The organism is Evansella vedderi (assembly GCF_030813435.1).
Classification (GTDB): domain Bacteria; phylum Bacillota; class Bacilli; order Bacillales; family Salisediminibacteriaceae; genus Evansella; species Evansella vedderi.
In genome coordinates this window covers 1-57671 of the sequence record NZ_JAUSUG010000004.1, presented here as the reverse complement: position 1 = coordinate 57671, position 57671 = coordinate 1, and the positions used below count along the sequence as shown (strand labels likewise).

At 36.0% G+C, this 57671-nt stretch carries 55 protein-coding genes, 2 pseudogenes, 1 riboswitch and 1 other annotated feature (1 of these 59 running past the window's edge); of the genes and pseudogenes, 33 read left to right on the top strand and 24 right to left on the bottom strand.

What is annotated here, in order from left to right:
* Nucleotides 1–605 carry the 5' portion of a sodium-dependent bicarbonate transport family permease gene (locus tag J2S74_RS06580; RefSeq protein WP_307323293.1) on the bottom strand. Its footprint begins 385 nt before the window's first position, so only the first 605 of its 990 coding nucleotides appear in the window; its start codon is at nucleotides 603–605; its stop codon lies off the left edge, out of view.
* 224 nt (nucleotides 606–829) lie between these two features.
* Between J2S74_RS06580 and ymzB the strand changes: the two genes are divergently transcribed.
* From ymzB to hutH, 3 genes are all read left to right on the top strand, one after another.
* Nucleotides 830–1189: a protein YmzB gene (gene ymzB, locus J2S74_RS06575; protein WP_307323290.1), complete on the top strand. Its 360-nt coding sequence runs from the start codon at nucleotides 830–832 to the stop codon at nucleotides 1187–1189.
* Between the two features lie 282 nt (nucleotides 1190–1471).
* Nucleotides 1472–1798 (top strand): nucleoside triphosphate pyrophosphohydrolase, encoded by a 327-nt coding sequence (locus tag J2S74_RS06570; protein ID WP_307323287.1) that lies wholly within the window; start codon nucleotides 1472–1474, stop codon nucleotides 1796–1798.
* A 222-nt stretch (nucleotides 1799–2020) separates the two neighbouring features.
* Nucleotides 2021–3541 carry a histidine ammonia-lyase gene (hutH, locus tag J2S74_RS06565; protein ID WP_307323284.1) on the top strand — a complete coding sequence of 507 codons (1521 nt, stop codon included), beginning with the start codon at nucleotides 2021–2023 and terminating at the stop codon, nucleotides 3539–3541.
* A 290-nt stretch (nucleotides 3542–3831) separates the two neighbouring features.
* On the opposite strand, the gene J2S74_RS06560 is transcribed toward hutH, so the two are convergent.
* From J2S74_RS06560 to J2S74_RS06540, 5 genes are all read right to left on the bottom strand, one after another.
* Complete coding sequence (locus J2S74_RS06560) at nucleotides 3832–4689, bottom strand: DUF421 domain-containing protein (protein ID WP_307323282.1); 858 nt, start codon at nucleotides 4687–4689, stop codon at nucleotides 3832–3834.
* Between the two features lie 18 nt (nucleotides 4690–4707).
* Entirely contained in the window at nucleotides 4708–4914 is a 207-nt protein-coding gene (locus J2S74_RS06555) for a DUF1657 domain-containing protein (RefSeq protein ID WP_307323280.1), read from the bottom strand.
* Nucleotides 4915–4956: 42 nt separating this feature from the next.
* On the bottom strand, nucleotides 4957–5958 hold the full coding sequence (spoVAD, locus tag J2S74_RS06550) for a stage V sporulation protein AD (protein WP_307323278.1): 1002 nt from the start codon (nucleotides 5956–5958) through the stop codon (nucleotides 4957–4959).
* A complete protein-coding gene (gene spoVAC, locus J2S74_RS06545; protein ID WP_307323276.1) occupies nucleotides 5959–6438 on the bottom strand; it encodes a stage V sporulation protein AC in 480 nt (159 codons plus the stop codon).
* 124 nt (nucleotides 6439–6562) lie between these two features.
* The gene (locus J2S74_RS06540; RefSeq protein WP_307323273.1) at nucleotides 6563–6769 is read right to left on the bottom strand and encodes a DUF1657 domain-containing protein; all 207 of its coding nucleotides are present in this window, start codon (nucleotides 6767–6769) and stop codon (nucleotides 6563–6565) included.
* A 167-nt stretch (nucleotides 6770–6936) separates the two neighbouring features.
* Here J2S74_RS06540 and J2S74_RS06535 point away from each other — a divergent pair, with 167 nt between their 5' ends.
* On the top strand, nucleotides 6937–8058 hold the full coding sequence (locus tag J2S74_RS06535) for an alanine racemase (RefSeq protein ID WP_307323271.1): 1122 nt from the start codon (nucleotides 6937–6939) through the stop codon (nucleotides 8056–8058).
* Nucleotides 8059–8066: 8 nt separating this feature from the next.
* Here the strand turns inward: J2S74_RS06535 and J2S74_RS06530 are convergent, their stop codons facing one another.
* Nucleotides 8067–8582, bottom strand: a complete 516-nt coding sequence (locus J2S74_RS06530; protein WP_307323269.1) for a small multi-drug export protein — start codon at nucleotides 8580–8582, stop codon at nucleotides 8067–8069.
* Nucleotides 8583–8881: 299 nt separating this feature from the next.
* On the opposite strand from J2S74_RS06530, the gene J2S74_RS06525 reads away from it, so the two are divergent.
* The 3 genes from J2S74_RS06525 (at nucleotide 8882) to J2S74_RS06515 (ending at nucleotide 14113) form a co-directional block, all read left to right on the top strand.
* On the top strand, nucleotides 8882–10249 hold the full coding sequence (locus J2S74_RS06525; protein WP_307323267.1) for an MATE family efflux transporter: 1368 nt from the start codon (nucleotides 8882–8884) through the stop codon (nucleotides 10247–10249).
* A 275-nt stretch (nucleotides 10250–10524) separates the two neighbouring features.
* The gene (locus J2S74_RS06520) at nucleotides 10525–11898 is read left to right on the top strand and encodes an aldehyde dehydrogenase (protein ID WP_307323265.1); all 1374 of its coding nucleotides are present in this window, start codon (nucleotides 10525–10527) and stop codon (nucleotides 11896–11898) included.
* Between the two features lie 199 nt (nucleotides 11899–12097).
* Nucleotides 12098–12341: a binding site (T-box leader), on the top strand.
* Between the two features lie 68 nt (nucleotides 12342–12409).
* On the top strand, nucleotides 12410–14113 hold the full coding sequence (locus tag J2S74_RS06515; RefSeq protein WP_307323263.1) for a 2-isopropylmalate synthase: 1704 nt from the start codon (nucleotides 12410–12412) through the stop codon (nucleotides 14111–14113).
* 188 nt (nucleotides 14114–14301) lie between these two features.
* Here the strand turns inward: J2S74_RS06515 and J2S74_RS06510 are convergent, their stop codons facing one another.
* On the bottom strand, nucleotides 14302–15498 hold the full coding sequence (locus tag J2S74_RS06510) for a GNAT family N-acetyltransferase (RefSeq protein WP_307323262.1): 1197 nt from the start codon (nucleotides 15496–15498) through the stop codon (nucleotides 14302–14304).
* A gap of 216 nt (nucleotides 15499–15714) precedes the next feature.
* Here J2S74_RS06510 and J2S74_RS06505 point away from each other — a divergent pair, with 216 nt between their 5' ends.
* On the top strand, nucleotides 15715–16086 hold the full coding sequence (locus J2S74_RS06505) for an SCP2 sterol-binding domain-containing protein (RefSeq protein ID WP_307323260.1): 372 nt from the start codon (nucleotides 15715–15717) through the stop codon (nucleotides 16084–16086).
* A 124-nt stretch (nucleotides 16087–16210) separates the two neighbouring features.
* On the opposite strand, the gene J2S74_RS06500 is transcribed toward J2S74_RS06505, so the two are convergent.
* On the bottom strand, nucleotides 16211–16357 hold the full coding sequence (locus tag J2S74_RS06500) for an FbpB family small basic protein (RefSeq protein ID WP_307323258.1): 147 nt from the start codon (nucleotides 16355–16357) through the stop codon (nucleotides 16211–16213).
* A gap of 166 nt (nucleotides 16358–16523) precedes the next feature.
* Here J2S74_RS06500 and J2S74_RS06495 point away from each other — a divergent pair, with 166 nt between their 5' ends.
* From J2S74_RS06495 to J2S74_RS06480, 4 genes are all read left to right on the top strand, one after another.
* A complete protein-coding gene (locus J2S74_RS06495; protein ID WP_307323256.1) occupies nucleotides 16524–16976 on the top strand; it encodes a hypothetical protein in 453 nt (150 codons plus the stop codon).
* A gap of 280 nt (nucleotides 16977–17256) precedes the next feature.
* Nucleotides 17257–18228, top strand: a complete 972-nt coding sequence (locus J2S74_RS06490; RefSeq protein WP_307323254.1) for an MBL fold metallo-hydrolase — start codon at nucleotides 17257–17259, stop codon at nucleotides 18226–18228.
* 123 nt (nucleotides 18229–18351) lie between these two features.
* Nucleotides 18352–18777 carry a hypothetical protein gene (locus J2S74_RS06485; RefSeq protein ID WP_307323252.1) on the top strand — a complete coding sequence of 142 codons (426 nt, stop codon included), beginning with the start codon at nucleotides 18352–18354 and terminating at the stop codon, nucleotides 18775–18777.
* Between the two features lie 252 nt (nucleotides 18778–19029).
* Nucleotides 19030–19824: a VLRF1 family aeRF1-type release factor gene (locus tag J2S74_RS06480; protein WP_307323250.1), complete on the top strand. Its 795-nt coding sequence runs from the start codon at nucleotides 19030–19032 to the stop codon at nucleotides 19822–19824.
* 82 nt (nucleotides 19825–19906) lie between these two features.
* On the opposite strand, the gene J2S74_RS06475 is transcribed toward J2S74_RS06480, so the two are convergent.
* Nucleotides 19907–21115 (bottom strand): MFS transporter, encoded by a 1209-nt coding sequence (locus tag J2S74_RS06475; RefSeq protein ID WP_307323248.1) that lies wholly within the window; start codon nucleotides 21113–21115, stop codon nucleotides 19907–19909.
* A gap of 236 nt (nucleotides 21116–21351) precedes the next feature.
* On the opposite strand from J2S74_RS06475, the gene J2S74_RS06470 reads away from it, so the two are divergent.
* From J2S74_RS06470 to J2S74_RS06460, 3 genes are all read left to right on the top strand, one after another.
* The gene (locus J2S74_RS06470; RefSeq protein ID WP_307323246.1) at nucleotides 21352–21732 is read left to right on the top strand and encodes an OsmC family protein; all 381 of its coding nucleotides are present in this window, start codon (nucleotides 21352–21354) and stop codon (nucleotides 21730–21732) included.
* 13 nt (nucleotides 21733–21745) lie between these two features.
* Nucleotides 21746–23110 (top strand): MATE family efflux transporter, encoded by a 1365-nt coding sequence (locus J2S74_RS06465; RefSeq protein WP_307323243.1) that lies wholly within the window; start codon nucleotides 21746–21748, stop codon nucleotides 23108–23110.
* Between the two features lie 192 nt (nucleotides 23111–23302).
* Nucleotides 23303–24115: a YfkD famly protein gene (locus J2S74_RS06460; RefSeq protein WP_307323241.1), complete on the top strand. Its 813-nt coding sequence runs from the start codon at nucleotides 23303–23305 to the stop codon at nucleotides 24113–24115.
* A gap of 147 nt (nucleotides 24116–24262) precedes the next feature.
* Here J2S74_RS06460 and yfkAB read toward each other — a convergent pair whose 3' ends face one another.
* Complete coding sequence (yfkAB, locus tag J2S74_RS06455; protein WP_307323239.1) at nucleotides 24263–25378, bottom strand: radical SAM/CxCxxxxC motif protein YfkAB; 1116 nt, start codon at nucleotides 25376–25378, stop codon at nucleotides 24263–24265.
* 210 nt (nucleotides 25379–25588) lie between these two features.
* Between yfkAB and J2S74_RS06450 the strand changes: the two genes are divergently transcribed.
* On the top strand, nucleotides 25589–25771 hold the full coding sequence (locus J2S74_RS06450; protein ID WP_307323237.1) for an SE1561 family protein: 183 nt from the start codon (nucleotides 25589–25591) through the stop codon (nucleotides 25769–25771).
* Nucleotides 25772–25846: 75 nt separating this feature from the next.
* Here the strand turns inward: J2S74_RS06450 and J2S74_RS06445 are convergent, their stop codons facing one another.
* Nucleotides 25847–26593 (bottom strand): NADPH-dependent oxidoreductase, encoded by a 747-nt coding sequence (locus J2S74_RS06445; RefSeq protein WP_307323235.1) that lies wholly within the window; start codon nucleotides 26591–26593, stop codon nucleotides 25847–25849.
* A gap of 504 nt (nucleotides 26594–27097) precedes the next feature.
* Here J2S74_RS06445 and J2S74_RS06440 point away from each other — a divergent pair.
* The 5 genes from J2S74_RS06440 to pdaA all read left to right on the top strand — a co-directional run bounded on the left by J2S74_RS06440 (nucleotide 27098) and on the right by pdaA (nucleotide 32104).
* Entirely contained in the window at nucleotides 27098–27733 is a 636-nt protein-coding gene (locus tag J2S74_RS06440) for a histidine phosphatase family protein (protein ID WP_307323234.1), read from the top strand.
* A gap of 434 nt (nucleotides 27734–28167) precedes the next feature.
* Nucleotides 28168–29718 (top strand): fumarate hydratase, encoded by a 1551-nt coding sequence (locus J2S74_RS06435; RefSeq protein WP_307323232.1) that lies wholly within the window; start codon nucleotides 28168–28170, stop codon nucleotides 29716–29718.
* A 197-nt stretch (nucleotides 29719–29915) separates the two neighbouring features.
* The gene (locus tag J2S74_RS06430; RefSeq protein ID WP_307323230.1) at nucleotides 29916–30203 is read left to right on the top strand and encodes a hypothetical protein; all 288 of its coding nucleotides are present in this window, start codon (nucleotides 29916–29918) and stop codon (nucleotides 30201–30203) included.
* Nucleotides 30204–30457: 254 nt separating this feature from the next.
* Nucleotides 30458–30562: riboswitch (SAM riboswitch) on the top strand.
* Between the two features lie 197 nt (nucleotides 30563–30759).
* On the top strand, nucleotides 30760–30930 hold the full coding sequence (gene fbpA / locus J2S74_RS06425) for a Fur-regulated basic protein FbpA (RefSeq protein WP_307323228.1): 171 nt from the start codon (nucleotides 30760–30762) through the stop codon (nucleotides 30928–30930).
* A 388-nt stretch (nucleotides 30931–31318) separates the two neighbouring features.
* Entirely contained in the window at nucleotides 31319–32104 is a 786-nt protein-coding gene (gene pdaA / locus J2S74_RS06420) for a delta-lactam-biosynthetic de-N-acetylase (protein ID WP_370875980.1), read from the top strand.
* A gap of 250 nt (nucleotides 32105–32354) precedes the next feature.
* Here pdaA and J2S74_RS06415 read toward each other — a convergent pair whose 3' ends face one another.
* A complete protein-coding gene (locus J2S74_RS06415) occupies nucleotides 32355–32720 on the bottom strand; it encodes a GAF domain-containing protein (protein ID WP_307323226.1) in 366 nt (121 codons plus the stop codon).
* 129 nt (nucleotides 32721–32849) lie between these two features.
* Here J2S74_RS06415 and J2S74_RS06410 point away from each other — a divergent pair, with 129 nt between their 5' ends.
* The 3 genes from J2S74_RS06410 to rlmD all read left to right on the top strand — a co-directional run bounded on the left by J2S74_RS06410 (nucleotide 32850) and on the right by rlmD (nucleotide 37052).
* Nucleotides 32850–33719, top strand: a complete 870-nt coding sequence (locus tag J2S74_RS06410; RefSeq protein ID WP_307323224.1) for a DNA-3-methyladenine glycosylase family protein — start codon at nucleotides 32850–32852, stop codon at nucleotides 33717–33719.
* 235 nt (nucleotides 33720–33954) lie between these two features.
* A complete protein-coding gene (locus tag J2S74_RS06405) occupies nucleotides 33955–35235 on the top strand; it encodes a hypothetical protein (protein WP_307323221.1) in 1281 nt (426 codons plus the stop codon).
* Nucleotides 35236–35636: 401 nt separating this feature from the next.
* Nucleotides 35637–37052, top strand: a complete 1416-nt coding sequence (gene rlmD / locus J2S74_RS06400) for a 23S rRNA (uracil(1939)-C(5))-methyltransferase RlmD (protein WP_307323219.1) — start codon at nucleotides 35637–35639, stop codon at nucleotides 37050–37052.
* Nucleotides 37053–37081: 29 nt separating this feature from the next.
* On the opposite strand, the gene J2S74_RS06395 is transcribed toward rlmD, so the two are convergent.
* The 8 genes from J2S74_RS06395 to J2S74_RS06360 all read right to left on the bottom strand — a co-directional run bounded on the left by J2S74_RS06395 (nucleotide 37082) and on the right by J2S74_RS06360 (nucleotide 42880).
* Nucleotides 37082–38662, bottom strand: coding sequence for a recombinase family protein (locus tag J2S74_RS06395; protein ID WP_307323218.1), 1581 nt, complete (start codon nucleotides 38660–38662; stop codon nucleotides 37082–37084).
* A 239-nt stretch (nucleotides 38663–38901) separates the two neighbouring features.
* Nucleotides 38902–40371, bottom strand: a complete 1470-nt coding sequence (locus J2S74_RS06390; RefSeq protein ID WP_307323216.1) for a recombinase family protein — start codon at nucleotides 40369–40371, stop codon at nucleotides 38902–38904.
* Entirely contained in the window at nucleotides 40359–41762 is a 1404-nt protein-coding gene (locus tag J2S74_RS06385; protein ID WP_307323214.1) for a recombinase family protein, read from the bottom strand. Before J2S74_RS06385 ends, J2S74_RS06390 begins: the two co-directional genes overlap by 13 nt.
* Nucleotides 41763–41869: 107 nt before the next feature.
* Nucleotides 41870–42169, bottom strand: a complete 300-nt coding sequence (locus tag J2S74_RS06380; RefSeq protein ID WP_307323212.1) for a recombinase family protein — start codon at nucleotides 42167–42169, stop codon at nucleotides 41870–41872.
* A complete protein-coding gene (locus tag J2S74_RS06375) occupies nucleotides 42166–42333 on the bottom strand; it encodes a hypothetical protein (RefSeq protein WP_307323210.1) in 168 nt (55 codons plus the stop codon). Before J2S74_RS06375 ends, J2S74_RS06380 begins: the two co-directional genes overlap by 4 nt.
* Before the next feature lie 61 nt (nucleotides 42334–42394).
* Entirely contained in the window at nucleotides 42395–42547 is a 153-nt protein-coding gene (locus J2S74_RS06370) for a hypothetical protein (RefSeq protein ID WP_307323209.1), read from the bottom strand.
* Nucleotides 42528–42722: a hypothetical protein gene (locus tag J2S74_RS06365; protein ID WP_307323207.1), complete on the bottom strand. Its 195-nt coding sequence runs from the start codon at nucleotides 42720–42722 to the stop codon at nucleotides 42528–42530. Before J2S74_RS06365 ends, J2S74_RS06370 begins: the two co-directional genes overlap by 20 nt.
* A complete protein-coding gene (locus tag J2S74_RS06360; protein WP_307323205.1) occupies nucleotides 42719–42880 on the bottom strand; it encodes a hypothetical protein in 162 nt (53 codons plus the stop codon). Before J2S74_RS06360 ends, J2S74_RS06365 begins: the two co-directional genes overlap by 4 nt.
* Nucleotides 42881–43317: 437 nt before the next feature.
* Between J2S74_RS06360 and J2S74_RS06355 the strand changes: the two genes are divergently transcribed.
* The 8 genes and pseudogenes from J2S74_RS06355 (at nucleotide 43318) to J2S74_RS06320 (ending at nucleotide 55582) form a co-directional block, all read left to right on the top strand.
* Nucleotides 43318–45627 carry an AAA family ATPase gene (locus J2S74_RS06355; protein ID WP_307323204.1) on the top strand — a complete coding sequence of 770 codons (2310 nt, stop codon included), beginning with the start codon at nucleotides 43318–43320 and terminating at the stop codon, nucleotides 45625–45627.
* A gap of 55 nt (nucleotides 45628–45682) precedes the next feature.
* Nucleotides 45683–45970 (top strand): annotated as a pseudogene (locus J2S74_RS06350) (type I restriction-modification system subunit M N-terminal domain-containing protein); the annotation flags it as partial.
* Nucleotides 45969–46199: pseudogene (locus J2S74_RS06345) on the top strand (type I restriction-modification enzyme R subunit C-terminal domain-containing protein); the annotation flags it as partial. The pseudogenes J2S74_RS06350 and J2S74_RS06345, both read left to right, overlap by 2 nt.
* Nucleotides 46200–46264: 65 nt before the next feature.
* Nucleotides 46265–47056 (top strand): hypothetical protein, encoded by a 792-nt coding sequence (locus J2S74_RS06340; protein ID WP_307323202.1) that lies wholly within the window; start codon nucleotides 46265–46267, stop codon nucleotides 47054–47056.
* 471 nt (nucleotides 47057–47527) lie between these two features.
* Entirely contained in the window at nucleotides 47528–50212 is a 2685-nt protein-coding gene (locus tag J2S74_RS06335) for a DNA methyltransferase (RefSeq protein WP_307323200.1), read from the top strand.
* A 260-nt stretch (nucleotides 50213–50472) separates the two neighbouring features.
* Nucleotides 50473–50667, top strand: a complete 195-nt coding sequence (locus J2S74_RS06330) for a hypothetical protein (protein ID WP_370875976.1) — start codon at nucleotides 50473–50475, stop codon at nucleotides 50665–50667.
* A 225-nt stretch (nucleotides 50668–50892) separates the two neighbouring features.
* Nucleotides 50893–54618, top strand: a complete 3726-nt coding sequence (locus J2S74_RS06325) for an nSTAND3 domain-containing NTPase (RefSeq protein ID WP_307323197.1) — start codon at nucleotides 50893–50895, stop codon at nucleotides 54616–54618.
* Nucleotides 54619–55063: 445 nt separating this feature from the next.
* On the top strand, nucleotides 55064–55582 hold the full coding sequence (locus J2S74_RS06320) for a hypothetical protein (protein WP_307323195.1): 519 nt from the start codon (nucleotides 55064–55066) through the stop codon (nucleotides 55580–55582).
* A 288-nt stretch (nucleotides 55583–55870) separates the two neighbouring features.
* Here J2S74_RS06320 and J2S74_RS06315 read toward each other — a convergent pair whose 3' ends face one another.
* The gene (locus J2S74_RS06315) at nucleotides 55871–56314 is read right to left on the bottom strand and encodes a replication/maintenance protein RepL (RefSeq protein ID WP_307323192.1); all 444 of its coding nucleotides are present in this window, start codon (nucleotides 56312–56314) and stop codon (nucleotides 55871–55873) included.
* A 235-nt stretch (nucleotides 56315–56549) separates the two neighbouring features.
* Between J2S74_RS06315 and J2S74_RS06310 the strand changes: the two genes are divergently transcribed.
* Nucleotides 56550–56708 carry a hypothetical protein gene (locus J2S74_RS06310; RefSeq protein ID WP_307323190.1) on the top strand — a complete coding sequence of 53 codons (159 nt, stop codon included), beginning with the start codon at nucleotides 56550–56552 and terminating at the stop codon, nucleotides 56706–56708.
* A gap of 173 nt (nucleotides 56709–56881) precedes the next feature.
* Here the strand turns inward: J2S74_RS06310 and J2S74_RS06305 are convergent, their stop codons facing one another.
* Together J2S74_RS06305 and J2S74_RS06300 are read right to left on the bottom strand one after the other, a co-directional pair.
* Entirely contained in the window at nucleotides 56882–57484 is a 603-nt protein-coding gene (locus J2S74_RS06305) for a type III toxin-antitoxin system ToxN/AbiQ family toxin (protein ID WP_307323187.1), read from the bottom strand.
* Nucleotides 57477–57599 (bottom strand): hypothetical protein, encoded by a 123-nt coding sequence (locus tag J2S74_RS06300; RefSeq protein ID WP_307323184.1) that lies wholly within the window; start codon nucleotides 57597–57599, stop codon nucleotides 57477–57479. Before J2S74_RS06300 ends, J2S74_RS06305 begins: the two co-directional genes overlap by 8 nt.
* Between the last annotated feature and the right edge of the window lie 72 nt (nucleotides 57600–57671).

Sequence of the window (57671 nt, the reverse complement as noted above, 5' to 3'; positions counted from 1 at the left end):
GTGAGTCCGTCTGTATGGGCAACTAACCCAATAAATATCCCACCTAACAATAGGAAAATACTTTTTCCAAAGAAAGCTTCCTTAATGACATGCCCAAGCTTCGCATCCGGATTTGTTATTTGCTCCCCCTTGCTTTGGACGTGCAGCTTGTACATAATAATCCCTACAATAATCGCAGGACCTTCCATAATGACAAGTACAGCGGACATGTAAGACTCATACGTGACACCAATTTTGTCAAGAAAGGCAAGTCCAGCTATGAAAGTTACGGCACTAACGGAACCGTAGTGGGCAGCAATAGCAACAGCATCAGCAAAGGAATACTTAAATACTTTATAAAGGATGAAATGGGAGATAAATAGCATGATTAAACTTAAGAATATGGCCGCAATAATCGTAGGGACCATTTCAACAAGGGAAACATTCCTTAACTCCACTCCCCCTTTAATACCAATGGTGAAAAGAATGATCATCGTATACCCATTATAAAACGCTGTCGGAACCTTTAGGTCGGAGTTTACTAGGACAGCGATAATTCCCAATAGAAAGAATAAAATCATTGGGGAAAGTAGGTTAGCGTAAGCAATTTCTAGTATTTGTTCCATATTCCAATTCTCCTTGTGTTGAAAAAGTAGTATGTGACGAATGCTAACATGAAAAAAGCATGAATGAATGTAATATAACACAAAAAACTTTATTTTTGAAATATTATAAAACTTCGTTTGTTCAGTCTTAAACAAGAAAGGGGGATAAAGACTTTCTATAGAGGATGAAATATGACATAAAAGGGAATAGTACTCCTATGAAATAGTGTAGGAGGTCTTGATGGATGGTACACCCAATTTTCGAATTAACAGAATGGCTGGAAAGACAAAAGGGACAAACATTAATGATTTATAAAAGCGAATTTTCCACTGGAAAAGAAGAAATTATCGATAGAGATGAAGTAAAGCTAGTATTAAATGATGTTTCCGTTAGGGATATTGAAAGACACGATGAAGATGATTATTTGGCAAACCAAGAGATTATACTCCATGGGGAAGGACAAATTCATACGGACCGTGGACAACAGGAATTGCCTCAAAGTGTCTATGAGATACCAATTTATGATGACTTTGCTACTCAAGACAGGGAAAATGGTATTAGAGTCGAAACGGAAAAGGCAATTTATACGATCCTTCCCCAGTAGTATCTGTTTCATAGCGGTCGTCATGAGACAGGTAAGTGAAAATCAACAGTCTTTACCTGTTCCATAGCGTCTTTATGAAACAGATAAATCAAATTCATCAGCCCTTACCGGTTTCATAACCATTTCTATGAAACCGGTAAGGGCTTTTTTTCTTTCCACAATAGCACCTTCCCCTAAATGTCGCCTTCTTTTATAAATTTTTTTAAGTTTTAGAAGGATTTTTCCGTTTGTTTCCTGAAATTGTTTAAAAACACTGTCTAATGCCTTTAAGGGGTGATGGAAATGCCTGTGTATAACAAGCTGGTAAGGGATCGGATTCCAGAAATAATACGGAGAAATGGAACGAAGTGTTCAGTTAGGAGACTAGAGGCAGCTGAATTTGAAAGGGAGGGAAAAGTAAAGTTAAAAGAAGAACTGGCAGAATATTTAGAAGCAGGCAATGCAGAACAAGCAGTGGAAGAGCTGGCAGACTTATTAGAGCTAATATATTGTTTAGGAGAGTATCACGGATTTTCAAAGGAGGAGCTAGACAATATTCGAGAGGATAAAGCAGAGCGGAGAGGCTCCTTTCACGAAAGATGGTACTTAGAACATGTAAATGAACGTTAAGGTAAGTTGAATAATTTAGGTTGACAGCAATGTTGTTTTTTGAATATTATGAAAGAATAAGGGGAAGTCTTGGAAAAGGTGGGGCATATGCTTTTTACCAAACAACATCAACATTTTAAAAAAGAGGAACCGAGCAGTGAAGAGAAATCCGTTTAAGGATTTCACTTCACTGCTTTTTTATTGCTTTATCACAATAAAAGAAGAAAGGTGGGAGGGAGTTCCATGGTCATTTTAACAGGGAATACTTTAACTTTAAATGAGTTAGAACAAGTTGTTTTAAAGGGGGAGAAAGTCAAACCTTGTGACAAAGCAATGAAATTGGTAGAAGAAACAAGGGAAGCAGTGAATACTATTATCCATCATGGAAAAATAGTTTATGGTGTTAATACTGGTTTCGGTAAATTAAGCGATGTAAAAATTAATAACGAGGATGTGGAAACATTACAAGAAAACTTAATTTACTCCCATGCTTGCGGAGTTGGTGAGCCGCTAAAAGAAGAAGTATCAAGGGCAATGCTTGTCCTAAGGGCAAACACGTTAATGAAAGGATTTTCTGGTGTAGGGCCACAGTTAATTGAGCAGTTAATTTCTTTTATAAATGAAAGGATTCACCCTGTTATACCATCTCAGGGCTCCCTAGGTGCAAGTGGGGACTTAGCTCCATTATCCCATCTGGCACTGGCTTTAATAGGAAAGGGGACCGTTTTTTATGGAGGGGAAAAAAGGAAAACGGCAGAAATTTTAAAGAAAGTAGGTTTAAAGCCAATCAAGCTTCATGCTAAGGAAGGGCTCGCCCTAATTAATGGAACGCAAGCAATGACTGCCATAGGGGCATTAGCCTATTTAGAGGCAGAGAGGCTGGCGGATCAAAGCGAAATGATAGCTGCTATGACTATCGAAGGTCTAAATGGTATTATCGATGCCTTTGATGAAGCTATTCACCTTGCAAGAGGACATCAGGAGCAAATAGACGTGGCAAGGAACATTAGAGAAATTTTAAAGGCTAGTAAGCTTACATCGAGGCAAGGGGAAATAAGGGTGCAGGACGCCTATTCTATTCGTTGTATTCCCCAAGTACACGGTGCAACGAAGCAAACTTTGTCCTATGTAAAAGACAAATTAGAAATTGAAATGAATGCTGCTACTGATAACCCCCTTATTTTTGAACAAGGGGCAAAAATATTGTCCGGTGGAAATTTTCACGGACAGCCCATTGCCCTCGCCATGGACTTCTTAAGTATTGCCATTGCTGAGTTGGCTAATATATCAGAAAGGAGAATAGAAAGGCTGGTGAATCCGCAGCTTAATGATCTCCCTCCATTTCTTAGTGCGAAACCTGGAATAGAGTCAGGTGCCATGATTATGCAGTACGTTGCTGCCTCTTTAGTTTCAGAAAATAAAACCCTAGCTCATCCTGCAAGTGTAGACTCCATCCCTTCCTCAGCTAATCAAGAGGATCATGTTAGTATGGGAACAACAGCAGCACGCCATGGAGCTCTAATAGTAACCAACACAAGACGAGTTCTAGCAATTGAACTTATTTGTGCTATGCAAGCTGTGGAATATAGGGGTATTAATAAAATGGCATCTATGACACGAGATTATTGGGAGAAGGCAAGGGAAATAGTCCCTTCCATAAAAAAAGACCGAATCTTTTCAGAAGACATAGAACGAATGCAAGATTGGCTTATAAATGAGGACAAAGAAAATGGAAAAAGTCTTCGAATACATGCACCAAGGTAGAATCCATATCTCGAAGGAGTGAAAGGCGGCGACTCCAGCGACGAGCATAGCTTCTAGAGTTTGCTCCTGCGCCACTTCATTTGCTCGTCGCAGTTAAGAGTGCTACGAGTTGTCTCGACGCATGTGCTGCGAAGCAACGCTTGTAGAGGAAGAGACAGGCATAACGGCTGAAGACTTCGCAGGGTGGTTTTCGTGAGGAGGCTGAAGCGTTGCCCGCGGAAAGCGTCCGCCTGTAACGGAGTCGAGATATAATACCTTTTTGAAAACAGCCATTAAGAAAGATCAACCCCTTATTGAAGATAGGGGCTGATCTTTTTTAAGACTCTATCCATTTCCTTTGCATTTTTCGCGTACATTTGCTTTGCCTCTTGATTATCAGTGGCAAGGGCAAAGGCTTCTAAATCAGCCTGGCATTTCTTTATAGTTGAAAGGAGCAAAGGCTTTTCCTGTGGAGAGGGAACCTTTAATTTGTCATCAAATAAATCAACCGTAAGTTGTCCGTAAGAATCAACCTGTCCTAAGTAAACATTTTCAATAGCTACACCGATTTTTTCCAACTCCACCTCTAACCATTGTCGGTTGTAACCGATTGTTGATAAAGGTTCATCTAACACTTTTCCATCCATAATAACTGTTTCCGGTTCCTTAATTGGAGCTACCTTTAAATTTAAATCCTTTGGAGTTAGGGGTTGATAGTCTTTTTTAGGTAATACACTAATATCTCCACTAGTTTCTAATACAGCAAATTCCACATCTGCAACTTGAAACACGTTTTTGCTGCGTAAGCTTTTCAGTAATTCGTCAGAGGACAAGCGCTGCTTTTTTAGGTTATCCTCTAGAATTTTCCCGTCCTTAATGACCGGTATTCCACGCCCATGGAGGAAATTTCGAAATCTAAGACTTTTCATGGACAGCCATTCCATCAAGTAGGGAACAGCACCCCAAATAATGATCCCCATAATAGGATAGGCAATAGGAACTTGCAAATTTATGGAACCAATGGCAAGGATGGCAGCTAAAACAATTGCTGAAACAAATTCAAAATAGGTCATTTGTGCTAAAGGTTTTCTAATAATCCCCTTTGAGAGGAGTAATAAAATAACAAGGGCTACTGCTGAACGTATAACAACTTCAAACCAACCTGGCATGATGTCCCCCCATTCTAATTAAAATCCTTTATACTGTGGTTCTTCAAACTCAAGTTCACCAACTCGTTTTTCTATATCCGCTAATACTCTTCTTGTCGTTTGGCAAGCATCTCGAAAAGCTTCTTCTGCTTGTTCATTTTCAGAGCGAATAGCTAAACTATTTAATGTCGCTTCAACATTTTTTAGGCTTGCAACACATTGCTTAACCTGTGAGGCTACTGTCATAGGTTTTCATCCTTTCTTACTAGAAAGTGGGATGCTTTAGATTTACATTTCTATAGAAACGGCATGGGCAATACAAGGTATGGTTTCTTTTTGTTGGTACGAAAGGGGTGAAAGCAATGCTCCCGTAGCAACAACAAGCATGCGATTTATCTCTCCTTGCTTCATACGGTTAAGTAAATGACCGTAAGTAACAGCTGCAGAGCATCCCGATCCACTAGCACCAGCGAGTACGGGCTGATCTTCTCGATAAATAATAAGCCCACAATCTCTAAATTGGTCTTTTTCTAAGGAGAGTCCATGTTCTACTAATAGATCGTAAGCAATAGTTTGCCCTATTTTCCCTAAGTCTCCTGTTACGATAACATCATAATAGGATGGATCGATACCCCGATCACGAAAATGAGCTTCTATAGTATCCACGGCAGCTGGTGCCATCGCTCCTCCCATATTGTATGGGTCACTTAATCCCATATCCACGACCCGACCAATAGTTGCAGAGGTAATAGACGGGCCTTCCCCTTTATCGCGAACAATAGCCGTTCCTGCTGCAGTGACAGTCCATTGAGCTGTTGGTGGTTTTTGGGCACCATACTCCGTTGGGTAACGAAATTGTTTTTCAATGTTAGCATTGTGGCTGGAGGAACCTGTTAGAACGCAAGTAGAACCTCCTGAATTAACGATATAGGCACTTAAAGCAAGGCCTTCCATGGAAGTGGAGCAGGCGCCAAATAAACCGAAATATGGTGCACCAAGGGTCCGGCAGGCAAAGGTAATAGGTGTGAGTTGGTTTACTAAATCTCCTGCAAAAATAAATTGAATATCTTCCTTCGTCAAACCACCCTTTTCAATAGCTTTAATGGAAGCTTCTTCAAACATAACCCTCTCAGCTTTTTCAAAGGAGTCTTGCCCTAGCCACATGTCTTCATGAAGGGTATCAAAATCATTTGGAATATTTCCCTTGGCTTCAAACGGTCCCCCAACCGTACCTGTGGAGGTAATCACTGGTTTATTGTTAAATTCCCAAGTACGATGACCCACTAACATTTAAAAACCTCCCCATTGAGTTAACAAAGTTCGAATTAGTGCCACAACGAAGGCGGAAAATGTACCAAATACAATGACAGATCCTGCAAGCTTAAACATATTACCACCAACACCTAGAACATATCCTTCGGTACGATGTTCAATCGCCGCAGAAGCAACGGAGTTAGCAAAACCTGTCACAGGCACTGCTGTTCCTGCTCCGGCAAACTGGGCAAATCGGTCATATACACCGAAACCAGTAAGGAGAACAGAAATGATAATGAGGGTTGCAACAGTTGGGTCTCCGGCGGTTTTCTCGGTGAAATCAAAAAAGGTTATATAAAATAATTGAATAAACTGGCCAATTAAACAGATTAAACCTCCTATGAAAAATGCTCTGATGCAGTTTTTTACAACAGGTCGTTTCTCTTCCCTGGCGCTAGCAAATTGCTGGTATTTTTGTTGTACCGGTGTTTGGTTTTTCTTCTTTTGATCGGACATGGACCCACCTCTTTCTCTACAGGAAATGTTTTTCTATAAGTATTAGTGTGTATCCTTTTAAAAGGTTGATGCATAGCACCAACCTTTTTTTGCAAAAGAAATTTCACACAGGCTTATATAAGTATTACTGTTGTTTGTATTGTGGTTCTTCTTGTTCGATTTGCTGTAAGCGTGGTGTAAGTGTGTCTACAATAGTTTGTGTTTGCTGTGCAGCAGTTTGGAACATTTGTTTAGCTTGTTGATTTTCTGTCTGAAGGGCAAAAGTTTCTAAGCTTGCTTGGGCACTTTTTAAACCAGCTAGTGTTTGTCTTACTTGAGTTACTACAGTCATTAAATTTTCCTCCTAAAAATTAATAATAAGATGTTGCCCTTATATAATTTGTTTTCTTTTTTGAAATATTCGAAGGTTATTTTGGAAGAATATTGAATTTTTGTGTATATTATCGTATCGAGATTGTCTATTTAAAAGCTGTTATAATAAGGGGGGAGGTGTGGAGATTGATTAAGCATTTAAAGGAATTAGAAACCCCGTCATTAATAATTAATGAAGAGAAAATGAATCGAAATTTACATAGGATGATGAGTGTTCGAACAAAACATGGTGTCAACGTACGGCCTCATTTCAAAACACATAAATCCATTGCCATTGCCAAAAAACAGTTGGAATTGGGTGCAATTGGTATCACGGTTGCAACAGCAACAGAGGCAGAGTTACTATTGGATAATGGCATAGAGAAAATCTTAATCGCCTTTCCCTTAACGGACCGAAAAAAAATAAGTCGCCTCTTGGAAAGAGGAAAAAATGCACGATTAATTTTTGCGATAGACAGTGAAGAACAAGCGGCTATTTTTAAGGAGGAAGGAAATATACTCGAGGTTGAACCAGAATTATGGATCAAAGTTAATTCCGGATTAAACAGATGTGGTGTGGAGCCACGTGAAGAGACCGTTCAACTAGCTACATTTATTAAAAAGGAGGCAGTTGGGAAGCTATCAGGCTTGTTTACTCACGCTGGACATTCCTATGCTGCAGCTTCACCGGAGGAAATTGATCGAATTGCCAAGGAAGAGGCAGAGAGCATTTTAACTAGTGCCAACGCTTGCGAAAATGCCGGTATACCTATTGAGCATCGCAGTGTAGGGTCTACCCCCACCTTTGAAAGGGCTGCCCAATATGATGGAATAACCGAGGTACGTCCTGGAAATGCTGTATTTTTTGATGCTATGCAGGTGGGCCTTGGAACCGCTCAGTTAGAGGAAACGGCATTAACGGTTTTAGCCACTGTAGTGTCGAAAAAAAAGGGACGCTTTATCATCGATACTGGAAGTAAATCCTTAACGACAGAAAAAGGGGCCCACGGAAACGAAACGGTAAAGGGCTTTGGGAAGATACTAAATGAAGGGGAGCTTTACGTTACAAGGGTTTCCGAGGAACATGGAATTGTGGAAATTCCCGAAGAGGCAGAGGGGATTTGGGAGAAACTTCAGCTTAATCAACGAGTTGAAGTTCTCCCAAATCATGCCTGTCCTGTAGTAAATTTGTTTGATTATTACTATGTGTTAAAAGAAAATGGTGATTTGGTTACTTTACCTGTAGATGGAAGAGGGAAGTCTCAGTAATAAAAAGGTTAGAACCATTTTGTAACCCAATCAATACTGTAAAAGGATGCAATGGTTATGACGACCGTCCATAGGAGCAGACTGATTCCCATCCAAATGGCGGTATTAAATTTTGCTGCCTTCAAGGATAGGGCGATAATGGCTGCAAGATGAATACCGGTAATTAAAGGACCTAACAAGGCTAAACCAGGCAGACCGTATTTTTTGAAGATGCGGGCTGCCCTTTCTTTTTTTGAACTTTTCTTCCTATTATTTTGATCACCTTGGGAACTACCGGCAAGTTCCTTCTGTTTCTGGATTTTCTTTTCTTTCCGCTTTTGAAACCATTGGGTTCCTTGAAACCAGTTAATGGCATAAATAATCAATATTACCGGTAGGAAATTTCCAATAAATGATACCACTCCTACCCAAAAAGGCTGCAACCCCATCCCAATACCAATAGGAATAACGATCAATATTTCAAGCCAAGGAGTAGCGGCCATAACGAAAATAAGAATATACTGCCAAAGAGTTTCAAAAAACATAACTGTTACCACCTTAATATTAAATATAATATGGCTTGGATACGCTACGGACGGACGCTTTCCGCGGGCAACACTTCAGCCTCCTCGGGAAAACCACCCTGCGGTGTCTTCAGCTGCTCCTGCGGTTACTCGTCGCAAGAAAGACTTGTTGCTTTTCCCGCTGGAGTCGCCGTCCTCCGCTTCTCCAAGTTTTAAGAATAAAATTTGCGAATATAGCCTATATAAATAACCCACTGTCGATTTTACAATTTGACAACCATGAAAAACAATCATAATGTATTCTGAGTGGGGTGGAAATTGTGCATACGACAAAAACGGTAAGAGAGAAAATTAAATTATTGATGGTTGTCATGTGGCCGATTTTAGTAACACAGCTTGGCTTATACATGATGAATTTTATAGATACAACAATGTCTGGTAGGGCAGGGGCAAATGATCTAGCGGGAGTTGCTATTGGGTCTAGCCTCTGGGTGCCAATTCTAACAGGGATAAGCGGTATCCTAATGGCATTAACACCAATTATCTCCCAAAAAATAGGGGCTCAGAAAAAAGACGATGTGGGTTACTATGTGTTACAGGGGTTATACTTGGCTGTCCTTATTTCTGTTGCGGTTATAATTATTGGTTATTATGTATTAGATCCTATTCTCCTATTTATGTCATTGGAGGAAGAAGTGGCCTATATAGCTAAGCATTATTTAATTGGATTGGCTATAGGCATTATTCCTTTATTTATGTATAACGTACTAAGGGGATTTATGGATTCCTTAGGACAAACAAGAGTAACGATGATTATTACACTTATTGCCTTGCCTGTTAACTTTGTTTTCAATTATTTATTAATCTTTGGGAGTTTTGGTTTCCCTGCACTTGGTGGGATTGGGGCAGGCTATGCTTCTGCCATTACGTACTGGTTTATCTTTATCGTAACTATATTTTTTACAGTAAAATTGAGGCCTTTTACGAACTTTCAAGTCTTTGAAAAATTATATGGTGTTTCCTTCATTACCTGGAAGGAGATTCTCTTTCTAGGGCTACCGATAGGGTTAACTATTTTTTTTGAAACAAGTATCTTTTCCGCTGTGACGTTGTTGATGAGTCAGTTCTCAACGGAAGTAATTGCAGCCCATCAAGCAGCCATTAACTTTGCAAGCCTACTCTATATGATCCCCATGAGCTTTGCCTTCGCATTAACGATCACCGTCGGTTTTGAAATAGGTGGTGAAAGGCTGAAGGATGCTAAAATATATAGTGTCATTGGAGTCATCTTTGCTGTTCTCATGGGATTAGTGGCCTGTGTCATTATTTATGTATTAAGGGAGCCCGTTTCTACACTTTATACAACGAATGAAGAAGTGGCAATCCTAATTCAACAGTTTTTAATTTATGCTATTTTCTTTCAGCTATCCGATGCAATCAATACACCAATACAAGGAATTCTGAGAGGGTATAAGGATGTGAATATTCCATTCATAATGGCACTAGTCTCTTTTTGGCTTATCGGTCTTCCGTTTGGTTTTGTGGTTGCCAATTATACAACCCTCGGCCCATTCGGCTATTGGGTTGGGTTGATATTAAGTTTAGGTGTATGTGCAACCTTATTATTCTTCCGACTAATAAAAGTACAGAGGTCTTTTGAGGCAAGACTTTCTCAAGGAAATGTTTAAAAAAAATGATACTGAAAGTAATATTTCTGTAATATATATACTTGGGGCTTGTTTAATAGTGGAATACTTTCCCCCTTTCCACTAAACTAGAGTTATATAGAGTACACAGTCCGACATATTTTTTAAAGAAAATGAATGTTCTCTCAAACTCAAAGAAGTGAAAGGCGGCGACTCCAGCGACGAGCGTTACTTCACGAATACGCTTCGAGTTGGGGATTCGAGTGACAATATTATAAAAACGCAATCTTATTTATGATTTGAGGGGGAGTGAACGAATGAACGATTGGATTCATTCACTTGTTGAAAAACAACGAACCTATTTTTATACAGGGGAAACAAGGGATATTAAATTCCGACAAAGGCAATTAATGCGCTTGAAGGAAGCAATAAAGAGCAAGGAAGAGGCAATCTTTGAAGCATTGAAGCGTGATTTAAATAAATCAGAAAATGAAGCTTATCTCACCGAGGTTGGCTATTTATATAATGAATTTAAGGATATAGTGAAGAACATCGATCTGTGGGCAGCACCTAGAAAGGAAAAGGCTCCCCTGACCCATACCGGTGCAAAGAGCTATGTGTATAAAGATCCATACGGCGTAACGTTAATTATTGCTCCATGGAATTATCCGTTTCAACTGGCATTGGCCCCTTTAATCGGTGCCTTGGCTGCTGGAAATACGGCTATTATTAAACCCTCTGAGCTAACGCCTCATACAAGCTCCGTCATTAGAGACCTAATTGCAGAAACCTTTGATGAGAAGTATGTTGCTGTTGTGGAGGGGGATGCAGAAACTGCCAAGTACCTTTTGGAAGAAAAATTTGATTATATTTTCTTTACAGGAAGTGTACAAGTTGGGAAAAAGGTGATGGAAGCTGCTGCGAAGCATCTAACTCCTGTAACATTGGAACTTGGTGGGAAAAGTCCGGCTATCATTATGAAAGATGCTAACTTAAAGCTTGCAGCGAAGCGAATTGTCTGGGGAAAGTTTATTAATGCAGGGCAAACATGTGTAGCACCAGACTATATATTAGTCTATGAAAAACATCGTAGGAAGCTATTAAAATATATTGTTCACTTTATTAAAAAGCTATATGGTGATGATATACGCTTTAATAAGGATTATCCAAAGATTGTTCATGAAAAGCATGTGGATCGCCTAGTGAAACTATTAGATGAGAATAAGATATATTATGGGGGAGAATATGATCGAGTAGATCGATTTATGGAACCAACGGTCATGGTTGAGGTGGAAGACGGAGACCCTGTCATGGGGGAAGAAATTTTTGGACCGATTTTACCTGTTTTAACCTTTACGGATGATTACGAGTTGATTGAGCGAATTCGCAAACGCCCTAGCCCATTAGCGTTATACTTGTTTTCCAAAAGTAAAGATACTCAGGAGTATATAATGGAAAACCTTCAATTTGGCGGTGGTTGTATAAATGATACTCTGATGCATTTGGCAACCCCTTATTTACCTTTCGGGGGTGTTGGGGAGAGCGGAATGGGGGCTTATCACGGTAAATACAGCTTTGATACCTTTACTCACGAGAAAAGTGTTTTAAAACAAACTACCAGCTTTGATATTCCCCTAAGATACAGTAAATCGAAAACATCACTCAAAGCCCTGCGAAAATTGTGGGAATAACTTTAGAATCGTTTCTTATAAAAAAGCTTGGAGAAGTGAAAGGCGGCGACTCCAGCGGGAAAAGCAACTGATGTGTTAGTCATTTTTTGTGTAAAAGTTGCCTAAGTTATTCTTTGGTATTCACAGTAGTCTTTATTTTCTGCAAATTGAGTATTGACAACTTGAGTTTATTGGTATATTATATTATTTAATTTAATAATGATGAGCAAAGATTGGAAATAGTAGAAGGATTTATAAACTTGTCAGAGAGCCGATGGTTGGTGAGAATCGGTAGTTATAACCTTTGAACTCATCCATGAGCTACTCCCTGAACATAATTAGTAGGGGATGTCGGTTTTCTACCGTTATGAAGATAGGTGGTGATTGCCACCGAAAACGAGTGGGTTAATATTATTATAATTAATCAATTAGAGTGGTACCGCGAGCAATGCCTCGTCTCTATATTTATATAGAGACGGGGCTTTTTTATTAAATAAATACAAACAATTATAAATAAAGGGTGGGAGTCAGAATGAAAAATATCGATAAATATTCTAGAGGTTACTTTATGCCCCCAGTACAAAGCTTGAAATGGGCAGAAAAGGAGTATATTACAGAAGCTCCTACTTGGTGTAGTGTGGATCTTCGTGATGGAAACCAGGCTTTGGTCGTCCCAATGAGTCTAGAGGAAAAGTTAGAATATTTTCAGTTGCTTTTACAAGTAGGCTTCAAGGAAATCGAAGTAGGTTTTCCAGCTGCTTCGGAAACCGAATTTGCTTTTTTACGTACATTAATTGAAGAGAATTTGATTCCGGATGATGTGACGATTCAAGTTTTAACACAGTCAAGAGAACATATTATAAAAAAGACCTTTGAAGCATTACAGGGTGCAAACAAAGCAGTGGTGCACTTATATAATTCCACATCTGTGGCACAGCGTGAGCAAGTATTTAGAAAATCTAAAGAAGAAATTATTGGTATTGCTGTAACTGGGGCAAAAATGCTTAAGAAATATGCTGCTGAAACCGAAGGGAATTTCCAATTTCAATATTCTCCGGAAAGCTTCACAGGTACTGAAATGGAGTTTGCCCTTGAAATTTGCAACCAGGTACTAGATATTTGGCAGCCGACAGTGGATAACAAGGTAATTATCAACCTACCAGCTACTGTATCAATGTCCATGCCTCACGTTTACGCAAGTCAAATTGAGTATATGAGTGACAATCTAAGCTATCGAGATAAGGTAATCCTATCACTACATCCACACAATGACAGAGGAACTGGAGTAGCAGATGCTGAGCTAGGGATGCTTGCCGGAGCGCAAAGAGTCGAAGGAACATTGTTTGGAAACGGAGAGAGAACAGGGAACGTGGACATCGTAACACTTGCATTAAACATGTTTTCACACGGGGTGGATCCAAAGCTGAATTTTGAAAATATCCCTTCCATTATTTCCAAATATGAAAAATTAACAAGAATGAAGGTTCACGAAAGACATCCATATGGTGGTGAACTTGTCTTTACTGCATTTTCAGGTTCCCATCAAGATGCCATTGCCAAAGGTATGAAATGGCGCGAGGAAGAAGAACGGAAGGATTGGTCTGTACCTTATCTATTAATCGATCCTATGGATATTGGAAGAGAATATGAAGGAGATATCATCCGAATTAACAGTCAATCCGGTAAGGGGGGAATCGGTTATATCCTTCAGCAAAAATATGGAATTGATCTCCCTTCCGAAATGCGTGAGAGTTTTGGATATAGTGTGAAAAATGTTTCAGATCACAAGCACAAGGAGCTTATGCCGAATGAAATCTATGATATTTTTATCAACGAATATGTGAATATTAACACCCCTGTTGAATTTAACCGTTACAAATATACGCAAAATGGTCATTACGAAACGATTGTATCGATCCGGATGAATAATGGAGAACATGAATTTTCTGGTGTGGGAAATGGAAGACTTGATGCTATCAGCAACGCTCTTCAATCCAATCTGGGTATTGACTATACGGATTTGGTCTATAAGCAGCATGCGCTAGAAATAGGCTCAAGATCAAACGCTGTATCTTATGTAGGAATTACCGCAAAGAATGGTGTTGTATATTGGGGGTGCGGAATTGACTCTGATATTATGACATCATCAGTAAAAGCTCTGTTTAGTGCCGTTAACAACATGGTATCTAGTTTACAACTTCCTGTTGAGAAAGAATTTATCCATTCAGAAAAATAAGTCCATTCTGTGATTTAGTCATTAAAAGTGGCTGGGACAAAAGCGTTTTGTCAATGAGAATTCCGAACGAAGCATATAAATCGATTCGGAAATTTACTTCGCTTTCCGCGGGCGGCATCTAAACACTTTAGTTATGTCCCAGCCTCTTTATTATATATTATAGGGTAAAAAAATTTGCATTCTCCTTCTTAGAAGAAATCATAAATAAATGGTTTTCCACTTTTTATAGCATTTTCTAACTTTTTTGCCTGTTCTTCTTCCCCTAATACGAGACCTTCTCTGTAAAGGACATCCATTGACTGAGCATTGAATAAAAGGGCTGTGAGGGTTTGGATAGAAAGGCGAATTCCCTTTTTAGGTGGATGCTGACAGTTAGCCCCCGAACTCCCTTTGGTAGAGAAAAAGTTAGTCTTTATTTGATTTTGTTTCATTTCAATAAAGTATGTTCCATCATTCCATGAACAAAACTCATCTGTTAAATGAAGAATAATAGGGGAACTACCTTCCTCCATTTGGAAAGGGTAAACCTTTAAAAATTCTTTTACATCCACAATTCTAGCCATGAAATAGGAGATAATTTCCCGTTCCACTTTTGGGTCAGGAAGTAAAAATGGTATCCCATCGTTTGGTGTAGTTGTCCAAACAACCTTATCTATCATGGAATCATGATTTGCTATAAATGTGAAAAGACCATCTCGAGATTCTGGGTCTAACCAAATCAACTCATCGATTGTCAAAGTTTGGGACTTTATTTGGTAAAACATATAGCCCTTTGGATCCCCTTCTTGTGTATAATAAATGGCAAGATGGTCCTTTTTATCCCTTGAAATTAACCGTTTCCACCATTTTTCATCCCGTATGAGCGTCCCGTTAAAACGACTGGCCCATTCCTCATAAACATGTCTAATAACCTGGTAATCCTTTTCTACACGCTTTATGGAACCGGCAGTGGGCTTCCGCACTGGCAGTTGTTCCTTTGTTAAGGTTAGCTTTTGCTCTTCTGCAAACAGTTCCCAGCCAAACTTCCGATAAAATGGGATAGAGAAGGGGGCAAGAAAGGATAGGAGCTGACCTTTTTCCTTCATTTCTATTAAACATTGAAATAAAAGGTCTTTTACCAAGCCACTTCGCCGGTATTCTGGCCAAGTGGCTACACTTGAAACACCACCCATTGAAACCTGCTTTTCTTGGAAGTGTACCATTAAAGGCAGCACAGTTGCTTTGGCAAGGATTTTTCCATCATCCTCCACAACCCAGCTATCTTCCGGTGAGATATTCCTCCTCCGTTCTTCTCTTTCTTCCTCAGATAGTTCATATTGGAAGGAATATTCCGACATTTCAATACTGATATCTATTTCTGATCGTTGTAGTTTTCGTATTTTCATCTATTCTGTCTCCCCCTGTCAGTAAAATCATAATCTATATAATAAATTCTTGGTTAAAGAAAAATTCCCTGCTGAATTCTAGATATTCGTAAAGGATGTTGTTCTTTTGATAACCCGAAGAAGTGAAAGGCGGTGACTCCAGCAAGTTTTTTTGCAACGAGAATAAATATTATTTTTAAGAAGGAAATGGAAGAACTTTATATAATATATAAATGAATGAGTGCTCAATCATTAATTACGGAAGGTGGAAGTACTATGGGAGTAAAAGAAAAATTTTATTTGTTAACGGAAAAAATAAATGAGGATCCAAGTCATTTAGAAGGATTAGACGTAGTATATCAATTTAACCTTGATGGAGAAGATGGGGGAATATACCAATTAAAGCTTTCTGGTAATTCAGCAGAATATACAAAGTCGGAAGATTTAGAACCAAAAATTACGATAAAAATGAACGATAAAAATTTTTTAAAGCTAGCGGAAGGAGATTTGAATCCAACGGTTGCCTATATGAGTGGGAAGTTGAAGGTCCAAGGAGATCTTGCACTGGCACTTAAGCTAAATTATCTATTAAAACAATATCAAAGCTAATAAAGAAGTCTACCTTTCCCCATGGAGAGGTAGACTTTTAGACTTAATTAAGGTTGAGGTCTATCGATTGTTAAAAATCATTTTTGCCATTGTATTTAATGAATTAATGGTTTAAAGAAAGAAATTATGCCTTAATTAATTCTCGGCCCTTTTTCATGGCTTTTTCATCCACTTTCTTTTCAATCTCCCTTAGTGCTTTATCATCCTTTAGTAACATTTCTTTATTTTCAAGAACTAATTCCTCAAAAGTTTTATTTAAACGCTTTCTCATGTAAGATCATTCCTTTAATCAAAATTTTCTTTCAATTTAATTATATTATTTTTTTACTATCTATAACTGTGAAACCTGTTACAAATTCATGAACTTTCTTGTGCTTAATGGTTTTTCATAACATATATTTATTAAAGACGAAAAAGCTGGTATGGAGGTGCTCTATTTGATTACAATTGATTATTATTGGAACAACGTAAGACAGCAAAATTTGGAGGTAGTGCTCCAAATAATAAAAGAAATTGTAAAAAGAGAAAGTACAGATGAACTGTTGTTTGATTATTTAAAAGTATTGGCAAAAAATGAAACACATGAAGAACTACTTGATAGGATGATACAGGATGAAAGGGTACAATTTTATACCTTAAAGCACATTTATCATCAATTGACCGGGAGTTTCCCTGAAGTTGATGCCCCAACCTTTAATATCCCAGATTCCTTAGAGGAGGGGATAAGAGAAATTCTATTACGAAAAGCCAAAATAGTCAAACTATTTGTTCAATTGGTATACCTTTTACCGCCGATATATGCTACTTATGTATACCCCTTTATTGTGGATGAACAAACACATATGCACTTATTAAATTTTATTCTATTAGAACTCTATCACAACAACTGAATTTATCCACAACAATATTCACATCTAGTACCCTAATTTATAAGTTATTCACTTAATTATCCACATTATCCACATCCAAATTGTTTTTATCCACAAAAATAGAATGAACTTAAAGAAAAGTAGTTTGTAAAGTATAGGTAGAGTAATCCACATTGTTAACAAGTGTGTGGATAACTTTCTGTGTGGATAACTTGATCATGACAAGTTACAAAAAATAAGATACAATAGGAGAAAATAGAAATGAATGAACATTCATTCTTTTAGTGGTGAAGGAGGTTTTATGACTAGTACAATGGAACAACTAACAAAAAATATATATCAAATGACAGTACCTACTCCCTTTTTAGTGGGACCAGTCAATACCTATTTAATTGAGGGAGATGCATTAACACTTGTGGATACAGGTCCTAAAACGGAAGAGGCGTATGATGTTCTTAAAGGGCATCTCAAGGAAAAAAAGCTTCAATTTGAAGATATTGAGGTTGTTATTTTGACACATCATCACCCTGACCATATTGGACTTTTGGAAGAATTTTTACCGAATGCTAAAGTTTACGCCCATCCAAAGGTGAAACCATGGATAAGTAAAGAAAGAGACTTTTTTAATACTTTACATTCATTTTATCAAGCCTTATATACTTCTCATGGGGTACCTGCAGATTTGGTGAAGGCCATTGAAAAAAGAAAAAGGGGTTACTTGAATTTTTCTGCTAATGGTTATGTGGATAAAGAATTAAAGGAAGGGGATATGATTGAAGGTCTACCTGACTGGACAGTACTAGAAACCCCTGGCCATGCACAAAGTCACATCTCCCTTTATAGAGAATTGGATGGGGTTATGCTTGCAGGGGATCATCTTATTGAGCATATATCCTCTAATGCAATTATTGAAGGACCGTATCCAGGAGAAAAGGATAGACCGAAAACATTACTTCAATATCGGGACTCTCTCAAGAAATGTTTAATGGCCAAAGTAGCCTATGCTGGCCATGGGGTAGCTATTACGGATCCGAAATCATTAATAGATAGCAGATTAAGGGATCAAGATAGAAAGGCAGTACAATTTAAGGAGTTAATGAGGGATGAAATAGTTACTTGTTTCGAATTGTGTAAAAGGAAGTACGGACATATTTATCAACAGCAGCCAGACCTAACATTCTCTGAAACATTAGGACACTTAGATTTATTAGAATCAAGAGGAGAAATAAAACAGTTGGAACAGGACAGAATAGTGAAATATAAAGTAATTTAAGCTATATAATGAATGATTAATCATTCATTTTTATCAAAAAATTGTTTGTGTTTGTTTGTTCCCTCTATAAATTGGTAAAATGAAATAAGAGAACACTTTGGTGTTAATGGAGGGTAGAACAAGATGGAAAAAGAAGAGGGTAAAAAAACGAACTGGTTTCGGAGAGGAATCGTCATCGGTGTTGCAGCAGGTTCCATTTATGTTTTGGCGAATAAAAAAGCGCGAACAAAGATTAAAGATAGTGTCAGCGGTTGTACGGAAAAAACAAAGCATTGGATACAGGTTATAAAAGAGAATCGGGAGCCGTTTATGGAACAAATGAAAGCGTCCAGCGAAAGGATTGCTACCATCGTTGAAGAAGCAACAGATGATATTCAAACCCTTGTGGAGACCTCGCAACACATGAAAAGTCATACACAGGAATTGTTAAAGGCTTTGCAGGAATCAAAGGATGAGTTTCAAGCTATAACTACAAAGCTGAAGAATGAGGAAAAGCTGGACCTTGATGAGGTTGTCCCTTCCTCAGATGATGAACAGCTTCTACAGTGAAGGTGTGAAGGACAAGCTTTGTATCCAATAAAAGGATGATCGCAGGGGATGTGATCATCCTTTTATTTTGTCAAAAATTTCATTCCCTCTTTTCCCCTCTCGAAGCAAATAAATAAATTTTTACAAAATGCTAAGTGGTCACGCATATTATCCATTTCCCCAAAGTACATATTCAGTAGAAATAAATGTAGGTTTAACGGTATTAAAAAAAGGATAAATACTTGTACATGCTTTAAAAGGAGGAATGTCTATATGGCATTGGCCAAGGAATTGGAAAACCTAAGGAATTTCCAGTGTAGTGAGGGGAAGTGTGTGTTGTCAGTTTATTTGAACACGGATCGGGCAAACCAGAATCAACGAAAAGGTGAATGGAAAATACGCTTAAAAAATGGTTTGAAGCGACTGGAAGAATACTTAATTGCATCAGGAGATCAAAAGCAGCTTAAAGTATATAAGAAGCTTCGAAGAAAAGTGGAAAAAGAGATAAAGGGTAACCAATCGCAGCTTATGAAAAGTGTAGTTATATTTGCTTCCGAAGAACAGGATTTATGGTCTGTCCACTACTTACAACTCCCAGTAGAAACTAATTTCCACTGGGAAAATGCGCCAGTCCTTGACCAGCTTACAAAGCTTCAACAAGACTTTCCAAAAAGTGCTATTATCATGCCGAATAGAGATGTAATTAAAATTATTGATATTGATTTAGGAGAAATAAAGGGAACAAATATTTATCAATTTGATCCAGAAAGTGAGAATTGGAGATTAAAAGAGGGGACCGCATCCTCCGACAGAATGGCATCCAGTGCCAATCATGTGGATGATTATCAACACCGTTTAGACGAAAATTTAAATCGATTTTATAAAAAAATCGCCTCTAATATTGAACAGATGTATCGAGATCGTAAATGGCAGTCCGTTTATTTAGTAGGTGAACCGGAAAAGGTAAAGATCTTACAAGGGCAGCTTCGAGTGAAAATAGATCGCTCTGTTAATAAAAACTTAAAAAATTCCGATTCCTTTAAAGTATTGGAACAAGTATTTCAATAATAGAGTCTGTTCAAAAAGAAATAGTGCGGGACCCGGTCCCGCACTTTTTTGGCGCATTGCGCTTTTGTTCTGAACTTTCCGTTTAAGATGCGGCTTTTCTTACTTTTTGAAGCTGCTTCTTATTTGTATATTCAAATATAATGCCTAAGACCACCATCATTAACAGCATTCCGCTTATGGAATAGTAAATGGCTCCTTGATCTACAACCCCGATCAACCATCCACCGACCATTGGCCCAATCATGCTGCCAACAGCAAACAGAACGCCGATCATAACATTTCCGGTAGGTAATAAATTTGATGGCAGCAAATCGGCTAAATAGGCAATTCCTAAAGAAAATAATGAGCCAAGCAGCATACCGCTTACAGCGAATAAACTCCATAGTGCCCATGGAATATGCTCAACGAAGGTCATGGTAAAGAAAAGAATAAATCCAATGAACAGAAGACTCCTTAAAACACGGCTTCGGCCAATTTTATCACTTAAGATTCCTAAAGGAAGCTGGGTTATTAAACTTCCAAAAACAAAGCTTGGGAGGAGGATGACTGTTACAAAATGAATATCTAATCCCATCCGCATGGCATAGACTGGGTAATTTCCGTGTAGAGAAGCTTCAAGATACCCGTAGCAAAAACCAGGCAGTAAAGCAAACCAGGCTAATTTCACTACTTCTTTATATCTTGCTAATGTATTTAATTGAGAAGCCGTTTCAAAATCACTAGACGGCCATTCATTTTTTAAGAAAATAATAAATCCCCAAGCAATAAGACTCGATCCAGAGGCTATCATAAAGGGGAGAAATTCATTCACATCAATTAACCTAGTCATCATTGGCCCTATTCCAAAACCTAGTCCAAAGGCTAACCCATAAATGGAAAGTTGCCGTCCCCGTTTCTCTTTCGTACTGGTAGCACTAATCCAAACCTGGGTAGAGAAGTGAATTAAATTGTCGGCAATTCCTACTATCATTCTTAAAATAAACCAAAACCAAAAGGCTTGCCAGATGGGGAAAAGTAGTAAAGAAACCGTAACGAGTATTAACCCTAAGATAATGACAGGTTTATATCCATATTTCCGGACAGGCTTTTCAATAAAAGGAGCAATTAAAATAATTCCAATATATAACGCAGCGGCATTTAGTCCATTAGCGGAAGGGGAAACCCCTGCAGTTTCTAACATAACTGCTAATACAGGGAGCAGCATCCCTTGGGAAAAACCAGCAATTAACACCATACCTACTAGGACCCAATAACGATAAGTAGGGTTGTTGTGTTGTTTCTTAGTTGACATGGAAAAAGCCCCTTTCGTTTTGGCTACTGTTTAAAAAGCTCAAAAACCGAGCTTTTTGAACAGACTCTTTAAGTATCCCTATCCATTGTAAATTCTTTTTCGTTTAATTCAAGGAAAATTAATGGATATTTAGTTGATAGTTAGATACTATCGAAGTAAATAACGTGACGAAATTTGCACCATCAGGGTACAATAAAAGGATAATATCACTCTTAAAAAAAGGACGTGAATAATAGATGAGATTTGAAATGAAAGAAAACGGGTTTGAAACTAATTTTGAATATGGAACATTGCAGGTTTCTGGGAATGAAGAGTATGGTTTTCGCCCTTATCAGCTAATGGTGAGCGCCATTGCGGTCTGTAGTGGAGGTGTTTTACGGAAGGTTTTAGAAAAGCAGCGAATGACGATTTATCACATGACCGTAGATGCCGATGTTACGAGGGATCCAGATGCTGCTAATAAGCTTACGAAAATTCACTTGCACTATACCATCAGCGGAGAGAATTTAAATGAAGCTAAGATTGAAAAAGCAGTTGTTTTAGCGCAAAAAAATTGCCCTATGGCTCAAACGGTTATTGACTCCATTGAACTAACAGAAACCTTTACAATCCAATAAAAGAGGGAATGGAATGAGTGAAAAACAGCTTGACTTCACAGAAGGCAATATTCTAAAGAAAATGATTATTTTTTCAGGGCCTATTTTACTCACGAATCTCCTTCAAGTATCCTATCAGATTATTGATTCCCTTTGGGTTGGAAATCTTCTTGGCGCCAATGCACTTGGTGCCATTGCCATTTCAGGGACGATTGTTTTTACCATCCTTTCGTTTATTATTGGAATTAATACTGCGGCATTAACGGTTTTATCACAATATAAAGGTGCTAAGAACGAAGAGGCTCTCAAGGCTGCATTGAATGGTTTTGTTGTGGTTTTAGGTACGTTAACTATTATGCTGGGGATTATCGGTTATTTTGCATCACCATATATCCTAAGGTGGATGGGAACACCTGGGGAGATGCTTCCATTAGCAACAACCTATTTGCAAATTAATTTCATTGGAATTAGCTTTGTTTTCGGCTATAACTTCATTGCTACGGTACTCCGAGCTCTCGGTGACAGTAAAACGCCAATACGCTTTGTGATGATAGCAGTTATCTTAAATGCAGTAGTAACGCCTATTTTTATTGCTGTATTGGATCTAGGTATTGCGGGAGCGGCTTATGCTACCATAGTTGCCCAAGGAACGGCCTTTTTATATGGACTTATTTATTCGATATATCGAGCAAACGTACCCTTTACGGTTCCATATTTCCCAGAAGCCTACTATATAAAGTCTATTTTCAAGCTAGGCTTGCCTTCAGGGTTATCCATGATGGTCATTTCTGGAGGGGTTCTGGCAATAATGACTGTTGTAACTACCTTTGGGGAAGAAGTAGTAGCTGGGTTTGGCGCTGCCCAAAGGTTAGACAGTCTCATTATGCTTCCTGCGTTGGCGTTAGGCTCTGCGGTAAATAGTATGGCAGGGCAAAACATCGGTGCTAAGCTTTGGGATCGAGTGGAGGTCATTGCGAAGCATGGGCTTACCTTAATTTTACTAGTCTCTTTTACCATTAGTGCCATTATTTTTTTTAGTGCGGAGTTTATGATTTCTTTGTTTGTTCAAGACCCAGAAACGGTTGCCTTTGGAAAAATGTATGTACAGACGATTGCATTCTTCTATCCCTTTCTAGGGATTAACTTCGTTTTGAATGGAGTTGTACGGGCAGCAGGAGCTATGTTTCAAATATTTATACTTAATGTCATATCCTTTTGGGTGCTGAGGTATCCATTAACTTATATAGCTGCTTATTGGCTAGGTGAACAAGGAATTGCTATCGGTATGGGAGCAAGTTTGGTGATAAGTAGTTTTATTGCCATCGGATACTATAAATTTGGTAAATGGCGGGAGATTAGGATTATAAATGATGAAGAGAAGGAAAAGGGAAGTAATTAGTTAATTTTTTTAATAAAATGCAGCTCCGTGATAGATGTTTTCTATCGATGGGGCTTTTTTTGTGTGACATAGAATACCTGGAAGGAAAATATTTAATTTGAAAAGCAACAACGGATAATTTTTCAACTTCTAGCAAAACTAACTGTAAATCAAAATAAATCTAGATGCCAAAGTGTTTAAGGAGGCAATTTAATGATGAAAAAAGCTCTAGTTTATCTCCTTCTCCCAATGATTTTTCTCACTATAACGTTAACTCCAGTTTTTGCAGCAGAAGAAGGGGAGGGAGAAACAGAGGAAAATCCTATACCTGATTCCGCAATGGACATTTCAAAGGATAACACGTATCCCAATCCGACACAGGATCTTCCGCGACTTCATCCAAGTGAATTGGCTCAGGAATTATTAGATTCGACAGATATTAAAATTGAAAACCCTGAGCTTATCAAGATGTTCAACGAGTCAGCAATTAAAGGATCAAAGTTAGCTTTGTTTATGAACGTTTCCATTTATCTAGGACAATGGCCGTTGGCATATGAGTCGGAGGAATCTAAATTCAATTGGGACTTCGAGAAGGTGAATACCAATGTGCTGGATAACCGTGGTGGAAATGAAGCGAAGAAAATACAGTACTCACAAGACCAGCAAAAACGAATAAAAGGTGGCTTAACGGCGGAAGTTCCAAACGGTGAAATGGTCCAGCAGTTAATGCTATTAAAAGCCACAGAGAAATTAAACATGCCACTCACCTTCTCTACCGTTATTGGCTATAATACGAAGGCAGACAGGTATTATAGTGTCCCACCTCAAATGATGGGTTATCTCGATACGTATGCGGCTGCCGTTAATGAAAAAGGGAAGGTTACTTATGGGGAGGTTTATCTCCGCATGAGGGGAGACAAAAAATGGTTAGAGGTTAAAAATGTTACCCAGCAAGGAATAGGAGCATGGATTCCAATTCAAGATTATGTAAATTTAAGGGTGCAAACAACAAAGCAACCAAGATAGTTTAGAAACGCACAGGCGATGAGACGTGGTTAAATTAGGAGAATCGTCTGTTTAATTTGGGCAGGCTATATTAATAGCTTGAAACATGCAAGGGTGCCGCAAAAGGTTTTACGTAATCCTTCGGTGGCACCCTCCCCATTTTTGGTTTTAGGAATGAACGAATAACTGAGTTCGTTTTTTAAAGTCCACGTTTTTATAGTAGGCGTCTTTTACTAATAAATTAGGTCCTAAGCACTTCACTGCTGGACAGTGGCAATCAACGGACTTTGCCAGTTCTGATTTTTTCCATTGGGAAAAGGCAGTTTCCAAAGTCGTATCTTGGACATGCCCTAGGACACCTGCATCAGCAAAATCGGTAACATTAATACTTCCATTAAAAATATCCACGTTAATTCGTGAACGACCGTCAGGATCATTTCTAACGGTTACGTTTTTTTCCGAATATAGTCTTTTTAATAGCTGTTGATCTTCCTCTTCCTTGTTACAAGGATAGAAGGGGAGAGTCCCAAATAGCATCCAAATTTCCTCATTTCTATGATCTAACAGTCGGTGGATACCGGAACGTATTTCATTTAAGGAAGCAATGCTCAAATTACTTGCAAATGCACTTGGGTACATAGGGTGCACCTCATGCCTTTGGCAACCCATTTCCACAATTTGATCGTGGATTCGTTCTAAATTTGGTAAGGTACGTTTATTTAACATCGTTTCCGCCGAAACCATTACCCCTTTAGCTGCTAAATACTTGCTGTTTTCCACCATTCGGTCAAAATAAGCTTTTCTTTGATCGTAGGATGGCTTACGATCCATCACGGCAAACCCAATTTCTACGAAATCATCGACACTTCCATAATTATGGGAAATATGTAGGACATCTAAGTAAGGAATAATTAACTCATAACGGTCTATTGGCATAGTTAAATTAGAATTAATTTGCGTACGGATCCCACGTTTGTGGGCATAGCGGAGTAATGGAACCACGTAATCTTTAACGGATTTCATGGACATCATTGGCTCTCCACCTGTAATGCTCAGTGCCCTTAAGGTTGGAACCTCATCAAGGCGTTTGATTAATAGTTCAATAGGTAATGGAGCGGGATCCTTTGTTTGTAAGGAATACCCGACGGCGCAATGCTCACAGCGCATATTACATAGGTTCGTCGTTGTAAACTCCACATTGGTTAGACGGGCTTCTCCATATTCTTCTTGATCTAAATAAGCCTCCCATGGGTCGTAGGAAGGGCTGATTTTCCGTAAGTTCATATTAAAAACTCCTTTTACAATTAAAAGAAAATACCATTTTTTATCATACACGAACACAGGCCAATTTAGAATAGATAGAATAAGAAAAATCGAGTACAATTTTTTTCCACTAGAAAAAAAGAACATGCACCGTTGACAGAGGAAAAATGTTTGTTAGAATGGGGAAGCATATACATAGAGGTTCCCGTTGCATAAGAAAGGAGCAGTAAAATGAATAAGGTACAGGAAGAGAAAATGAACCGACTTCATGAAAGGATGGATCAAATTGTAATGATGCTCGATGCTATTGATCCGGAAAAAGCCGGGGTTGAGGATATTGACCAGCTTATTGCCATGCTGGATGAAATAGAGGCAAAATGTAAGGAGTATCGTCATGAATGGAATATGGAATAATCGAGTGCGTCTCAAGGGTGTATCACCTTTTGAGACGCACCCAACTTATAGGACACCCTCATTAAGCTTTTTTATTTAATCATTATGGAACCCTTGTTTTTTCAAGGCTGATGATACATCTAAAAATCCCTTATATGCATTGGAGTAAAAATTGGCAACGCCACTGGACCAATTTCGCGATTGGGCACCATTTGTTCTCTCCCGTATATAGTTTTCCATCGTTTCATCATATTGATTGATCAGATATTCCAGATTTTCCTTATGATACTGTTCCTTATGATAAACAGCCTCAAGGGGAAGTCGTGGTTTTGTGGCCGAATCATTCTTTGGGTGACCTACAACGAGTCCAGAAATGGGGAAAACATATTCCGGTAGGTCTAATAGTTTAATGACGTCGAGAGGATTTTTTCTAATACCTCCAATAGGAACTGTACCAAGACCCATGGACTCTGCTGCAGCTATGGCATTACCAAGGGCAATTCCCACATCTGTCGCACCAGTTAAAAGAGCCTCTACACTATCGGTGACTTTGATTGTTGTATTGTTTTTCTCAGCAGCAAGCTTTGCTCGATAATAATCTATACAAAATACAAGAAATACAGGTGCTTCATCTACATACGCTTGGTTTCCCACCAGTTTCGCTAATTTTGCTTTTTTTGGTTTGTCTTGTACCTCAATTACCGTTACCTGCTGTCCGTTAATCCAGTTGGCAGCGGCCATGGCAGAAGTTACAATCGTTTCAAGCTGTTCGTCCGTAACTGGATCTGCTTTATATTCCCTAAATGATCGGTGATTCTGTAATAAGTTAATTACTTCATTCATTTTTTGTCTCTCCCCACTTTGTTTTTTAGTGTATGCTTATTTTTTCGCAAATAATTATAACAATACTTCGGTGGTGGCTTCCATTGAAGCGAATTTCACTTCTAAAAGGCTCAAATCATTTATACTTTAGTTAAGATAAGATTTATTTACCTAAAGGATAAAAGAGCACAGAGTTTAGATCAAAGGGGATAACAATTTCCCTAGGTCCTCATGGAGTCGATAGTACTTGCTTTTATCTCAGGAGATGATATTTAATGTTTTAAAGTATGAACTTCTCCCCGATGAAGAGGCTCAGTTCCCACCTTCGTTATAGGAGTTGTTAGCCCATACGACAGAAGAGGAATGTTACCGAATGAAAAGGGTAAGTGGAAATTGGGTAACATTTAAGCTTTAATACTTACCAAAAACAAAGAGCTGTCAAGATTTCGGATTTGATTTATTAACCTGATTCATTAAAAACAAAAGTGAGTCTTTCGAAAAAATAAAATTAGGGTGGGGGATAAAATGGAGTTGTATTTAATTCGCCATGGACAATCGGTAGCTAATTTAAATGGAATAATTCAAGGGCATGCGGACGTGCCGCTATCTAGTTTAGGTAAAAAACAGGCAGAGCAAGTGGGAGAGGCTTTGAGGAATGTGCCGTTTGATGCCGTATATAGTAGCGACTTACAGCGTGCGTATTACACGGCAGAGGCAATAGGTGAGAGACAATCTTTATCTGTAAATAAACTGGATTTTATTCGAGAAGTGGGGTTAGGTCCATTAGAGGGATTGAAGAAAAAGGAATTATATAAAAGGTACCCCCATTTAAGGCATCAATCACTACTCACATCTGGAATTCCAGGAACAGAACCCGTTCCTGCCATAACGAGCCGTTGTGCAGTGACACTAGATTATTTCTTCCATAATCACCATTCAGACACTGTCGCCGCTGTTTCTCATGGTGGGTTTATCAGTATCTTTCTTACTTACTTAATGTTCGGGGAGCAGTGGATTCAATGTGAGCGGCCTTTTATTATTGAAAACACAGGAATTACAAAGATTTCTATAAATAAATGGGGGAAGGCCAAGTTTCATTATGTAAATAATACTTCCCATTTACAGGAACAAAGTGGAGAAGAAACCTCTTCAATGGCATAAAAAATAATGATAGGATAGTAATTTGTGAAAAAGAATTTCTAGAAATTTTTTACAAGGAAAAGGGTTGTGCTTTCTGATAAACTTAATAAACATAAATGTTCTTAATCTATATATTCTAAATTCATCGCCAACTGCAAAGGGTTTCATAGTATAATAATCTTATTGAGAAATAAAAGAAAAGGCTTTTTTCGCATAGATTGTTGTTTTGGGATAACTCGAAGGAGTGAAAGGCGGCGACTCCAACGGGAAAAGCAACTGCTGAAGACACCGTAGGGTGGTTTTCCAAGAAGGCTGAAGCGTTGCCCGCGGAAAGCGTCCGCCTGTAACGGATTCGAGGACAACCTATTAGAAAGCAACTTGTTCTTTATGCGACGAGTAATCGCAGGAGTAACTTTATCGAAGACAGCCAAAGAAAAAGAGGAGTGTTTGAGGGCATGGAAAACTTTCGTCAAAGTATTTACGATTTAGTTGTGGAAACATCAACGAATTTACCATACGATGTACGTCGCGCCATTCGTCAAGCAAAGGAAAGGGAAAATGCTGGAACGAGAGCAGCTTTATCTCTTGCTACAATTACGAAAAACATTGATATGGCAGATGATAACGTATTGCCGATTTGTCAGGATACTGGAATGTTAACCTTTGAAATTAAAGTTCCCATTGGGGCGAATCAATTGGAGATGGAAAAGGATATTTATGAGGCTATCCGTCAAGCTACGAAGGATGGGAAACTTCGTCCGAACTCTGTGGATTCATTGACCGGAGAAAACAGCGGAGACAATATTGGACCAGGTACACCGATCATTCATTTCCACCAATGGAAGAAGGATTATATTGATACCCGTTTAATTATTAAGGGGGGCGGTTGTGAAAATAAAAACATTCAGTATAGTCTGCCAATGGAAATTGAAGGGTTAGGCCGTGCTGGTCGTGACTTAGATGGAATCCGCAAATGTATTCTACACTCTGTGTACCAAGCACAAGGACAAGGTTGTAGTGCTGGCTTCATCGGAGTAGGGATCGGTGGAGACCGAATTTCTGGCTATGAGCTAGCTAAGAAGCAATTACTTCGAGATGTAAGTGATGTGAACGAGAACGAAAAGCTAGCTGAATTGGAAGAGTATATTATGGAAAAAGGAAATACACTTGGAATCGGAACGATGGGTTTTGGTGGAGAAGCAACACTTCTTGGCTGTAAAATTGGTTCCATGAACCGTTTACCTGCAAGCTTCTTTGTTTCTGTTGCCTATAACTGCTGGGCGTTTAGACGTCTAGGTGTGGAGCTAGATGCGGAAACGGGAGCCATCCAAAACTGGCTGTATAAAGAAGGAGAAAAAATCAGCTTCAAGAATGATGAGGCAGCTGCGGCTTCTGAAAGCGACACTGAAAAGCAAGAGGAAGCGCGTGAGGTTGTTCTTCAAGCACCGATTACGGAGGAACAAATCCGTGAGCTAAAGGTTGGAGATGTAGTCGTGATTAACGGTGATCTTCACACAGGTCGAGATGCGATCCACCACCATTTAATGGAGCACGATGCGCCTATTGATTTAAACGGACAAATTATCTATCACTGTGGACCAGTAATGTTGAAGGATAAAGACGGCGAATGGCATGTAAAAGCTGCAGGACCAACTACAAGTATTCGTGAGGAGCCTTACCAAGGGGATATTATGAAGAAATTCGGTATCCGTGCTGTTATCGGTAAAGGCGGAATGGGACCGAAAACGTTGAAGGCATTAGAGGAACACGGTGGGGTGTATTTGAACGCTATTGGTGGAGCGGCACAGTATTATGCTGACTGTATCAAGAAGGTTGAAGGTGTGGACTTAATGGAATTTGGTATTCCAGAAGCAATGTGGCATCTGAAAGTAGAAGGCTTCCGTGCTATTGTAACGATGGACTCCCACGGTAACAGCCTGCACAAAGATGTGGACAAAACATCCTTCGAGCGCTTACAGCAATATGGGGAAAAGGTATTTTCGTAATTAATATAACATTAAAAAAGAAGGACCAATTCGGTAGTAGTAACGAATTGGCCTTCTTTGTTTTTGTAGCAGTAGAAAGAGGGGGCGATCTATACCAATTAGGTGAGTATGCAGAAGCCGTATACACACTTCGGAGACTTTATATTCGTGTAGAGAGGGAATTTTTTGTCTACTCGTTTATATGAGGTATAATATAAATGGTATTTATTAATTCTGTTGAAATAGTAGGTGTTTTAATGTTAGGTACTGTATACAAATGGATTGCCTTTGTTATATTAATTAGCTTATTTATTATTGATTTTGGTATATTTCCTTACCCGCAATTTGTTTTTTATGGATTAAGCATTGTAGGCTTTGTCATCAGTATTTTAGGGAGACAAACAAAAGCAGAAAATCAGTTGACGAATTTTGTAGGACAATTAAGCTTTTACGGACTTTTAATTGTAGTCGTCCTCTATTTCCTGCCAACGTTAGGGTTAGCTTAAGTTTTAAGGAAGGTATTTTTCGTTGACAATTATTAAAAAATAATGTAAATTGTATTTAATTACCAATTGCGTATTGAATGAATCTTATTTTTGCTATACAAGACCTCTTCTTAAATTATTTTGAAGTGGTTTTATTTATTTTTAGGAGATAGTAAAAAAACCTTACATAAAAATTAAAATTACAGCCTGTATTTCGTCATTTTTTCGTAAATGATTTCATATATTGATTAACAACTCCATATTTTTACAAATAATTCTTATCCCGAGAGATGGAGGGACTGGCCCAAAGAAATCTCGGCAGCAGATCTGACAAAGATACTGTGCCAATTCCAGCAAGCTGTATGCTTGATAGATAAGGAGAGTTAGAATCACTATGTCTGCCTCTTCATGAGAAGGGGCTTTTGTAATGGTCAAAACATTGTCAGAACACATAACATATCTGGTTGAGATTATAGCAGACATATCAATGTAAATCAGTTGGAGGAAGAAAGAGTTATTGTGGTATCACTTTATCAATTTCTGCTTAGTCAATAAAAAATGAAATGGAGTGGTTGTAATGTCCAAATTTATTCAAGAAGCTATTCGTGCAAAGAAAAATTATTTAATTAGTCAGCTGATTCAGTCGGGTATATTTAAAAAAGGGGATCAGCATCTATACGAATTAACGCTAACGGAATTAGAAGAAGAGTATAAGGCCCATGAAAAAGAAAAGTCTAAAGTGACATGACCGATTTTTATGGAAACAATAGGGAATATCCTCTCCTATTTCCATCAATATAAACAACAGAACGGTAGCACACTCTTTATGTAGAAAGGAGTGTCGTGGACCTACGCTCATTCCGAGTAGATTAACAACGCGAATTTTATATTTCATGATGCAAATTTTGATATGTATGTGAGTGTACTGGAAAAAAACAGGGAAACGTAGAATAAAAACAACGTAACAGAAACAACCTAAAATTAGACAAAGAGGGCACTGGAAGTATAATAAGCCCAATGGGAAAGACGAAACCCCTGTCTTTTCATTGGCCTCTTAGACAATAGTGAGTGAAGGTGGAATGAAGTTGAAGCAGGCAAATTATTACTCAATCACAAAATTAATTGTACTCACCTTAATGCTTTTAATCGCTGCAGCTGTAGTCATGCCTAAAATTAGTAACGCAGAAAGTAATGAAAAGTATAATTGGAGCTTTAACCCTGCTAAGAACAATGAACCGGCTACAACAGAGCCCATTTATGAAGAATTACTTAATAAATACGGTGGTTTTTATATTGGAGATACAAATGAAAAGGAACTGTACTTAACCTTTGATAATGGATATGAAAATGGGTATACAGCAGAGGTTTTAGACGTATTGAAAGAAAAGAATGTACCTGCTGCCTTTTTTATTACTGGGCATTATTTAAAGGAAGAGCAGGACTTAGTCAAACGGATGATTGATGAAGGGCATATCGTTGGGAATCACTCCTACCATCACCCAAGCCTGCCTGACGTTTCCGATGAGCGTCTTAAAAAAGAATTAGAGAGCTTAAGGGAATTATATGAGGAAGTAACTGGCCGTGATGATATGAGGTATTTACGACCGCCTCAAGGTACCTTTAGTGAGCGAACATTAGCTAGAAGCGCAGAACTTGGCTATATTAACGTTTTCTGGTCCTTTGCATACAAGGATTGGGAAATAAATAATCAAAAGGGCTGGAAGTATGCCTACGACAGCATCATGAAGCGTGTCCACCCAGGAGCCATCCTCCTTCTCCATTCCGTTTCCAGCGATAATGCGGAGGCATTACCAAAGGTCATTGACGATCTAGAAAAGGAAGGCTATACCTTTAAAAGCCTTGATGAATTAGCGATGAAGAGAAGCTTATTGCCAATAACAATGAAGAATATAAAGAAATAACAAAAATGAGGCTGGGACAAAAGTGTTTTATCAATGAGAAATCCGAACGGAGCATATAAATCGCTTCGGAAATATACTTCGCTTTCCGCGGGCGGCTAGTGAGCCTCCTCGTGCATACGCACTGTGGGGTCTCACCTTTGCCTTTGCTCCCGCAGGAGTCTACGTATATTTCCTACGCTATGGTATTGCATTGTTCGTATTTTCATTTTAACACTTTAATTATGTCCCAGCCTCATTTATGTAAAGCATATTAATTAGCAAATCCCATTTCACCAATCGCTGAAGCAATCGTTTCTAGTGTGCTCACATCTGTCACATCGAAAGCGATAGCTTCACGAGTACGAACGATTAAAACACCAATTGTTTCTTTTTCAGAAGTAGTAATAGGAAACTTTAATTCACTGTTAGATTCCCAAACTAAGTCATTCTCGTTATCGGAAGCTGCCATTAGACGTACATCTGATTCATTTTCGTAAAAATAAATACCTGCCCAATGAATATATGGAACTTGCTCCACAAGGCTGTGAACCGTTTTTTCTAAAATTTCTTGTAGGTTCTTCTTCTTATAAACTTCGGCCATAATTTGTAGTGAGGCCACATCTGTTGGAATTGACACAAATAATCTCTCCCTTAAAAACAATTTTGCAAATCCTATTGTAGCAGAGGTAAATACAAATAAGTGTTGCCAAGTTCAGGAAGAGTGAGACCCTATGATAAAATAAGAGTTAGGAAAGGCGGTGTGCGTATGGATGAACACATAATAGTACAAGGACCTTATAATTTTTTCCAAGCGTTAAAACGGTTAAAAATAGATCCACTGTATGAAATTAACTTGGAAAAACAATCAATAAAAGTGCCATTATGGATGGAAGGGACAGCGGTTGTTGTCCATATAACACATGTAGGTACAGTAGAGGAACCCCGTTTTCATATTAAAACGATGGAAGCTGTGCACGAAGAAAAAGTAATCAAAGAGCTGAGGAGAATATTTCATTGGGATATATCTTTACATACTGTTTATGAACATTTCCAGCAAACAGACCTTCATTCTTTGTTTGAAACGTTCCGTGGAACCCCCTTTGTCTGTGATTTCTCCTTGTATGGCTGTTTAATGAAAACCATTATTCATCAGCAGTTAAATATGGCATTTGCCTATGAACTATCTAAGCGATTTATCCAGACCTTTGGGGTGGAAAAGGAGGGGCAATGGTTTTATCCGAGTGCTGAACGTGTGAGTGAGTTGAAGGTAGAGCAATTGCGTGAGCTTCAATTTAGCCAGCGAAAAGGGGAATATGTCATTGATACCTCGAAGCTGATTGCCGAAGGGAAGCTCCATTTAGACCGTTTCCTCTATGAAGAGGATGAGAAGATAATTAAGGAATTAGTAGCTATCCGTGGTATTGGTCGTTGGACAGCAGAGTGCTTTCTCATGTTCGGTCTTGGCCGTACGGATCTTTTTCCTGTACAGGATATTGGTATACAAAATGGCATGAAAAAGTATTATGGGCTTGATAGAAAGCCTTCCTTGGAAGAGATGGTGGAGAAATCAGAAGGATGGAAACCTTATCGAACGTATGCCTCTCTCTACTTATGGGAGAGTCTTGAGGTAGATTAAGTTTCAATAAAAGGATGTTAATCTATTTGCCTTGGAAACGCTACAGGCGGACGCTTTCTGCTTCTCCAAGCTTTTTAAAAGCAAAGAAAGGATACGAGTAAAGCCATATAAAAACATATTACAAGAGGCACATATAGGTGCTTCTTTTTGATGTGGGTATGGAGGTGGATGGATAAATGATGAAAGTTTGCAAATGATAACATTGTAAATCTTTTTAGGGAACTGGTGAGCAGTCGTGGGAGCTAATGAGACAAATAGCAGAGTAAGATATAAAAAGGGTATTGTATCCGCAACAAACACGAGTATTGCTCAACTACGGAACCCAACAGTAGTGATGTGGTGGGCAGCAGCAATACCAGGATATGGCCATGTGATGTTATCAAAGTATGTAAAAGGATTTTTGTTAATATTATGGGAATTTACCGTCAATATAAACGCAAGATTTAACACGGCAATTATGTATACCTTTACGGGAAGAATTGAAGAAGCGATAGAAGTACTGAATAAGCAGTGGATTCTCTTATATGTTCCTGTCTACTTGTATGGCATTTGGGATAGTAGAAGAACGGCCATTGATATTAATAAGTATGCCATACTAGCCGATATGTCGTGGTCAGTTTCGGAAATAAACCCTATTACCTTTTCTGCATTAGAGAATAATTACTTAGATAAACGGAAAAATTGGGTAGCTGTGTTTTGGTCATTAATTATGCCAGGATTAGGCCATCTCTATGTGAATCGACTTCCCTCTGGATTTTATATTTTAGTATGGTTCATAATTGTGGTGTACTTTTCGAACACCTTACCAGCTATCCATTATACATTTCAAGGGAATTTCCAAGCTGCAACGGAAGTTGTTAATGTGCAATGGATCATTTTCATTCCTTCCATGTATTGCTTTGCCCCGTATGACGCTTATCTTCAATGCGATAGCTATAATAAACTAATGGCGAAACAACAAAGTTATTATTTAATGAATGAATATCAAGATAAATCTTTTAAACAAAAAACGAAAATTTTTTCAGAAAGAGTGGGGGACATGAACGTTGTTGCTTCCTTCGATCATACTGTTTATTTAGAAATGGCCATAAAGGAGCTAGAAAAACACGGGATTGGTAAAAAGGATATCTTTACCATCCCCCTAACAGAAAAGAAGAAACCAAAGAAGAATAGCGAGATTATTCGTGGTTCCGGGTTTTCCCTAATGGATGTGACCTTTGCCTTTGGAACTGTTTTTTCTTTATTTGGAGTCATATACGGATTTGTTCTTCCAGGAGGCCCTGTAACGTGGGGATTAATTGGCGTCTTTTTTGGATCGGGATTCGGCTTTTTATTAGATTTACTATTACGGAAAAAAGAATATAGGATGAAGAGAAAGATGGGGGAAGGGGGCGAGGTGATGATGGTTATCCATTGTCAAAAAAACCAAGTCACTTTTGTAAAAGAAATATTATTTGAACATTTTACCCTCGGTTTGCAAGTGATAGAAGAAGAGTATAAGGACAGTGTTTTTTAGCATTCAAATAAGAGTTTTATAAAAAGAGAAGTGGTGAAGTAGGCTAGCGGCAGGTTAAGAGCGATTATGAAACAGGTAAGGGAAAAGGTGAGGGTAATACCTGTCACATGAAGGGTTTATGAGACGGGTAATGAGAGTTGATAGAGAGTTACCTGTTTCATAAAGTGGGTCATGAAACAGGTAAGGATAAAGGTGAGGGTAATACCTGTCACATAAAGGGATTATGAAACGCGTAATGAGAGCGGAGGAAGGGTTACTTGTTTCATCATGGGTCTATGTAGTGAGAGTAATATGAAACCAGGAGAACGGTCATTTGCTATAAAACCATCATTCGATTAAAGTAGAGACAAACAACATTCTTTAGGATAAAGGTGTAATTAAAGAGTTTAGAGGTGGAAGAGTTGAAAAACCGAAAGGGATCAGAGAAACAGGGCCAAACCCACTTAAAGATAAAACAAGGGCAGAGGTTTCCTTTGACGATAAAAAGAATGGGTATTGATGGGGAAGGTGTAGGCTTCTTTAAAAGGCAGGTTGTCTTCGTGCCGGGTGCGCTTCCTGGAGAAGAAATCGTTTGTGAAGTCTCTAAAATAAAAGGGAAGTTTGCGGAAGGGAAAATTGTTAAGCTCAGAAAACCTTCACCGGATAGAGTAGCTCCTCCTTGTCCAGTATATGCGGAATGCGGGGGCTGTCAACTACAGCACCTATCCTATGAGGCGCAACTGCGGGAAAAGAAGGATATTGTTCGTCAAGCATTTGAGAGGTATACGAAAATTAATTTAGATAAAATCAATTTTAAAGATACCATTGGGATGGACGAGCCATGGAATTATCGAAATAAAAGTCAATTGCAGGTTGGCCACCAAGAAGGCAGAATGGTTGCTGGTCTATATAGTCCAAATAGTCACCGGCTTATTGATCTAGAAGATTGTATGGTGCAGCATCCCCAAACAAATAAAGTTACCAATGTAGTAAAGGCAATAGCTGGGGACTTGAATATACCAGCTTATAATGAACGAAAAAAATCAGGCGTTCTCCGGACGATTGTTACACGAGTGGGATTCGAAACGGGAGAATATCAAGTTGTCCTAGTTACTGCAAAAAGGGAAATACCGCGAGTGGAATTATTTATGGAGGAAATTAGACGACGGTTGCCAGATGTAACATCCATCGTTAAGAATGTTAATCCAAAGAAAACATCCCTCATTTTCGGGGATGAAACCGTGGTTTTGTTCGGTAAGGAAAAAATAGAAGAAAGAATGAGTGAATTTCGATTTAACCTATCACCAAGGGCATTCTTTCAATTAAACCCTGTACAAACAAGAAAGTTGTATGATGCTGCAAAGGAAGCGGCGGAACTAACAGGGAAGGAAAAGGTAGTGGATGCCTATTGTGGTGTTGGTACAATCGGACTTTGGCTGGCAGATGGCGCAGCAGAGTTGCGTGGCATGGATGTCATCGAAGAAGCTATCAAAGATGCGCAGAAAAATGCCGAGGCACATGGTGTTGACCATGCCATGTACGTAACGGGAAAAGCAGAAACGTGGCTACCAAAATGGGAAAAGGAAGGCTGGCATCCTGATGTAGTAGTAGTAGACCCTCCAAGAACGGGACTGGATCAGTCGTTAATTGAAACATTGCTACGCGTAAAACCTAAGCGAATTGTGTATGTATCCTGTAACCCATCCACCCTGGCAAAAAACGTGAATGACCTGACACAAAAAGGGTATAAATTAAAATCACTGCAGCCGGTGGATATGTTTCCACAGACAGCGCAAGTGGAGTGTATCTCGCAACTCATTTTAAAAGAAGGCAACTAACCGTAGTGGTTGTTGCCTATTCTTGTTATTTAAAAGGGTTTTACAAAGTTGTAATGTATGTGTAGATTACCATTATCACTACAAGTTACATTATTCACCAATGAATGTAAAAGTTGAGGACTTAAATCATTTAGGATTGAAACTTCTTGAAGCTTCTTACCTAAATCTATTGCGTAGTTCTCACTTTCGCACTCATCAAGCTTTTCTTGAAACTCACTCTTAGCTGATTCAAGATTGGATATTTCCAGATCTATCTGCTTACGATACTCTACCAATTCTTCTCTAGATATTAATTCGTCAGCATACATATCAAGATAATCTTTCTTTCTAGACCTAAATTTAGTTGCTTTATTCTCAATCTTTGCCAGCTCTTTTTTAAACAGGACTTTCTTTTGCTCTAGTCTCTTTTGCAGGCTTTTTAGAAACTCATCGTCTTGAATAGATTTAAATAGCTCTTGTAAATCTTCAATGATAATGTGTTTTAATTCTTTTTCTCGGACAACTACTCGATTTTGACAGAAAGTATCTCCATATTTAATATTTCCGCCGCACCTATAACCTTTTTGATTAGCTTTGAACCACATTCCCTTTTGGCAATGTTCACAGAACAAAACATTCGTAAATAGATGCTTTTTAGGGGCCGTATTTGTACGTGTTCTTGTTTGAAGCATCTTCTGGACGGCCTGAAAAGTCTCTTTTAGGATGATAGGCTCGTGAGTATTCTCTTGAATCGTTGCTTTGTCATCACTGTTAATTCTCCGTTTTGATGTAGTGACGGAAACAGTTTCAGTTCTGTTTTGAACAAGATCTCCACAGTAATGTTGATTATTTAAAATATTTTTTATCGTGGAAGCGTGCCATAAAGGTGATGCATTAGACTTATGTGCAATCTGTGAAGGAGTTGGAATTCTTTCAGCAGTGAAACTTTTTGCTATTGAATCCATTCCCTTTCCATCTAAGTATTCATTAAAAATTCGTCTAACAATATCGGGTGTGTTATCGTCACGAATTTTTAACGTGCCGTTGTCAGAATAGTATCCATACGGTGGGTTGGAACCTACAAATAACCCTCTGTTAGCTTTTGTACGTATTGCAGCCTTACCCCGCCGACTGCTATTTGCTGACTCATTTTCGTAAAGCCAAGCAAAAAGTCCAAAGTTCTGTACGTTTCCGGTAATTGTATTAATTGAGTTATCTAGGCAGACAATGTGGATATCATTTTGCAAGCAAGTATCCCTTAATTCATATGATAATCTACCGTTTCTAGCTAATCTAGAAAGTTCCTTAGCTAATATCACATCATATAAACCAGCCTTACCATCCTCAATTAGTTTTTTTAAACCGGGTCTGTTTCCTTTTGTTCCTGATTGCTTGTCGGTATAAATCTCTACAATCTCCCAATTTTTTTGGGCGGCATAGCTTCGAAATAAATCGATCTGATTATCGATAGAAGTTCTTTGTGTTTCCATCTCTGTAGAAACACGGACATAAAGTACACATCTCATTATACGATCACCACCATAAGTAGTACTGTACTGAGATGTTGGTGGGTTTATAGTTAAAGTATTGACAACATTGAAAGGTTTTAATTGAATTTCATTTGCGTTCATTTTTATATCCCCTTTATGTTTCGTTTTTTAGTGTATAAATTTCGGTAATCTGTCCATACTAATAAAGTTATTTCGGTAATAAGACCAGAATGGTATCCCATTTTGGATAAACTACCGAACAATATTGTGATTAAAGCCCTTGTAACAAGGGCTTTGTAAAGTTGTCATCTGATTGTACTTTTGAACTTGGGAAAATGTTCGGTAAACTATCCAGTTGGTACTTATTACTTTTCGGTAATTCAACCATTTTTCGAAATTAAGAAATCCCCGAAAATATTTGACTTAAATTGAACAGTTGGTTGCTGGTCAGTTGCAAGGATAACGCTGTCGATAAAATAAAGAATTATAAGCCTTTTTTCTATATCACCTAGGTCGAATTTCAAAATATTCTCAAATCTTGAAAAGAACTGATCTGACTTTAACGAATTATTAAGTCTTACTAGACTTGTGTGGCAAGAGTTGAGTTCCTCTAATGAGTGTTTATATTGTTTGATGGCTGAGGAAATTTGAGATTCTAAGAGACGGTCGTTTAATTCTTTTGCTTGTAATAACTTACGAGAGAAGATCCCAACTTTATTTTCCAAGGATTCGATCTGTCCCTCGGTTTCTAAAATCATTTGAAGTACAAAGTTCTTAGATTGTTGTTGAATCTCTGTGGAGGAAACTAATTCGTAAACTTTTTTTAACATTAAAGGTATTAGTTTCTCGTGAACTTCGTTTGTGTTTACTTTATAGTTGCAGTTCTTACAAACGTAATATTGATAATTGTATACTGTGCCGTTTCTTTTTGTTGAGCCGTTTTGAGTGATTAGACCTTGTTTACAGTGGCGACACGTTATTTTATTTAGAAAAAGGAAAGGTGTATCTAAACGACCATAAATTCCTTGAAGATGTCGATTATAGATCTGTAACTGGCTCACAAAATCTGTAATGATAGGTTTATGGGTATCTTCAAACACAAATTGTTTTTGTCCCTCTTTACGCTTGGGAACTTGCCAAATTAAATTTCCACTATAAACAGGATTGTTAAGGATATTCTCGATAGTACTAGAGTTCCAAGTTCCTCCATTTGGAGCTGGAATTCTTGCTTCATCTAAGAAAGTAGCTATTCTTTTGAATGATGTTCCCCAGCTGGCTAAAAAGTAAATAAAATTTACAACTTCGGCATCCTCATTTGGATGTAATTGTTTCTCTATTTGACAATAGCCATATGGAACCTTAGAACCAGGTCGGATCCTAGTTTCTTGCTCTAATACAGCGGTTAAATTACCGATTGCTCGTACTGACTTTACTTCTGATTCGTGGTTAAACAAAAGGAAGTTCAATTTGATGTTTGTGTTCTCAAAATCTATTGGTTCATTGGAATCTACTGTAAAGACCTGAAGATTTGGTATTTTTTCTAACATTGGTCGATAAAAGTCGATTGCAAATGAATATCCTGTACGGTCCATTCTAGAAATATCGTTAAAAATAACAACGGATACATTCATTTCCAGCATTTTTTTACCCATCATCATAAGTTGTTTCCGCTTATTTGCTCTTTTAGTAAATGCACTAGTTACATCTTCAATGAAGATAAATTCATCTGGTACAATTAAACCATTACGTTTAGCGAATTCTTTAATATGTTGTTTTTGTATTTCAACACTATTGTTATCCTGTTGTTTGTAGGAGGACCGGCGAATATAAGCAAATGCTAGCCTTTGCATAAAAGTTCATCTCCTTTAAAAATGTATGGTGGTTTGAGATTTTCAATATAATCAAACTTGTTAACTATTAAACTTAGCTCATTGGGATATGCATAAATTGCTTGAATAAGCATTGAGCTAAGGAAGAATGGATTCGATTCCATACACTTGCCCAAATAATCTTTGACCATTCTAGACAGTTCCTGGTTTTCTAAAAGGAGTTCTTTCTTCATTTCAATCTCATTAAGAGTTTTTTCTTGTTTGCATTCTAATTCTATTAGTTCTTTATAATCGGGATGTTCATACACTTTAGAAAAATCACATTCTTCCAAGAAGTGACTCTCAAGTATTCTGTTTATGTCTTTTTTGATACTTTTTAGCTCGGATTCGATAGGTTTTTTTAATTGTTTAAAGTAGCTATCAGAATCCTTTAACAGTTTTTCTATATCAAGGTGGTCAATTATTCGAATTAGTGCTTTGGATATAATTTCGTTTAACTCCTGTGCAGTTAATTGGACTTTTTTGTGCTTTCTTGAACAAGAATACCAAGCAGTATCAAGCAAAAAACTTATTTTAAAATTCATAGGTTTGTTGCATATACCACATACCGGTTTGTAGATATTTAAATCTTTTAGTCGTTGTAATTTTTCAGTATGGGTAGCAAAGATTTTTTCTTTAGTACGTAAAGCTTTATGCTGCTCTAGAGTTAAATAGGGTTCAACGTGACTAAGTTTGTTTTCACCATTTACTAGATCATATCCAGCATAAAAAGGGTCAAATGCAATTTTAAGTAATTGTTGTGGAGTGGTTTTAAGCACCTTTTTAAACTTTTGTACAACTTCTTCTAACTGGATGTGGGAATCAATTTGTTTAATGGTATTAAAGTATTGAACCAAGGAATCCTTTTTTTGTGGATCTTTAATATATCGTCTTTTTTCATCCTTAATGAATCCTAACTTCTTAGGAGGGTATCGCCTTCTTGCTTCTTCAATCCTCCTTGCAATATTCTTCCCTTCAACATCGCCAATAATATTCATAACACCTTCAATCAATGAATTATCTGTGGCTTGCTGATGTCCAGCCCCCGCGGATGTGAAGTGGATTTGAACATTATGTTTCTTACACAGAGTTACGAAATAAAGTGCTTCATAATAGTCCCGAAATAGTCGAGTACGATCAAAAGCATATACTATGTCTACTTGATTGCTTTTAATTAGGGATATTAGTTGTAACATCTCAGGTCTATCCTTAAGTCTTATTTTATTTGCAGATACTCCATCTTCTTCAATAATGATGATTTCATTTGTGTGGTGTTTCTCACGAAAAATACTATCAGCAGATACCTGCATTCTTAAGTCCTGGGATTTTCCACTAACTCGTCTAAAAAAAACTACATATTTATATCTTTTCATTCATTCCACTCTTTTCTCCTTAGTTCAAATAAGTCTTTAGGATGAGATAGATTTTCAAAATCAATCAATCTATATCCAGTGCTTTCCGTCATTTGTTAATATTACTTTTACGTTTTTTTGTTTGCACTTACGAGCAAAGTGTTGAGAATAAAAAAGTCGCGGAAAAGCCGTGTACGGTCGAACGTGTAAATCGTATCTACGCTATCTTGTTCAATCAATTTTATTAACTCATCGATTGCAGGTCTAGGCTTGGAAATAGAACCAGATCCATTATCATTAATTATTAGAACTTGTTCTTTGTTATATAGCTCTCGATAACTAGAATCTATTGATTCTTGAAATGCTATTCCTTGGGCGTCGCCTCTTCTGAAGAAAACTTTTAATGTTTTTGTTAACAAGTTAATCATTCCTTACTTTTTAGTTTTGTCATTGTTTTATACAACAAGTTAGCTTGAAGTTGAGGCGAAATATCTAGTTGCTCAACAATGATTCGCTGTATAAGATGTTGAATCCACAAGTCGGCTACTTTATTTTCTTGAGAATCTACTTGTAGGTTAATTTTTTTCCGCATAAGTACACACCTCCGTCTATCATCATTGACGGAAATAGGTGTGTTTTATACGGAGTTTTTCTTATTTTCCTATTTTGATAGATGAAGAAGTGTCATCTTCAAAATTTAAGTCCAGGCGTAATTGAACAGACTCTGGCTTTTCAGATCGCTTGATAAGAATTTGTATACTACCTTTTTGTTGACCTGGAAATTGGTTAAGCTTGTTTTCTTTCATATTCTTCTCTCCAATATCGTGTCTTTAAATAATTGTTTAAAAGAAATGGAGACAAATGACCATCAAGTTGAAGTTTTACTATCCTATTTAGAACATCATTTGAATGCTCTTCTTCGATATATGGAAGTAGCTCGTAGGTATCTCCTTGTTCACTTTCAGACTTTGCAAATTTCAAGCACATTCACCTCTTAACCCTTTATCCTCATTTAATAGCCTCGTATCAATTTTTTGTGCATCTATTATTTTTTCCAATTCGGCAACTAGTAAGTCTTGTATTAGGTTCTTAACGTTCACTGCATTTTCTGATGAGGCATAGCAACGGATAATCTTCAAACTTCTCTCTCCTTTGTCGTGTCATTTATGGGATGTTAGGAAACAATACAAGACTCAATACTTGTAATAGGTATAATTATTAATTTATTGGTTGAATTGCTTCCGGATTTATCTCCTGTAATTTTTTCAAACGGATTATATTCTTTTAATTTTTTAAAAAACAAGGTTTTGTAAAATTTTTTTAAAATTTTTTTCGAAAATTTATTTTAGTAGATTTAAGGTCTATTTATGCGAATAAAATTTTCTAGCGAATTATATTCTTTAGGTAAATCTGAAAACAAGGTTTACAGAGAAGAAATTATTTTAAATCCAAATCTTTTATTACTAATAAAATTATTCTTGAATTATAAGAAAAATAAGATAATACAATGTTAATTTTGGTTTTTTATGGTAAATTTTAGTTAGTAGACAGGAACGGATATAAAGGGGGATATATTATGATCACTAAGATGAGGATTAGAGATGTCGCTACCTATGATAATGAGGGAGTATTAATAGAGGACTTAAAGAAGATTAACTTCTTTTACGGAAATAACGGCTCAGGCAAAACAACGATTACAGAGGTTATAAGGAATGAAGACTCTTACCCGAGCTGCTCAATCGATTGGCAAGATAAAAAAATGGTCCCTTATGTATATAATCGTAATTTTGTTAATGAAAATTTCCGCTTAGATAATCCGATTAAAGGAATATTTACATTAGGTAAGGAGTCAGTGGACCTTAAACTTCAAATGGATGAACTAAAAAACAAAATAAAGGAACACGAAGATTCCATTGTGGATATAAGTGGATTGTTTAGGGAAAAAGATGCTGAAAAAACTATTCAATTAGAAGAATTTAAACAAAATTGTTGGACACTAAAGAAAGAGCTAGATGAAGAATTTAAGGATTTGATAGAAGGCTACAGAAACTCTAAAGATAGATTTATGAATAAGTGTATTGAAGAGTCTCAAAAATTGGACAGGTCACTAAAACCAATAGAAGAGATTAGAGCGAAGAAAGAATCTATCTTCGACCGGCCAGTCGAGCAGGTAGATAACTTTTTACCTATTTCCTATGATGAGTCGTTAGAAAACAATCCTATTTTTACGCAAAAGATTATTGGTAAAGATGATGTTGATATTTCGGCTCTAATCACAGAATTAAATATCAGTGACTGGGTACAAGAAGGATACACAATTTCTAAAAACTCGGCAGGTATTTGTCCCTTCTGCCAACAAACTCTTCCAAATAAATTTGAAGAAAAGTTGAACAGCTACTTTGACCAAACATACATACAACAAATTGAGGAATTAAGAGCCGTTACTGCAAATTATCAACGGAGCATTGAAAATATTTTAGAACAGATAGATGCTCTACAAATAAGTAAACAAGATTCGTTTATTGGGAAAGAAACAATAACAAGGTTACTAGAGTTAATTAGATCCAAATATGAAGAGAATAAACTTTTAATAGAGCAAAAACAGAAAGAACCTAGTAGGGTTATTGAACTAGTGAGATTATCTAGTTTAATAACAGATGTAAATACAGAAATATCAGAGGCTAATTTAAAGGTAAATAAATATAACGAAATGATTCGTAATTTAAAGGTCGAGAAGGAAAATCTTATTAAAGATATGTGGCGTTTTATTGCTGAAAAGAACAAACCCAATATTGAAGAATTTAATAAAAAGATGAAGACGCTAGAAAGAATAATGGGTAATTTAGATCGTAAAAGGAAAAATAAAGACACTTATAAAGAAAAACACCAAAAAGATTTACTTGAACTTCAAGAGCAAAGTACTAGTGTGGAGCACTCAGTTAACGAGATAAATAAAACTCTTCGCTCCTTTGGTTTTAAAAACTTCCAACTTGCAACTACTGGTGAAAAAGGAAACTATAAGATTGTCAGAGAAAATGGTGAGGAAGTAAAGGATACATTAAGTGAAGGTGAAAAAACTTTTATAACTTTCTTGTATTTTTATCAACTTTTGAATGGAAGCAACAGCAAGGAAGAAATAGTTACAGATAAGATTGTAATTATTGATGATCCTATTTCAAGCTTAGATAGTAATGTCCTCTTTATGGTTAGTACTTTAGTTAGACAATTAATGTTTGAAATGAAAGAAAAGACTTCAGATATAAAACAGCTTTTCATATTTACTCATAATATATATTTTCATAAGGAAATTACTTTCAATCAGGGGAAAAAAAGCTACGGTGAAGGTGGGTTTTGGATTGTTAGGAAAATAGATGACGTAACATCTATTCAACAGTATGAAGAGAACCCAATAAAAACATCTTATGAACTCCTATGGAAAGAACTAAAAAATAGAGGTAATCATAGTGTTGTTTCAATTCAAAATGTTATGAGAAGAATATTAGAAAACTACTTTAAGTTCTTTGGCAATATTAATCTTGATGAACTTGAAAACAAATTTGAATTAGAAGAAAAGATGATTTGTCGTTCACTAATTTCTTGGATAAATGATGGTTCACATTACATTAGTGAAGACTTGTATGTAGAGAATAATGAAGTATTAGTCGGTCGATATATGGATGTTTTTAAAAACATTTTCTATAGTCAAGGACACGAAGGTCATTTTGATATGATGATGGGAGAATATCAAATTCATACTATAACCGGTATTAAGGAAGAGCCTGCTGATGCTCTTGCCGAAATTAAGGCCGGATTGGAGGAAGCTGCTGTTGGGAATCAAGAAGAAAATAAGGTGCCACCATTGGATGTAAAAATACGGAAACCTTAATAAGGAACCAAGTATAGTATAATAGTCTTATACAAAAGAATTTTGAGGTAGAAGAATGATTACAGGAGAATTAAAAAATAAAGTAGATAAAGTTTGGGAAACGTTTTGGACGGGCGGAATTACCAATCCGCTAACTGTTATTGAACAATTTACATACTTATTGTACATTAAAGGGCTTGATGATAACGAAAAGAAAAAGGAAATGGATGCAGAACTACTCGGTATTGATTATGAAGGGATTTTTCCAGAAGATAAACCACAGTTAAGGTGGTCTATTTTTTCCAATATGGGGCCGGACGAGATGTTTAATGTGATATCGCAGGAAGTTTTCCCATTTATTAAAATTCCTTATTGAAGAAAAACTAAATGTGAATCAGTTAAGGTTTGTAAAGCTAATAATTGATTACGTTGTCAAAAATGGAACCCTAGAAAAGAGAGTGCTACAAGAAGATCCATTCCGCTCTTTGGGTAGTGTGACGGAGTTGTTTAGAGACAATATTGATGACGCTCGTAAGATTATTAGTGTGATTGATACCATTAATAAAAATACTGAGCATTTTGAAGGGGCTTAAATTTATAAGAGCATAACCGTTATCGATTATGCTCTTGTTTTATTTTCCATATAAAGGAGAAAGAAATGAATAAAATATCGCCTAGATTTATTTTTTACATAAGTATTGGTTATTTGTTTGTCTATGAACTCGTTTTGTTAAAATGCAATGAATTATTTCCTGGTGCAGCTAGTTTCGGAAGAATTGCGAATTTATTGGCTGCAGGATATATCCCCGGTTATATTGTGTATTATTTTGTGACGGAGGTACCTAGAAAGAGAGATTTAAGTATTGCACAGGAACAAATTAAGAATGTAAAAAATTACATTGTTCAGGATTTGTCAACTATTATAGTAGAATTAGAACTTGCAACTGATGAAGAACTTCAAAAAAAAGTTAATAATCCTAGTTATAAAGTAGAGTCTTTTTCTCCTATGAAACTAAATTATGCAAAGTGTGAGGGAGTATTAAAAGTTCCGGTTATTACAAAAAAGTTTGTTCAGGAAAGTAGTCGTGAAATATTTCCCCAAAAGAAAACATTTACAGCTGAGATTATTACAAAATTAGACTCGGAGGGTACAACTGTTGATATAGAACTACTTTCTTGGCTCCAACTTATTACATTGCAAGTAAAAAGTACTCGTGAACATATCGATGTATTATTTACTTACAAAGATTATTTTACAATAGAAGAGTTAGGTGAATTGCTTGATACTAGGAATAGTAGTTTTGTAAGTTACATATTGAATTTTGAAAAATCATTTGAAAATATGCAAGCAGCTCATCGAGAAACTTGGGGAGGGGACTTCTCAGAGTTCTTTTGGGAGTATTATAATTTAATTAGAGTAATGAATGGACAAGAAGAGCTTAAAGAATAATATAGGGAATCAATTTTGGGTATTAACATTTTATTGTTATTAGAGCTACATTATTTTATTTGAATAGGGGTATCTAATTGTACGAGCAGTAGCTACATCGTTAAGCCAAAGATTAGAATTAGATTTTCATAAATAGATACTCAACGCATCAATTAAGTGAAACACAAAGTATAACAACAAGATTCAATAACTCTGCTACTAACATAATCGTCAAGTGAATAGGCACCTCTATAAAATTGCCAAAACAGTACTTAGATACTGTTTTGGCAATTTTTTCTTATACCTAACTTTTCTCAACAATTCTTTTTAAATTATTTGCTTTGATTTATATAAATGATAAAAACTTGGGCTTTATTGTAAATATTTGTTTATTATGATTAGAGGTTTTTCTGAATACTAATGAAAAAGGATTTCCAAAAATAAGAAATTATAGAAAGTGTGTTTTGAATATTAAAAGAAAGAGGGGAGGATATGTTAAGTTGGAATGAGATACAGGATAATGCTATTAAGTTTAGTAAGCGTTGGGAACATACTACATACGAAAAAGGAGAGGCTCAAAGTTTTCTCAACGAATTATTCCGTGTTTTTGGGGTCGATCGATTAAGAGTCGCTAACTTTGAATATAGAAGTAGGCAAGGTTTTATCGATTTATTTTGGAAAGGGAGAATAATTATAGAAATGAAGTCAGCTGGTCACTCCCTTGAAAAAGCCCATAGACAAGCAAGAGACTATGCTTTTAGTATAGAAGATGATGAAGATTTGCCAAAAATGATTATGGTTTGTGATTTTAGAGATATACGCTTGTATAATCTTGTTACTGGACAAACATTTAACTTCCAAACTAAACAATTATTCAAGCACGTAAAAAAATTAACTATATTAACTGATTATGCTCAACAATATAATTTTGTAGTTGATAAAGAACTTAATAACCAGGCAGTTGAAAAAATGGCACAATTGCACGATTTGTTAGAAGGACACGGTTATGAAGGGCACTATTTAAAAATGTATCTTGTCCGGTTATTATTTTTGTTATTTGCAGACCATTCAAATATTTTTGAAAAAGGTTTGTTTTATCAGTATATATTAAAATCAAAATCCGACGGTTCTGATTTATCTAATAGAATTTTTAATCTATTTAATATCTTAAATATGTCTTATGATACAAGAAAAAAAAGAGATCTAATACCAGATGAATTAAAACGGTTTGTATATGTAAATGGAAAACTTTTTGAAGAAACTTTACCTCCTTGTGAGTTTAATGCTAAGATGCGAGATTTATTAATTGATTGTTGTCTATTTGATTGGTCAACAATAAGTCCAGCGATATTCGGGTCTCTATTTCAAGGTGTTACAAATAAAAAGGAACGGCGTAATTTAGGAACTTATTATACTAGCGAAGAAAATATTTTAAAACTGCTTAAACCGTTATTTCTAGATGAATTATATGAAGAGTTTGAAAAAGTTAAAATGTTTTCTGATCAATTAAAGTCTTTTCATAAAAAAATAGCAAACTTAAAGTTTTTGGATCCAGCTTGTGGTTGTGGGAATTTTTTAATCATCACATACAGAGAGTTACGATTATTAGAATTAGAAATATTAAAAATGCAAATTAATAGTTTTGAAAGCTCTTTTTCAATAGAGGAACGAATTAAAATTAATGTGGATCAGTTTATTGGAATTGAGTATGAAGAATTCCCTTGTAAAATTGCAGAGGTAGCTATGTGGTTAATAGACCATCAAATGAACAATTTAATTGCTGATGAATTTGGTATACCTTTTAATCGATTGCCTTTAAAAAACTCAGTTAGAATAGTAAATAACAATGCATTAACTATTGAATGGGAAGAAATTATTTCAAAAAATAATTTGAGTTATATCATTGGTAATCCTCCATTCGTTGGGACAAAGTATCAAAGTAGTATTCAAAAGGAAGACTTACAGTATGTATTTAAAAGTAGTAATAAGATTGGAGTATTAGATTATGTTTCAGCTTGGTATTTAAAAGCAATAAAATATATTCAGCATACAGAAATAAGAGTAGCTTTTGTATCCACCAATTCAATTACTCAAGGAGAACAAGTTGCTGTTTTATGGAGATACTTGTTTAAATACAAAATTAATATATTGTTCGCATATAGAACGTTCAATTGGAAAAATGACGCGAAGGGAAAAGCATCCGTTCATTGTGTAATAATTGGCTTTAAATTTGGAAAGTTTAAAGGGGAAAAAGTAATATTTTTTAACGGTTACCAGAAAATTGTTAAAAATATATCACCATATTTGATTGAGTCTGAAAATATCTATATTGAAAAAAGAAGAAAACCAATTTGTGATTGTGCTCCAATTATGAATAAAGGAAGCCAACCCACAGATGGGGGCAATCTAATTTTATCTGAATCTGAAAAAAAAGAGCTATTAAAACGCGAACCAGGTATAGAAAAATATATTAGGCAATATATGGGAGCCGCCGATTATATAAATGGTAAAAAAAGGTGGTGCTTATGGTTGGTTGGCTGTACACCTAAAGAATTAAAACAAATGCCTTCTATACTAACTAGGATTGAAAATGTTAAAAAATCAAGATTATCTAGCAAGAAAAAATCAACACAAATCAAAGCGAGTATTCCTATGTTATTTACTGAAATTAGACAACCTGAAAATGATTACCTCTTAATTCCTGTAATCTCTTCCGAAAAACGTCCGTATATACCAATTGGATTTGTCGATAAGAATATAATTGCGAATACAAATGCACAAATGATACCTAATGCAACCTTTTACCACTTTGGAGTCATTTCTTCTAAAGTTCATATGTGTTGGGTAAAAACAGTTTGTGGTAGAATGAAAAGTGACTATGCTTATTCTGTCAGTATTGTTTACAACAATTTCCCTTGGCCTGCCCCAAATGAAAAGATAATAACAAATGTAGAAAAATGTGTTCGAGAAGTGCTAAATGCAAGAAATTTATATCTAGATAATACTTTAGCAGATTTATATGACCCTTTAACAATGCCTCCAGAATTAGTAAAAGCTCACATAAAATTAGACAATTCTGTAATGGATGCATATGGGTATAAACATTCAATGGATGAGTTAGAAATTGTAGAAGATCTTATGCGTAGATATAAAAATACTGTAAATGATAAAGAGTAAAATTTAATTTTAAGTGGTAAAGGGAATTATTGATCGGTTATAGCCAAATTATAGGAGGGAATGGGGGAGGCCAATGGCCCCTGATGATTGGAAGATAGATTAGTTTGGTTATAATTCCCATTATAACCGTTTTTATTTGATGTTATAGAGGTTTTTGAGAAATTATTTTAGTGGAAATTTTAAGGAGCGAGAAACCACTTGGCAACTAACAGTAGTTGCTGTTGCCTATTTTTTTTATTTAATAGGGTAATGTGAATCAATTGAGGTTTGTAAAACTCATAATTGAGTACGTTGTCAAAAATGGAACCCTAGAAAAGAAAGTGCTGCAAGAGGATCCATTCCGCTCACTAGGAAGTGTGACGGAGTTGTTTAGAGACAATATTGATGATGCTCGTAGGATTATTAGTGTCATTGATACAATTAATAAAAACACTGAGCATTTTGAAGGGGCTTAGGATTATACAAAAGAAAAAGGACCAAGTGTGGTCCTTTTTACGTTACAAACAAGTTCCTACTAACTACCTTGCCACTACTTAGTTTTTTTAAAGTTATACCGAAAAATAAATACCTTGTTGAAAATAAGGAGAAATATTGTTTGTAACTTCCATTATGTTACAATTGAATTGACAGGAATCTATTAATATTATTATTCTGCATACTTCAAGAGAAAGGGGAACCTAATGAGTAGACTTCAGACAATTGAAAATAGATTGATGGAAATAAATGAGACAGTTTTTCAAGAATTATGTGATAGTTTTTTAATTTTGCGTAACTCAAATTATGCAACCTTTGCAAGGACAGGTAGTCAAACTGGAAAACAGAAGACTACTAAAGGAACCCCAGATTCGTTCTTTTTATTACCAGATGGTAAATACATTTTTGTGGAATATTCGACAAACATAACAGCTGGAGTAAGGAAGTTAAAAGAGGATATTGAAAAGTGCCTTGATCAAGAGAAGACTGGTATAAAGATAAACGATATTAAAGAAATTGTATTGTGTATGAATTTTAATTTAAACAGCGAAAATATAAATAAATTGAATATTCTAGTGGAAGATAAAGGTATCAAGTTAACGTTAATTACACTTGATTCACTTGCATTGGAATTAATTTTACAGCACCGGGACCTAGTATATCAATATTTGAACTTATCATTTGACACTGGCCAAGTAGTTTCTTTAGATTCATTTATTCAAGAGTATAATAAAGCATCTAGTGGTATTGCAACACCGTTAGATAACTCTTTTTTGCATAGAGAAGAAGAAAAGAAGGAATTGAAAACTGCAATACAAACATTTGATTTAGTTATACTAAATGGTGCTGCGGGAGTGGGAAAAACAAAATTAGCAATAGAAACAATACGAGAATTTTTAATAGCAAATACAAACTATAATGCTTTTTGTATTTCGTATAAAAATTGTGATTTGTTACAAGACTTATATGATTATTGTAATCCTAATAAAGATTATATTTTATTTGTTGATGACGCTAATAGGATAGATGCTTTTAACCAGATACTAGGTTTTTATAAGATAATAAGAAAAGGGAATTTAAAGATAGTTATTACTGTTAGAGATTATGCATTAAATGAGGTAAATAGTTTATCCAATAATTTGCCGAAAACTGTATTGTTTATTGAAAAACTTAAGGATGAACCAATAGTAGATATAATAAAAGCAGAACCCTTTAAAGTATTAAATGAGAAGTATCAAAGTGAAATATTATCAATAGCAGATGGAAATCCTAGATTAGCAATAATGGCTGCTTTATTAGCAATAGAAAAACAAGACTTGTCAGTACTAAGTAATGTTTCAGAACTTTTCAAGAAATACTTCACTACTTTTATTAACGATAAAGTAAATATTGGAGACAAATTAACAATTCAGTGTTTAGGGATAATCTCATTTTTTTATACATTGCCATATAAAAATAAACAATTAGTTGAACCAATTATCGATGTATTTGAAATTAATTATTACGACCTAATAGATACTATAGAAAAACTAGAGAAATGGGAATTGGTTGAAATACAGTACGAATATGTTAAGGTGCCGGAACAAAATATATCAAATTATTTTTTTTATCTATCTTTTATTGAGAAAGGTTATTTATCATTCGAACTGTTACTTGATAGATTTTTTGCTTCTAAAGCAGAGCGATTTAAAGAATGTGTAATTGCAGCAAACAATTCTTTCGGGTCAGAAAAAGTAATGGAGAAAGTGAGGCCCTCACTACTAAAATATCTCAAAAGTATAGAAGTTCCTGATCAGAGTTTCACATTCCTATCTACCTTTTGGTTTTACTTACAAAATGAAGTTTTAGAATATTTGTATGGAATAATAATGGCATTACCGGATGTAAAGGTACAAGAATATGATACATCTTATGAACAAAATCAGTTTGCATATAATAAAAATAATGTCATTGAGCTATTAGGCAATTACTTTAAGTTTATTCCAACCGAAATAAAAACAACCTTAGAATTAAGTTTTGAATATGTTAGGAAACAACCAGAACATCTTCCAGAGTTAATCCATAAAATAAGAGAGACATTTTCATTTGAAATAGAAGATGAACGTTATGGTTTTTACAGACAACTAGTATTATTTGAACAACTAGCAAATGGAATAAATCGAAAAGATATACTTTATTCAGTAGCATTTTTTGAATTAGCAAAAACATTCTTAAAATTTACTTTTGAAGTAGTTAAAGCTGAAAGAGAGAACAAAGTCGTATTTTATAGATATGACCTACCCTACAATGAAAAAATAAAATCTTTTAGAAAAAATATATGGGATACAATAATCAGTCATTTCTCATTCAACAATAGAATAAGTTTAGATTTATTATCAACTTACTGTGAAAATTATAGTGATAATAAAAAGATAGTATCTCACGACAAAAAATATATTTTATTATTAATTGCTCGACATTTAGATCCGGTAGTTTTCGAGCACTGTTTATTTGTACAGAATTATTTAAGGTTTCTAAACAAGAGCTTAATCACAAGTTCTAACTTGAAGTCACTAAAAGAGACATACAGGAATGAACTTTACGATATGTATTTAAGCATCGATTGGGATAGAATTCGTGATAAAGATGTTTATGAGTTTGATGATTTTAGAGAGTACGAAACTTTAAAGGAGCAAGAATTAAGAAAATCGTTTGTGTTTGAAACCACAGTAGAAGTTAGGGATTTCGTAGAAAATTATTTGTATCTAGTTAGTTTTATTGATAATAATTGGAATCAAAATAGTGTACTGGATATAATTGTTGATGAAAACTTTAATAACAATAGTAAAATCGGACTTGAACTGCTAGAGTTGATACTTGATAAAAACAGTGATTTAAACTATGTACCCAGTCTAGTATTTAAAAATTATTTGAAGATGTCTGGCATCGTAAATGGAGTTTTTACATTATTAGAGAGAAAAGCTTTCAATTGTAAATTGAAATGGTTAATATCTTTTTATGAAAACATAGAAAAGTCATTACTGGAAAAAGAACGGGTTAATCAATTTATTGGATTCATACAGTCTATAGATGAAGCTATATGGATATCCTTCAAAAATTTAGAACATCTTAATGATATAAAAGAAGATTTTAATGAAATAATATTGCAAACAATTAACAGAGAAAATAGGAAGAGAAATAATAAAATAATTATTGATAACAGGGATGAAAGCCTTATCGTATGTCTTGACTCAGTAAGTAATTTTCATACTATAAAGGAAATGTATATCCAACAATACTTTATGTACTCTTATTTTGATTATAAAGGTAAAATTTTGACCTATATTTTAGAAAGAGATGCAGATTTTTTACTAGAATTTGTTGAAGAACATTATTCAGCAGAAGAAAGAAAATTTGTACAAAAAAATGGACTTGGATTTATTTGGAGAATAAATAATATAGAGAATTCTTTAGAAAAAATTATTGAAATTACTTTAGAGAGAGAACTTTATTTTGGTATTGCAAAGCATTTTTGCAATGTATTTTTTGAGGAAATAAATGGTCAATATCTAGAACGTGCTAAAGAATTCGTTTTGAAATATGTAAGAAATAATCATCAAAATAAAAAAAAGATGAACATAGTTATGGATATTATTCACAATACGAGAAATGAATGGTTTGATGACGTGATAAAAATTTTTTTAAGCCAAAATCAAGACACGGAATGTTTTTCAAAGATTTGGTGGATAAAAAGAAGTAGAAGTTATAATGGGGATCAATTGTGGAGCAATTTAGAAGCAACTGATTGGAGGCGGATTTTAGATATTATAAACGAAATAGACCTAGGATTAAAACTCATACCTATAAAAAGATTCGTGGCAACCAGGTTAGAATACTTAATGGAAAGTGCAGAAGAAGAGAGAAAACAAAAATTTCTAAGGAAGTTTGATTAATTATTTTTCTTCTAAAATTTTGGGGTAAGAAATTCAAAACACTGTGCAGCCATTATAGGTTACACTTACTCTACTAATAAAAGCTAAACGTGAATCATCTGAAGTTTGTGTAAATCTCATATTTAATTACGTTTGTCAAAAGAAACAGCTCCGAGAGGATCCTTTCAGCTCATTGGGAGGCGTGACGGAGTTGTTTTAGAGACAAATCGATGATATTTGTAAGATTATTAGAGTCATTTATACCCTTAACAACAACTCTGTGCAGTTTGAAGGAGCTTAGGTTTAAAAAAAGAAAAAGGACCAGGCTGGTCCTTTTTAACTGACAATTAGTTAATGCCAGAAAAATGAATTAAAATATAACCTATTAAATTTTTTGTAAGATCTAATTATAGAGAGGATAATATCATTGAACAGATCTGTATTTGAAATGCATTGGCAATATTATATGTCTATTGAAAATATGTTAGTAAAAACTAATCAATATGTAACACATTCTGACAAAAATAAAAATGTTTATTCCGATGAGTTCTCATCTATTATATTGTTATCTTGTTCAGAAATAGATTCATTATTTAAACAACTTTGCCTTAATTTTGGCTTTCAAAGTAAAAGTAAATATTTAAAAATGAAAGATTATGCCCATCTTATTGAAAAGTATATCAACAATGACTTTGGTCTAGCGACTAGTATAAGAACCATAAATGATGACAGCATAATAATTTTCCCTTTTGAAAATATTGATGCCTCAAAATCATATGCTAATCTAAAGTGGTGGAAAGATTATCAATCTATTAAACACGATAGAATAAAAAATGTTTCAAAAGGAAATTTATTAAACGCTGTGACTTCGGTTGCTGCTCAATTTATTATTTTGAGAGAATTAATTGAGTTTATTCACGAGTCGAACGGACAAGAATATTTAAGGAAGAAATGTTGGTCTGAATATTGGATTCCAGTTGTATAAAAAGCACTTATGTCTCTTTTGTAATTTAGAATGGGCATACCATTATCGTACTTGTAAAACTTGTTCCAATAGTGATATAACTATAAAATTCAAGAAGCCCAAATATGGAGCATTTGATTCTCAGTTATTCAGGGTATTTCAGAGGTAATTATATTGGTATGTGTGGTAAATCTCTTGATAACATTCATTGGTGAAAAAGATGCTAGGGCAGTATAATCTTGTGTCCGTCTTCAGAAGTGACTTTATACTACGGAACACGTACAAATTTATTGCCCATCATACCTATTGTTATATTCCATTGTCTTCTATATCTTCATCAAGAACATCTACGCAACTATCCTCTTCATTTGCTTCATATTTTAGGTCCATATTGGCTTCGCTAACTAGGTCATCAAATGTTTCGCGTAACGATTCTCTATCACGATAATTCACTTTTCCAATAGAAAAAAGATGAGGGTTTATCATAAAACCATTGGTGCTTTTAATAATAAATTGTTTGCTAATAAGCCTCTTTATGCTTTTGGAGACATTTCCTTTATCCATACGGAGGTTTTCTGCTATTTGTTTCTGTCTGACATAAGCATTATTATTTTCAGGTATAACTTGGCTGCATAGATAAAATAACACTTTATAGTCTGAGCTCGTAAGCTGTGGATCCTGTAAAAACTTAAACCAATCCAACATAAAAGCTCCCCAATATGGTTTCACACTGCCCCTTCTTCTTTTTGCCATACAACTCACCTCGATTTGTTGTGTATATTACAACTTTATAGATATATATTGTAATTTATACAACTTTAAGTAGTGAAATAAACAACTTTTTAAAAATGTATTAACTAATAAAATGGCTTTATATCAAGGTTTAATCCTACTTTTTTTCTTTTTTTATGCCTTGCTATATATAATAAGCAAAATTATAATATTTGTAAAGTAAGACAAGCCTTTTGGGGGCTAGGAGGAGGAAAAAATGAACATCGTACAAGAACATTTTATCTGGATTGTGTCCCTGATTACCCTAGCGGGGCTACTTTTCCCAGAAAAGTTCAGGGAGTTTGGTGCCTTTTTGGTGAAGAACTGGCTTGGATGTGGAATAGGGTTAATCATTGTACTGCTCTTAATTAAATGAGCTTCCTTTTTTTAGGAAGCTTTACATATAAGTTTCATTTCAGTGGAGGTTGGTAGTATCATTCAGTCTATCGTCAAGGTTCTTAAAAAACTAGAGAATGTACCTCCAAGAGGAAATAATAAAGACCAGGAGTTTCCTGGTCTTTGATACATCTATTAAAATAGTAAGTAATCCTAAAAACGAACTTGAACGGGAGGATAAGTCGTTAAGGGGTTGTACTGTTTGTATGTTTCTTCAAGTTTTGCAAAATCACAACAGTAGGGTTTAAAATGCCTAGCCTTTCCACTTGTGAGTTTGCTGTGCAGTTTAGTTGCTTTAGAGGTAACTTCCTCTAAATTCTTTTTAAGATAATCATATTCTTTATACAAAAGACGTTTATAATTGTCACTCTGTTCTTCAAAATCAATATATGTCAGTTCAGATTCTATAGCCGGATGCATATTATTGATTTTTAAACAAGAAATGACTTTTTCTGTAGTAACTCCATTCAGTGTTTCCTCTTCTTTAATCTTAACTGTTAATTGGTTATTCCATTGTGGGTCGTGTTGAGAGGTAAGAGGAATAATATAATTATGGCCATTAAGTACAAGTCCAACTGCGACACTAGGACGATTGTTTCCGTTCTTGGTATTTAACCGAACCTTATCATCGATACTACGTAAATAGTTGTTGTAGTTTGTTCCCATCCAGAAGAATCGTACTTTTCCTGGTTGAAACATTGATGGAGTTAAATTTGTAGGTAGTGCTGTAGCTGTTGGTGGAATTTGGTTAGACATTGGTAAAAATTTCCCCTCTCGGCATAAAAGAAAAGACAGCTAAGGCTGCCTTTTCCATCTTATAGAGCACTTTTTGAATTTGATCAGGAAGTGCAACTCCTATCTTATAGGGCACTTTTCGTATCTCGAGGATACAGGAAGTAGCAACTCCTATCTTATAGGGCACTTTTCGTATCTCGAGGATACA

Coding starts and splice junctions, on each gene's coding strand:
- J2S74_RS06305 (WP_307323187.1), bottom strand. CDS start 57,484: ATGTCTAACCAAATTCCACCAACAGCTACAGCACTACCTACAAATTTA.
- hutH (WP_307323284.1), top strand. CDS start 2,021: ATGGTCATTTTAACAGGGAATACTTTAACTTTAAATGAGTTAGAACAA.
- J2S74_RS06540 (WP_307323273.1), bottom strand. CDS start 6,769: ATGACTGTAGTAACTCAAGTAAGACAAACACTAGCTGGTTTAAAAAGT.
- J2S74_RS06320 (WP_307323195.1), top strand. CDS start 55,064: ATGTCTATTGAAAATATGTTAGTAAAAACTAATCAATATGTAACACAT.
- J2S74_RS06515 (WP_307323263.1), top strand. CDS start 12,410: ATGAAAAATATCGATAAATATTCTAGAGGTTACTTTATGCCCCCAGTA.
- J2S74_RS06340 (WP_307323202.1), top strand. CDS start 46,265: ATGAATAAAATATCGCCTAGATTTATTTTTTACATAAGTATTGGTTAT.
- J2S74_RS06570 (WP_307323287.1), top strand. CDS start 1,472: ATGCCTGTGTATAACAAGCTGGTAAGGGATCGGATTCCAGAAATAATA.
- J2S74_RS06355 (WP_307323204.1), top strand. CDS start 43,318: ATGATCACTAAGATGAGGATTAGAGATGTCGCTACCTATGATAATGAG.
- J2S74_RS06475 (WP_307323248.1), bottom strand. CDS start 21,115: ATGTCAACTAAGAAACAACACAACAACCCTACTTATCGTTATTGGGTC.
- J2S74_RS06480 (WP_307323250.1), top strand. CDS start 19,030: ATGGCATTGGCCAAGGAATTGGAAAACCTAAGGAATTTCCAGTGTAGT.
- J2S74_RS06410 (WP_307323224.1), top strand. CDS start 32,850: ATGGATGAACACATAATAGTACAAGGACCTTATAATTTTTTCCAAGCG.
- J2S74_RS06465 (WP_307323243.1), top strand. CDS start 21,746: ATGAGTGAAAAACAGCTTGACTTCACAGAAGGCAATATTCTAAAGAAA.
- J2S74_RS06440 (WP_307323234.1), top strand. CDS start 27,098: ATGGAGTTGTATTTAATTCGCCATGGACAATCGGTAGCTAATTTAAAT.
- J2S74_RS06520 (WP_307323265.1), top strand. CDS start 10,525: ATGAACGATTGGATTCATTCACTTGTTGAAAAACAACGAACCTATTTT.
- J2S74_RS06450 (WP_307323237.1), top strand. CDS start 25,589: ATGAATAAGGTACAGGAAGAGAAAATGAACCGACTTCATGAAAGGATG.
- J2S74_RS06560 (WP_307323282.1), bottom strand. CDS start 4,689: ATGCCAGGTTGGTTTGAAGTTGTTATACGTTCAGCAGTAGCCCTTGTT.
- J2S74_RS06555 (WP_307323280.1), bottom strand. CDS start 4,914: ATGACAGTAGCCTCACAGGTTAAGCAATGTGTTGCAAGCCTAAAAAAT.
- J2S74_RS06430 (WP_307323230.1), top strand. CDS start 29,916: ATGGTATTTATTAATTCTGTTGAAATAGTAGGTGTTTTAATGTTAGGT.
- J2S74_RS06375 (WP_307323210.1), bottom strand. CDS start 42,333: ATGCGGAAAAAAATTAACCTACAAGTAGATTCTCAAGAAAATAAAGTA.
- J2S74_RS06380 (WP_307323212.1), bottom strand. CDS start 42,169: ATGATTAACTTGTTAACAAAAACATTAAAAGTTTTCTTCAGAAGAGGC.
- J2S74_RS06445 (WP_307323235.1), bottom strand. CDS start 26,593: ATGAATGAAGTAATTAACTTATTACAGAATCACCGATCATTTAGGGAA.
- ymzB (WP_307323290.1), top strand. CDS start 830: ATGGTACACCCAATTTTCGAATTAACAGAATGGCTGGAAAGACAAAAG.
- J2S74_RS06510 (WP_307323262.1), bottom strand. CDS start 15,498: ATGAAAATACGAAAACTACAACGATCAGAAATAGATATCAGTATTGAA.
- pdaA (WP_370875980.1), top strand. CDS start 31,319: ATGCTTTTAATCGCTGCAGCTGTAGTCATGCCTAAAATTAGTAACGCA.
- spoVAD (WP_307323278.1), bottom strand. CDS start 5,958: ATGTTAGTGGGTCATCGTACTTGGGAATTTAACAATAAACCAGTGATT.
- J2S74_RS06530 (WP_307323269.1), bottom strand. CDS start 8,582: ATGTTTTTTGAAACTCTTTGGCAGTATATTCTTATTTTCGTTATGGCC.
- J2S74_RS06315 (WP_307323192.1), bottom strand. CDS start 56,314: ATGGCAAAAAGAAGAAGGGGCAGTGTGAAACCATATTGGGGAGCTTTT.
- J2S74_RS06385 (WP_307323214.1), bottom strand. CDS start 41,762: ATGAAAAGATATAAATATGTAGTTTTTTTTAGACGAGTTAGTGGAAAA.
- J2S74_RS06390 (WP_307323216.1), bottom strand. CDS start 40,371: ATGCAAAGGCTAGCATTTGCTTATATTCGCCGGTCCTCCTACAAACAA.
- J2S74_RS06395 (WP_307323218.1), bottom strand. CDS start 38,662: ATGAACGCAAATGAAATTCAATTAAAACCTTTCAATGTTGTCAATACT.
- yfkAB (WP_307323239.1), bottom strand. CDS start 25,378: ATGAACTTACGGAAAATCAGCCCTTCCTACGACCCATGGGAGGCTTAT.
- J2S74_RS06470 (WP_307323246.1), top strand. CDS start 21,352: ATGAGATTTGAAATGAAAGAAAACGGGTTTGAAACTAATTTTGAATAT.
- spoVAC (WP_307323276.1), bottom strand. CDS start 6,438: ATGTCCGATCAAAAGAAGAAAAACCAAACACCGGTACAACAAAAATAC.
- J2S74_RS06325 (WP_307323197.1), top strand. CDS start 50,893: ATGAGTAGACTTCAGACAATTGAAAATAGATTGATGGAAATAAATGAG.
- J2S74_RS06490 (WP_307323254.1), top strand. CDS start 17,257: ATGACTAGTACAATGGAACAACTAACAAAAAATATATATCAAATGACA.
- J2S74_RS06505 (WP_307323260.1), top strand. CDS start 15,715: ATGAGTGCTCAATCATTAATTACGGAAGGTGGAAGTACTATGGGAGTA.
- J2S74_RS06485 (WP_307323252.1), top strand. CDS start 18,352: ATGGAAAAAGAAGAGGGTAAAAAAACGAACTGGTTTCGGAGAGGAATC.
- J2S74_RS06460 (WP_307323241.1), top strand. CDS start 23,303: ATGATGAAAAAAGCTCTAGTTTATCTCCTTCTCCCAATGATTTTTCTC.
- J2S74_RS06310 (WP_307323190.1), top strand. CDS start 56,550: ATGAACATCGTACAAGAACATTTTATCTGGATTGTGTCCCTGATTACC.
- fbpA (WP_307323228.1), top strand. CDS start 30,760: ATGTCCAAATTTATTCAAGAAGCTATTCGTGCAAAGAAAAATTATTTA.
- J2S74_RS06500 (WP_307323258.1), bottom strand. CDS start 16,357: ATGAGAAAGCGTTTAAATAAAACTTTTGAGGAATTAGTTCTTGAAAAT.
- J2S74_RS06370 (WP_307323209.1), bottom strand. CDS start 42,547: ATGAAAGAAAACAAGCTTAACCAATTTCCAGGTCAACAAAAAGGTAGT.
- J2S74_RS06435 (WP_307323232.1), top strand. CDS start 28,168: ATGGAAAACTTTCGTCAAAGTATTTACGATTTAGTTGTGGAAACATCA.
- J2S74_RS06335 (WP_307323200.1), top strand. CDS start 47,528: ATGTTAAGTTGGAATGAGATACAGGATAATGCTATTAAGTTTAGTAAG.